The following is a 56,055-nucleotide window of genomic DNA, read 5'->3' as shown; positions in this document are numbered from 1 at the left end:
GTGGCGGACTCGCGGATCGACCGGCTCGGCATCCTCTCCCCCGACCGGAGCACGATCTTCGACACCAGCGTCTGGCCCACCCCGGCGGTCGTGTACGACGCCGCGACGGGTCGGCAGCGCGAGATCGGGGCGCCGTGGCGGCACTTCACGCTCGTGGGGTGGACGGACGAGGACACCTTCTTCGGCGTCGCGGAGAGGATCGTCGCCGAGCACCCGGTCAACAACCTGCGCGCGCGCCAGGTCGTCTCGTGCGAGCTGGACTCGCTGGAGTGCACCCCGGTCAGCCCGGTGGTCGAGACCGACGACAGCGAGGACGTCGAGGGCGAGAACGCCACGTTGCTCGTCGAGGGCGGTCGGCCCTACGGCGGGGTCTGACCGGCCCCGGTCCAGCGTCGGCGGCCCAGACCGGAGTCGAACCGGTCGCCGCGGCAAGCGGCTTCTTCATCGGCAAATCCCTGCGGGCCAGGTTGCCGGCGACGTCGTTGGCGCCAGCAAGGACGCGGTACCCGCCCCGCGCCTGCGCAACCGTCTGAGGGACAACCCTCGACAGGTTCGGGGGCCAGCACCGATGCGGCCGAGGCCGACGCGGCGGACAGTGGCAGGGACCGTGACCACCCGACACAGGAGCGCACCGATGGACGCCACCCACCTCCGGCCCGGAGAGGGCACTCACCACCGCATGACCGACGGCGACCACGTCGCCAAGGTCGCGGTCCGCGACGAGCAGGGCGCCTTCGAGGTGTTCGAGATCGTCGCGCACGCCGCACCGCCCTCGCCGCCGCACATCTCGCCGTGGTCCGCGGTCCTCTACCTCGTCGAGGGACGCGTCCGGGCGTCGGTCAACGGCCAGGAGCACGACGTCGAGCCGGGCGGGGTGGTCGTCTTCCCTGCCGGCACGCCGAGCACCTTCGAGGTCGTCGGGGAGAGCGCCCGCTTCGTCGGCATCACCTCCGGGGACGGCGCCGGCCGGTTCTTCGCGGACTTCGCCGCGTCCGTGCCGGCCGACCGGCCTGTCGAGGAGTCGATCGGCACGATCCTCGAGGTCACCGCGCGGCACGGGGTCAGGATGGCTGCGCCGGCGGTGTGAACCGCGCCCGCGCCCGGGCCACCTCGGCGCGGGTCACGCAGCCCTGGACGTGGTCGTTGACCAGGCCCATCGCCTGCATGAAGGCGAAGGCGGTGGTCGGGCCGACGAAGCGCCAGCCGCGCTTCTTGAGGTCCTTCGACATCGCGACCGCCGACGGCGACGTGGTCAGCGACTGCGGCTCGCCGAGCTCGTCGAGCGGTGGCTCGAACGACCAGAAGTACGCCGCCAGCGAGCCCCGCTCCTCGACGAGGTCGAGGGCACGGGTGGCGTTGTTGACGACCGCCTCGATCTTGCCGCGGTGGCGGACGATGCCGGCGTCACCGAGCAGCCGGGCGACGTCCTGCTCGTCGTACCCCGCGACCACGTGGAAGTCGAAGTCGGCGAAGGCGGCGCGGAAGGCCGGGCGCTTCACCAGGATGGTGCGCCAGCTCAGGCCGGACTGGAAGCCCTCGAGGCTGACCTTCTCGAAGAGGCGGCGGTCCTCGACGACCGGGAAGCCCCACTCGGTGTCGTGGTAGGCCGGGAACTCAGGGGCCGAGACGGCCCACGCACAGCGCAAATGCCCGTCGGGGCCGGGCAGCACGTTCGTCATGCGACGAACTGTGCCACCCGACCCCGACAGGATGGTCTGCGACCGCTGCCGATCGTCAGGTCAGCGTGTGACCTGGGACCAGCGGGTGATCTGGGATCAGATCGCGCGGACGTTCTCCGCCTGCAGGCCCTTCTGGCCCTGGGTGACGTCGAACTCGACGCGCTGCTCCTCGGCGAGCGACTTGAAGCCGGTGCCGGCGATGCCGGTGTGGTGCACGAACACGTCGGCGCCGCCGCCGTCCTGCGCGATGAAGCCGAAGCCCTTGGTGTCGTTGAACCACTTCACGGTGCCAACTGCCATTTTTCTACTCCTTGTGTGTCATCCCGGAAGCCGCGCGGGCCTGATGGACGCGCGGGCTGAAGCCAACTGAAAACGCGCCTCGTGGAATGACCAGGTGGAGCTACAACAGTGATTCCGATTGCCAGCAGGATGGCCTGGCAACGGGACAGGGCCGACGAGTCGGTCCCCTTCAACACCCATGACGCTACCAGTGATGTGCTCGCGTGGCACCATCCCCGGCCCTAGTGTCTGTCCATGGCGTTCACCCCGCGACAGGTACGGGCGATGGGCCTCATCGCCGACACGTTCGCGACCGGCGGGGGCGGCGTGCCGTCACCTACCCAGGTCGGCTCCCACGAGCTCGCGCTCCGGATCGCGGAGGCGAACCCGCGAGCCGGCGAGGTGCGCCAGCTCAAGGCGCTCCTCGACGTGTGGGACACCCGCGCCTTCGGCGTCGCGCTGACCGGCCGCCCCCGGCGCTTCTCGGAGCTCAGCCAGGCCGAGCGGGAGGCGGCGCTGCTGTCGCTGTCCGACTCGCGGGTCGGCGCCAAGCGGGCGCTGTTCCAGGGGCTCAAGAGCGCCTCCCTGCTCCCCTACTACATGACCGGCGGGGCGGCCGTGTGGGACGAGATCGGCTACCCCGGCCCCCTCGGGAAGCGCCCGGACCCGCCGGCGGCGACGATCGCCCCGGTCCCGGTCACCCGCGACACCGACCTCGCCTGCGACGTCGTGGTCGTCGGCTCCGGCGCAGGTGGCGGTACGGCGGCCGGCGTGCTCGCGGCCGCCGGGCTCGACGTCGTGGTCCTCGAGGCCGGCGGCTTCCACGACGAGCGGCACTTCGACGGCGGCGAGGAGACCGGCTTCCTCGGGCTCTACGCCCTCGCCCCGCAGTCCACGGCCGAGGGACAGGTGCAGCTCGTCGCCGGCCGCGGCCTCGGTGGCGGCACGGTCGTGAACTACACGACCTCCTTCCGGACCCCCGACCACGTGCGCGCGGAGTGGGCGGGGCTCGGCGCGACGCAGTTCTCCGGCCCGGAGTACACCGCGTCGATGGATGCGGTGTGCGCGCGGCTCGGCGTCAACACCGAGCACGACAAGGCCGCCCCGCGTGACGCGATCCTCGAGCGCGGCGCGCGGGCGCTCGGGTGGGACGTCGCCGCGATGCCGCGCAACGTCCGGGGCTGCGACCAGGACGTCGAGTGCGGGCGTTGCGGGATGGGCTGCCGGCTCGGTGCGAAGCAGTCCACCGCGAAGACGTGGCTGGCCGACGCCGCCGACGCCGGGGCTCGGATCCTCACCGGAGTCAGGGTGCGGACGGTGAGCACCAGCTTCGGCCGGGCGACCGGCGTGGTCGGCGAGACCGCCGAGGGGCACCGGGTCCGGGTGCGGGCCAGGGCCGTGGTGGTCGGTGCCGGGGCGATCCAGACGCCCGCGCTGCTCCAGCGCAGCGGGCTGACCAACGCCAACATCGGCCGCTACCTGCGCCTGCACCCCGCGACAGCAGTGTGGGGCCGGATGGCCGAGCCGGTCGACGGCTGGGKCGGCGCGATGCAGAGCAGGTACGTCGACGCGCTCACCGACCTCGACGGCAGCGGGTACGGCGTCCTCTACGAGACCGCACCGCTCACGCCGGCGTTCGGCACCGGCTTCGTCAACTGGCGCGGCGCCGACGACTTCCGGCGCCGCATGGTCGAGCTCCAGCACACCCTGGGCGTCGCCGTCATCGTCCGCGACCGCGACCCCGGTGGCACGGTGCGCATCGGGCGTGACGGCGAGCCGGTCGTGCGCTACCAGCTCTCGCCGCGCGACACCGACCACCTCGTGCAGGGCCTCGTCGGCGGCGCGCGGATCGCCGAGGCGGCCGGCGCCGACTGGATCGCCTCGACCCACCACCGGACCGTCAGCTACGAGCCGGGCAGGCGTGGCTCGATCTCCACCTTCGAGGCCGACCTGCGCGCTGCCGGCGCCGCGCCGGCGACGATGGCGCTCGCCGCGCTGCACATCATGGGCACCGCCCGGATGGGCGGCTCGGCGGCCGACTCGGCCGTGGACCCCGACGGGCAGACGTGGGACGTGCAGAACCTGTACGTCGCCGACGCCTCCTGCTTCCCGACCGCGTCCGGCGTGAACCCGATGATCTCCATCGAGTCCATCGCGCACATGAACGCCACCCGCCTGGCGGCACGGCTGACCTGAGCCGCAGAAGGGGCTCAGAGCGCGAGCAGGCGCTCCTCGAGGCTGGAGGAGACCCGCGAGCCGAGGACCTCGATGGCGCCGGCGATGAGCGGGTTCGCGAGCTTCGCCGCCCCGTGCGGGGCGAACTCGGAGTGGTAGGTGACCGTCGTGGTCTCCTGGCCGGACTCGAAGGTGATCGTGTCCGTCACGGTGACGCCGTTGGCCTCGCCGACGAGCTCGAAGACCCGGTGTGGCTCGAAGCGGGTGACCTCGTAGTCGACCTCGACCTCGCGGCCGACCATCTTGCTGACGTTGTGGTAGGTCGTCCCGACGCCGCCGTCACCGGAGGTGCGGGCGGTCGAGACGGTGGGCGGGTCCCACTCCTCGGTCCTCGTGAAGTCGGTGAGGTAGTCCCAGACCAGCTGGACGGGGCGGGCGACGGTGATCGTGCGTTCGACGGTCGGCATGCGGCGGTGGTACCCGCCCGCCCGCGGTCCAGCCGGAACCCGGCAGGCCCGTCAGCTGTAGGTGATCTTGACGTGGTCGGTGAGGGGCACCGACTGGCAACCGAGGCGGATGCCGTCCTCGAGGTCGTCCTTGTCGAGCACGTCGTTGTAGAGCATCTTCACGTCACCCTCGAGCAGCCGGATGGCGCACGCAGAGCACTCCCCCTCGCGGCAGGAGTACGGCGCCTTGACGCCCTTGCTCTCGAGGAAGTCGAGCAGCTTCGTGCGCGGGTCCCAGTCGTCGAAGGTGAACTCCTCACCGTCGAGCTCCACCTCGACCTTGACCGGACCGGCGGGCGCGTCGGAGAAGACGTCCGCGGCAGCGCCGTCGTCGTCGGACTCGGCGAGGGCGATCTCGTTCTCGGCCTGCTCGAGCTCGGCGAGGTCGCCGAAGGGGTTGCCGCCGAGGGAGACGAACTTCTCCTGGTGGCGCAGGCTGCGCGGGACCTCGAGCTCCTTGAGCGCGGTCGTGACCATCTTCATGAACGGCGCCGGGCCGCACACGAAGGAGTCCCAGCCGCCGTACTGCGCAGCGAAGGCCTTGAGCTGATCCTGCGTCGGCAGGCCCTGCACGGACTCCAGCCAGTGGATCACCTGGAGGCGGTCCGGGTGCTCGGCGGCGAGCCGGCTCAGCTCGGCGGCGAAGATGACCGACTGCTCGTCGCGGTTCGCGTAGAACACCACGACCCGGCCCTTGCCCTCGGCGAGCGCCGTGCGCGTGATCGACATGATCGGCGTGACGCCCGAGCCGCCGGCGAACAGCAGCAGGTCGGCGTCGAGCGAGGCCGGCGTGAAGATGCCGGACGGCGGCAGCACCCGCAGGGTGTCACCGACCGAGAGGTTGTCGCAGATCCAGTTCGACGCGTAGCCGTCGGCGGTGCGCTTCACGGTCACCGTCAGCGGCCCGCCGTCGTGCGGGCTGCTGGACAGGGAGTAGCAGCGGGCGGCGATCCCGGTCTGGTCGCTCGGGACCGCGACGGTCAGGAACTGGCCCGGCTTGTAGGCGAACTTCTCCTCCGCCCCTGCGGGCACGGCGAAGCTGATCGACTTGGCGTCGGCGGTCTCCTCGACCACGTCGACGACGTCGAGGACGAAGGACTCGATGTCCACAACACTCCCTGGGAAAAGATGAGATGGGCGGGCGCTCAGTACCCGTCGTGGGCACCGATCGGGACATCACCGGCCCGAACAGCCTCGTCGATGCTAGCCATCATCCGGGGGCAGGGCTGGTGCACGTCCCGCCCTCCGGGTGCCGTGCCGCGTCGCTGGAACTCCTGGCAGTCCGCGCGGGCCTGGGTCGACCACTGCACCGAGGTGTGGTGCTCGCTGTTCTTCTTGACCCGCACCCTTGCCAGGCAATCCAGGCAGGCGACCTCCACCAGGCGCTCCTCGGTGTAGCGTCGGAGGTCGGCGAGGGTCTCCTCGCTGGTCGGGACGAAGGAAGCCATGGGTACGCCGGCCTCAGGCGTCCGCAGACGCGGTGGACCCGGCCTCGGCGGCCGCCCGGCGGGCGAGGTTCTCGGCGACCTCGGCCTGCCAGTACTCGTTGGCCTTGGTGGTGTCGACCTCGAACTCGAAGCGGTCCACCATCTCCGGCTTCACGTCGGCGACGTCGACGTAGAACTGCTCGTACCAGCGACGCAGCTGGTAGACCGGGCCGTCCTCCTCGCAGAGCAGCGGGTTCTGGACGGCGACCTTGTTCTCCCAGATCGCGACGTCCTGGAGGAAGCCGTCGCCGAAGGACTCGGTGTAGCGCTCGGCGATATAGGCGCAGGTCTTCTCGTCGAGGCCCTCGGGCTTGCGCACGCTGATGCCGTACTGGAGCGTGAACGACTCCGGCCCGGTCGGGATGTGGCAGTTGATGAGGATGACCTCGGTGATGAAGCCCTTGTAGTCGACCTCGAGCCAGTTGATCATGTACGACGGCCCGTAGTAGGTCGCCACCGACTTGAGCATCGAGTTCTCGTCGCCGTACCCGCCGGCGGCGGTGTCGGGGCGGCCCTTCGACTCCATGAACTGGGTCGCGGTGTGGCCCTCGAAGACGTTGCGGAAGCTCGTCGGGAACGCGAAGTGCACGTAGTAGAAGTGCGCCATGTCCGCGACATTGTCGATGAGCTCGCGGCAGTGCGAGCCGTTGATCTCGCGACGGTGCCACGACCACGGCGTGTACTTGTCGGTCATCACGTCCGGCAGCTCAGGCGGCAGCAGGTCGTGATCGGCCGCCGCGCCCTCCGGGTCGTGCCAGATGAGCAGCTGGCCGTTGCGCACGACGGTCTCGTAGCGCTGCGTGCGCGCACGCAGCGGGACCCGCCGGGCGTAGGGGATCTCCTTGCACTTGCCGTCACCGCCCCAGCGCCAGTCGTGGAACGGGCACGCGACGTTGTCGCCCTTGACCTCGCCCTGGGTCAGGTCGCCACCCATGTGGCGGCAGAAGCCGTCGAGGACGTTGAGGCCGCCCTTCGAGTCCTGCCAGACCACGAGCTTGGTGCCGAAGCCGTGCACGGCGTGCGGCTTGCCGTCCGAGAACTCCGAGGCCAGCCCCAGGCAGTGCCACCCACGCGCGAAGCGGATCGGCGCAGTGCCCTGGTCGAGAAGTCGGGTGTCGCTCATGTAGAACACGTTACAGTTTTGCCGTTAGGGTGACAACAACCAGGCGCCACGACGCGCCCGGAACCATCGTCGCAGGAGATCCGATGCACATCGACCTGGAGCCGCAGCAGGTAGCGCTGCGCGAGGAGCTGCGTGAGTACTTCGCACAGCTCGTGACGCCCGAGATCCGCGCCGGCCTGGCGTCGGCCACCGGAGAGTTCGGCGAGGCGGGCGTCTACAAGGACGTCATCCGCCAGATCGGAAGGGACGGCTGGCTGGGCATCGGGTGGCCCAAGGAGTACGGCGGCCAGGCGCGCTCGATGGTGGAGCAGCTGATCTTCACCGACGCTGCCGCCATCGCCGGCGTGCCGATCCCCTACCTGACGCTCAACACCGTCGGCCCGACGATCATGCGCTTCGGCAGCGACGAGCAGAAGGAGTACTTCCTCCCGAAGATCCTCGCCGGCGAGCTGCACTTCTCGATCGGCTACTCCGAGCCCGGCTCCGGCACCGACCTCGCGTCGCTGAAGACCAGGGCCGTCCTCGACGAGTCCACCGGCGAGTGGGTGATCAACGGCCAGAAGATGTGGACCTCGCTGATCCAGTACGCCGACTGGATCTGGCTGGCGTGCCGCACCGAGCCCGACGCCCCGCGCCACAAGGGCCTGTCGATGATCCTGGTGCCGGCGGACGCCCCCGGCGTGTCGTACACCCCGGTCCACACCGTGGCCGGGGTCGGCACCTCGGCGACCTACTACTCCGACGTCCGGGTCCCCGCGTCCAACCTGGTCGCCGAGCGCGGCGGCGGGTGGGCGCTGATGACCAACCAGCTCAACCACGAGCGGGTGGCGCTGACCTCCGCGGCGCCGCTGCAGCACTCGCTGGGCCTGGTGAAGCAGTGGGCGGCCGAGACCCGCAACCCGGACGGCGCGCGCGTCATCGACACCGAGTGGGTCCAGGTCGCGCTGGGGCGGGCGCACGCCCGGATCGAGGCGCTGACCCTGATCAACTGGAAGCTGGCCGCCGATGCCGACCACGGCGTCGCCCTGTCGCCGGCCGAGGCGTCGGCCACCAAGATCTACGGCTCCGAGCTGGCGACCGAGGTCTACCGCTCGCTGATGGAGGTCGTCGGCCCGCACGCCGGGGTGACCGGCGACTCCCCGGGTGCTGTCCTCGCCGGCCGCCTCGAGCGCTACCACCGCTCGTCGCTGGTGATGACCTTCGGCGGCGGCACCAACGAGATCCAGCGCGACATCATCGGCTACGTCGGCCTCGGCCTGCCCGCGGCCAAGCGGGCCTGAGCCCCGAGCCCGACGAGACAGGACACGAGATGGACTTCCTCTTCACCCCCGAGCAGGACGAGGCCGCGGAGCTCGCTGCGCAGATCCTCGCCGACCGCACGACGAACGACCGGCTCAAGCAGGTCGAGGCCGGCGGCGACCGGTTCGACCTTGCGCTCTGGAAGGAGCTCGACGACGCCGGCCTGCTGACGCTGCACCTGCCCGAGGAGCACGGCGGCGCTGGCCTCGGCCTGGTGGAGCTCGCCCGCGTGCTCGTCGAGGTCGGCAAGCGGGTCGCTCCGGTGCCGCTGGCCGTGCACGGCTCCTGCACCGCCCTCCTCGCCGAGCACGGCGTGGCACCCGACGCCGGTGTGTACGCCGCCGCGGTCGCCGAGGAGCGCACCCACCTGCCGGCCGTGCCGACCGTCACCGCCACCGCCGACGGCGCGCTCACAGGCACCAAGACGCTGGTGCGGGCGGGGATGGCCGCCGACGCGCTGCTCGTCACCGCGACCGGCCCCGACGGCCCGGCCGTCCACCTGGTCGACGTGTCCGCCACCGGCGTCGAGCGGGTCGCCCAGCACACCAGCGACGGCGACGTCGCGGCGATGGTCACCCTGGCCGGTGCCCCGTCGACCCGCGTCGGTGACGCGACCGCGGCGGCCCGCCTCGGCCAGCTGCTGGTCGCGCTCGCCGCCGCCGAGCAGCTCGGCGTCACCGAGGGGGCGCTGCGCCTCACCGCGGACTACGCGAAGACGCGGGAGCAGTTCGGACGCCCGATCGGCACCTTCCAGGCCGTCTCGCAGCGCCTCGCCGATGGGTTCATCGATGTCCTCGGGCAGCGGCTCACGCTGTGGCAGGCCGTGTGGCGCCTGCAGGAGGGCCTGCCGGCCGCGACCGAGGTCGCCACGGCGAAGCTGTGGGCGGCCGACGCGGGCCACCGGATCGCGCACACCACGGTCCACGTGCACGGCGGCGTCGGCATCGACCTCGACGGCGAGGCGCACCGCTACTTCACCAGCGGCAAGCGCTTCGAGTTCCTCTTCGGCGGCGCCACCGAGCAGGCCCTGGCCATCGGCCGCACCTTCGCGTGACGGTCCGGGACCTCCTCCTCGCCCGCGCCGACGACGACCGCCCCGCACTGCGCTGGCGTGACGACGCCGGCGCGGTGCGGGAGCTGTCCTGGCGACAGTACGTCGCCGCGGCGACCCGGCTCGCCGCCGACCTCGAGGCGGGGCTCGACCCGTCTCGACCGCCGCACGTGGGCGTGCTGCTGCCGAACGGACCCGCCTTCGCGCTCCACCTCGCCGCGGCCGGGCTCGGCGGCCACGTGCTGGTGGGGCTGAACACGACCCGGCGGGGCGCGGCCCTGGACGCCGACGCACAGCGCGCCGACTGCCAGCTGGTGGTGGACTCCCCCGACCGCGCCCTCGCCGCGCTGGCCGGTCCTGCCAGCCCTGACGAGGCGGCTCCGCCGGCCGCCTCCGGCCTGGGTCCCGACGCGTTGTTCATGCTGATCTTCACCAGCGGCACGAGCGGCTCGCCGAAGGCGGTCCGCGTCACCCACGAGAAGGTCACCGGACCCGGGACCCACCTCGTCGGCCGGCTCGGGCTCACCCCGGACGACGTGCACTACGTCTCGATGCCGATGTTCCACTCCAACGCCGTGATGGCCGGGTGGGCGCCGGCACTCACCAACGGCTCCACGTTCGCGGTCGCGCCGTTCTCGGCGAGCGGCTTCCTGCGCGACGTCCGGGACTTCGGCGCGACCTACGCCAACTACGTCGGCAAGCCGCTGACCTACGTGCTGGCGACGCCGGAGCAGCACGACGACACCGAGAACCCGCTGCGCCTGGTCTTCGGCAACGAGGCCAACGACGCCGACATCGTCGAGTTCGGCCGACGCTTCGGCTGCGAGGTGGTCGACTCCTACTCCTCGACCGAGAACGCCGTCATCGTGCAGCGCCGGCCGGGGATGCCGGCCGGTGCGCTCGGCATGCCGCTCGACGGCGTCAAGGTGCTCTCACCCGAGACCGCCGAGGAGGTGCCGGACGCGGTGTTCGACGCCGCCGGGCGGCTGCTCAACCCGGACGAGGCGATCGGCGAGCTGGTCAACACCACCGGCCGCGGCGCGTTCGCGGGCTACTACAACGACGACGCCGCCGAGGCCGAGCGGATGCGGGGAGGGATGTACTGGTCCGGCGACCTCGCCTACCGCGACGCCGACGGCTGGGTCTACTTCGCCGGCCGCACCGGTGACTGGCTGCGGGTGGACGGGGAGAACCTCGCCGCGGCACCGATCGAGCGGATCCTGCTGCGGCACCCCGCGGTCGCCGAGGCGGCGGTCCACGCCGTGCCCGACGAGAAGGTCGGTGACCAGGTCGCCGCGGCGCTCGTGCTGCGCGGCCCGCTGACCCCCGACGGGCTCGAGGAGTTCCTCGATGCCCAGGGCGACCTCTCCCCCAAGGCGTGGCCCCGCTACGTGCGGGTCGTCGACGACCTGCCGCGGACGGCGACGAACAAGGTGCTCAAGCGCGCCCTGTCCGCCGAGGGAGTGCCGGCCCCGGGCACGGCGTGGGTGCGCGAGGAGCGCGGCACGTCGTACCGCTGAGGCAGGCCGGGCAATCAGGTCAGGGCAGCAGCCCGGCGGCCGGTCCGCGGAGGCCGACGACGAAGAAGCCCTCGTCGGTGTCGGTGTACCAGACCTGGCGCCGCTCGACGTCCCACGCGGGCTGCGAGAGCGCGGACGCGCCGTCGGGACCCGGCTGGTTGAAGTAGCCGACCTCCCGCGGCCTGCGGACGTCGCTGATGTCGAACAGCCGCAGCCCGGAGCCGATCATCGAGCAACCGGCGATCCTCGGGTCGGTGCGGGTCGGAAGGGAGCAGTAGTGGCCGGTGTAGCTCCGCACGATCGACGACGCGCCCGGGTCACCGGTGAGGTCGGCGCGGACGGCGGGGTCGTGCACCTCGAGGCGGATGTTGGAGACGACCTCGGGCTCGCGCGGGTCGGTGACGTCGATGATCCGGGCGGCGCCGACCGGGCTGCGCGGCTGGTTGAACTGGCGCAGGTCGCCGAAGAGGTCGCTGAACTCGTCGACCTCGAGGACGTACTGCCGGCCGTCGCGGGTGAACGGTTCGGCAACCTGCGGGATCGACGACTCCTCCCACGTCAGGCGCGACAGCGTGCGGACCTGCGGGTCCGGGCGCCGGTCCTGGATGTCGGACACGTCGAGGATGTCGAGGCCGGCGCCGTCGAGCAGCTTCGCGTCACGCCCGCTCGGGGTGCCGATGTTCGCGGCGTACATGGTCCGGCCGTCGTCGGACAGGCGCAGGCCGTGGTAGACGACGCCGCCCTTCGTGCGCAGCACCTTCGGCCGGCGCGGGTCGGCGAGGTCGACGGCGGTGAGCGTGAAGCCGACGGCGCCCGCGGTCCAGAAGGTCTGGCCGTCGGGGGCGAAGCCGCTCTCGTGGCCGAGCACGCCCGACAGGGTCGAGGACTGCAGCTTCGGCTTGCGGCAGTCCTGGCTGACGTCGTACACGTCGAGGATGCCGGGTGCGGTGGCCAGGGTGCCCATGACCGCGACGAGCAGGCCGCGCTCCTGGTTGACGAGCAGCGACTCGTGCGGCTGCAGCATCGCCGGTGAGACCAGGTTGGCGGTCTTCACGGGCTTCGCCGGGTTCGTCATGTCCAGCACGACCACGCCGAGGCCGGCGCCGCCGGTGAGCAGGCCGAGGGCGTTGAGGCCGACCATCAGAGCGGAGTCGTAGTAGGCGCAGGTGCGTCCACTGGCGTCGGTGTAGCGCTGCACCTTGTAGCCGCCCGAGCCGAGCACCGACCGCTTGCCGTGCCGGCCGACCTCGACCGTGTTGCACCGGTACCCCTCGCGCGCCCGGCCGGAGGTGTGGTCGGCCTTCGGCACCCGGCCCTGGAGGGACGTCTCGACCGGGTCGCCGGCTGCGCAGGTCGCGCGCGGGACCGCGATGAGCGGCAGCTCGGCCTGCGAGGACCCTGCTGTCGCGACCGCGCTCGCCACCACGAGCGCGGAGGCGAGCAGCGCGATCAGCAGCCGGCGCAGTGCCGGCCGGCGGCGGGCCGACGTCTCCGTCCCGGGCTCGTCCGGACCGTCCCAGCCGTCCGGACCGTCCCAGCCGTCCATCGTGCGCTGCTCAGCCACTTCCGACCCCCACGTCAGAGCATGCCCGGGCTGCGTCAGCCCTCGTAGGCGACCTCAGCCTGCCACCCGGACTCGTCCTGGTCGAGGGCGGCGCGCAGGGCGCGGGCGACGTTGTCGGGCGCGAAGGGCCCCTCCGTCGAGAGCAGGCCGCGCACGGTGACGGACACCGCGCGGATGCCGTCGCCGGCCAGCGCGGCGTCGATGCTGCGCACGAGGTTCTGCAGCCCGGCCTTCTGCACGCCGAGCGAGGCCGCGCCGAACCACGGCTTGTCGGCAGCCATGCTCCCGGTCGCGGTGACCCGGCCACCGGGGCCCATGAAGGGGCGCGCCGCCTGGAGCACGGTGAGCAGCGCGCCGACACCGAGGCGGACGTCCTCGAGCAGCTCGTCGGGCGACAGGGACAGCGGGTCCTTCTCCCGGTAGGCAGACGGGTTGAAGTGCAGCACGTCGACCTTGCCGAGCTTCTCCGCCATCCGGGTGACCGCCGCCCGGGTCGCGATCTCGTCGGTGAGATCCACGAGGGCCTTGTCGGCAGAGCCACCGGCGGCCGTGACCTCGTCGGCGAGGGTGGCGAGCACCCCCGGGTCGGCGCCGAGAAGTCCGACGGCCGCCCCCTCCGCGGCGTAGAGGCGGGCGAGCGAGCCGCTCACCCCGGGTCCGGCTCCGGCGATCAGGACGTTGCGGGTCATGCCCGCCAGCCTAGGCTCGTCCCGGCGCCGGCAGCAGGCGCGTCAGGGCAGGAGCTCCTCGACGCCGTTGGTGAGCCGGACGACGTGGAAGCCGCTGGTGCCGTCGGTGTACCAGACGGAGTCGTTGGCGGCGTCCCACGCCGGCTGCGACAGCGCGCTCGCACCGCCCTTCGAGGGCAGGTTGAAGTAGGCGACCTCGACGGGGTGCTCGACGTTGCTGATGTCGAAGATGCGCAGGCCAGAGCCGATCATGGAGCAGGCGGCGAGGTCCGGCGCGTCGCGCGTGGGGACCGAGCAGTAGTGGGCGGAGTAGCCGCCGATCGGGAGCGAGGTGCCCGGGTCGGAGAGCACCTCCTTCGTGCGGTTCTCCTGCTGGTGCACCTCGAGCCGGATGTCGGAGACGACCGTCGGCCGGGTCGGGTCGGTGACGTCGATGATCCGCGCCCCGCCGACCGGGCTGTTCCTGAAGTCCACGGTGAAGCCCTCGCCGAACCAGTCGGTGAACTCGTCGACCTCGAGCACGTAGTCGCGACCGTCCCGGTGGAACGGCTCGGCGACCTGAGGGATCGAGATGCCGGGCCAGTCGACCTCGCCGACCTTGCTGATGCGCGGCTTCGGCCGGCGGTCCTGGACCTGGCCGACGTCCCAGACCTGGAGGCTGGGGTCGTCGAGGATGGACGTGCCGGAGGGGCTGCCCATGTTCGCCACGTACATGGTGCGGCCGTCGTCGGAGAAGCGCAGCCCGTGGGCGACCACGCCGGTCTCGGTCATCAGCACGCGCGGGCGGCGGGGCTCGGTCAGGTCGACCGCTGTCATGGTGAACCCTGCGGCTCCGGCGGTCCAGAAGGTCATCCCGTCGGGGGCGAACCCGCTCTCGTGGCCGAGCACGCCCGACAGGGTCGTCGACATCAGCCGCGGCTTGCGGCAGTCCTGGCTGACGTCGTACACGTCGAGGACGCCGGGTGCGGCGGCCAGGGTGCCCATCACACCGACGAGCAGGCCGCGCTCCTGGTTGACGAGCAGCGACTCGTGCGGCTGCAGCATCGCCGGGGTGATGAGGTTGGCGGTCTTGACCAGCTTCGCGGGGTCGGTCATGTCCAGCACCACGACGCCGAGCCCGGTGCCGTTGAGCAGGTTGCCGACGACGTCGAGGCCCAGCATCCGGGTCGAGTCGTAGAACGCGCAGGTGCGACCCTTCGCGTCGGTGTAGCGCAGGGTCTTGAAGCCGCCGGTGGTGCCGTGGCGGGCGACGGCGACGGTGTTGCAGGTGTAGCCCTGCAGGGCGCGGCCGGAGGTGAAGTCGGCCTTCGGCACCCGGCCCTGCAGGTCGGTGGTCTCGGGGCGGGACCCCTCGCCGCAGCTGGCCTCGGGGACCGGCTGGGGCGGGGTGGGGTCCTCCGCGGCAGCGATGGTGCCGCCGACCAGGACCGTGGCGGCCGCCAGGGCGACGACCAGTCGTCGCCGCGCCGGGTCGGTGATCGTGCGCCGCAGAGCCCCCATGCCCCGCTCCCCTCGTCAGGTGCCGTCAGACGCCGGCGATGCCGTCGAGCTTCTTGACCGTGTCCTGGAACTCCGCGACCAGGTCGGCCATCACCTCGGCGACCGGGCGGACCTCGTTCATCCGGCCGACGATCTGGCCGACCGGCATGGAGATCACGTCGGGGTCGCCCGAGGCGTTGATCCGGTTGTGGGCGTCGGCGACCAGCAGGTTCTGCAGTGGCATCGGGAGCGGCGCCGGGGCACCCTCCTCGTTCCAGGCCTCGGTCCACTTCGTCTTGAGCAGGCGCGCCGGCTTGCCGGTGTAGATGCGGGTGCGCACGGTGTCGGACGACGTGGCGCGCAGGAACGCGGTCTCCCAGCCCTTGTTGGACGCGAGGTTGCGGTACTCCTCGGTGCCGAGCCAGATCGAGCCGGTCCACACGCCCTGCGAGCCGAGTGCCAGTGACGCCGCGATCTGGCGGCCGGAGCCGATGCCGCCCGCGCCGAGGACCGGGACGTCCGGGCCGACGGCGTCGACGATGTCGGGGGTGAGCACCATGCTGGCGATCTCGCCGGTGTGGCCGCCGGCCTCGTAGCCCTGGGCGATGATGATGTCGACGCCGTTGGCGACGTGGCTCTGGGCGTGCTTCGGAGCGCCTGCGAGCGCGGCGACCTTCAGGCCGGCGGCCTGGCACTCCTTGATCACGTCGTTCGGCGGCGTGCCCAGCGCGTTGGCGATGAGCACCGGACGGTGCTGCAGCGCGACGTCGACGTGCGAGCGGGCCATCGAGTGGAGCCAGCCGAGGACGCCCTCGCGGCCCTCGCCCTCGGGCAGCGGCGGGACGCCGAGCTTGAGGAGGGTCTCGTCGACGAACTTCCTGTGCTCCTCGGGGATGTACGACGACAGGTCGGCCGAGGTGCCCTCGGTGGGGACCTTCATCGGCATGACCACGTCGACGCCGTACGGCTTGCCGTCGGTGTTCTCGTCCATCCAGGTCAGGACCCGGTCGAGCTCGTCGGGGTCGTTGAAGCGGACGCAGCCGAGGACGCCGAGGCCGCCGGCGCGCGACACCGCGGCCGCGACGTGCTCGGACGGGGTGAACGCGAAGATCGGGTACTCGATGCCGAAGGCGTCGCAGAGGGGGGTGCGCATCAGGCGTTGGCTCCTGAGTTCGTGTCGATGGTGACGTGGTCGGCGAGGGCGAGCTCCTTCGCCCTGGGGTACTGCGCCTTGCCGGTGGCGTTGCGGGGGATCTCCTCCACGATCGTCAGGCGGCGCGGCAGCTTGTAGCCGGAGAGGTGCGAGCGCAGGAAGGTGCGCAGCTCCTCGAGGTCGATGGTGTGGCCGGGACGGGGCTCGACGACGGCGGAGACCGCCTGGCCGTACTTCTCGTCGGGCAGCCCGACCACGAGCGCGTCGTACACGCCGGGGTGGGCCTTGATCGCCTGCTCGACCTCCTCGGGGTAGACCTTCTCCCCGCCGGTGTTGATGCAGTTCGAGCCGCGACCGAGCAGCGTGATCCGGTTGCCCTCCTCGATCCGGGCGTTGTCGCCGGGGATCGAGTAGCGGACGCCGTCGATCTCGATGAACGTCCGCGCCGACTTCTCCGGGTCCTTGTAGTAACCGACCGGGACGTGGCCGGCGCGGGCGGTGCGCCCGACCTTGCCGACGTCCTTGACCGGGTCCAGCGGGCGGTTGTCGTCACCGAGGATCACCGTGGTCGGCGGGATCGAGACGACCGGCCCGTCGGTCGACAGCGCGCTCGCGTCCTGCAGGCCGGTGCCCTGGAAGCCGGTCTCCGAGGAGCCGATCGAGTCGGTGAAGACGGCGTTCGGGAAGTGCTTCATCCACCGCTCCTTGACCGACTTGGAGAAGATCGCGGCGCTGGAGGCGATGGCGAAGAGCGTCTGGCCGTCGAAGCCGCCGGCCTCGTAGGCATCGATGAGCGGGACCGCCATGGCGTCGCCGGTCATGAAGAGCATCTGCACGCCGTACTTGTCGACGAGCTCCCAGGTGCGGACCGGGTCGAACTTCGGCTCGAGGATGGTCACCTGGCCGGCGAAGAGGTGCATCAGCAGCGACGCCTGGGCGCCACCGTGCATGAGCGGGCTCAGCGGGAGGGTGACGAGGCTCTCCTCCTTGGCCTTCTTCGACTGGTCGTACTCCTCCAGCGGCTCGCCGGTCATGAAGTCGATGCCGCCGCCGAGCACGCGCCAGAAGTCCTCGTGGCGCCACATGACGCCCTTCGGGAACCCGGTGGTGCCGCCGGTGTAGATGATGTGGATGTCGTCGGGGCTGCGCTCGCCGAAGTCGCGGGCGTCGGACTGGCCGGCCACGGCCTCCTCGAGCGTGACGCCGTTGAACGCCGACAGGTCGCTCCGGTCGTCCGGCTCGAGCGGGTTGGGCACCGCGACGACCGCCTTCATCGCACCGACCTTCGGCAGCACCTCGGCGACCAGCGGCGCGTAGACGCGGTCGTGCACGAGGCCGACCAGGTCGGCGTTGTCGAAGAGGTACTCGAGCTCGCCGGCGACGTACCGGTAGTTCACGTTGATGGCGACCGCGCGCACCTTGAGGATCGCGATCAGCGCGATGACGTGCTCGATGCTGTTCTTGGCGTAGAGACCGACGTGGTCGCCGACACCGATGCCCTGCGCCTGCAGGTGGTGGGCGAGCTTGTTGGACTCCGCCTCGAGCTCGGCGAAGGAGATGACGCGCTCCCCCACCTGGACGGCGGGTTTCTCCGGGACGGCGTCGACGGCGTGTTCGAAGAGATCGGCGATGTTGAGGGCCACGAGCCAGAGACTAGAACACGTTTCACTTTTTCGCTAGCGTGGTTCGCATGTCCGCGACCGACGCCCCCGTGCGCACCACCCCCGACTGCCTCGTCGAGCAGGACGGCCACAAGCTGGTCGTCACCATGAACCGCCCCGAGCGCCGCAACGCGCTGTCCAGCGAGATGCTGCGGATCATGGAGGACGCCTGGGACCGGGTGAACGAGGACCCGGAGATCCGGGTCTGCATCCTCACCGGTGCCGGCGGCTACTTCTGTGCCGGCATGGACCTCAAGAAGGCCGACGAGAAGCCGCCGTCGGAGAGCTTCGAGGACGGCAGCTACGACCCCACCGTGATCAAGGGCCTGCTCAAGGGCTTCCGCCTCACCAAGCCACTCATCGCCGCGGTCGAGGGCCCGGCGATCGCCGGCGGCACGGAGATCCTGCAGGGCACCGACATCCGGGTCGCCGGCGAGTCGGCGAAGTTCGGTGTCGCCGAGGCCCGCTGGTCCCTCTACCCGATGGGCGGCTCCGCCGTGCGGCTCCCCCGCCAGATCCCCTACACCGTCGCCGCCGAGCTGCTGCTCACCGGTCGCACGCTCCTCGCCCCGGAGGCGAAGGAGCTCGGCCTGATCGGCCACGTCGTGCCCGACGGGCAGGCGCTGGCCAAGGCGCACGAGATCGCCGACATGATCGCCGCCAACGGCCCGCTCGCCGTCCAGGCCATCCTCAAGACGATGCGCGACTCGGAGGGCAAGCACGAGGACGAGTGCTGGGCCGACGACGCCCGCATCGGCGCCGCCGTGTTCTCCTCCGAGGACGCCAAGGAGGGCCCCCGTGCGTTCCTGGAGAAGCGGAAGCCGGAGTTCAAGGGTCGCTGAGGTCCCCCGGCGGCAGCGCCGCCGACCAAGCGCCGACCAAGCGCCGACCAAGCGACGACCAAGCGACGACCAAGCGACGACCAGGCGACGACCAGGCGACGACCAGGCGACGAAGGGCCGCCCCGCTCATCGAGCGGGGCGGCCCTCGTGCGTCCCTCCCTGGTCGGCCGGCGCCGGGGTCAGCCGACCGAGCGCTCCCCGGTCCAGAAGCGGGCCCGCAGCGCCTTCTTGTCCGGCTTGCCGAGCGCGGTCAGCGGCAGCGCGTCGACCGCGATGACCTCCTTGGGGGCCTGGACCGATCCCTTGCGCTCCTTGACCGCAGCCTGGATCTCGGCGACGACCTCCTCGGTGAGCTCGTGACCCTCCCGGAGCACGACGACGGCGGTGACCGCCTCGCCGAACTTCTCGTGCGGGGTGCCGATCACGCCCACCTGGGCGATCGCCGGGTGCTCGGCGATGACGTCCTCGACCTCGCGCGGGAACACGTTGAAGCCGCCGGTGACGATCATGTCCTTGGTGCGGTCGACGATGTACCAGAACCCGTCCTCGTCCTCGCGCGCCACGTCGCCGGTGTGCATCCAGCCGTCGCGGAAGGTCTCGGCCGTGGCCTCCGGCAGCTGCCAGTAGCCCGCCGACAGCAGCGGTCCCGCCACGCAGATCTCGCCCGGCTCGCCCTGCGGCACCGGGTTGCCGTCCTCGCCGAGCAGCGCGGTGCGCAGGTACGCCGACGGTCGGCCGCAGGACGTGAGCCGCTCCTCGATCGGGCGACCCTCGGCGTCGACGTGCTCGCCCTTCGGGAAGTAGCTGATCACCATCGGGGCCTCGGACTGGCCGTAGTACTGCGCGAAGATCGGCCCGAACCGCTCGATCGCCTCCTTGAGGCGGACCGGGTTGATCGCGGACGCGCCGTAGTAGACGGTCTCGAGCGACGACAGGTCGCGCGTGTGCGAGTCGGGGTGGTCCATCAGGGCGTAGAGCATCGTCGGCACGAGCATGAGCGAGTTGATCCGCTTCTCCTCGATGGTGCGCAGCACCTCGGCCGGGTCGAAGCGTGCCGAGACGAAGAGGGTGCCGCCCTGGAGCACGACGGGAACGAAGAACGCCGCACCGGCGTGCGAGAGCGGCGTGCACATGAGGAAGCGCGGCTCGGTCGGCCACTCCCACTCGGCCATCTGGATCTGCGCCATCGTCGAGAACGAGCGCACGTTGCCGATCACGCCCTTGGGCTTGCCGGTCGTGCCGCCGGTGTAGGTGATCGAGGTGATGTGGTCGGGCTCGAGCACGGCCGCCTCGAGCGGACGCGGCTCGAAGGACGCAGCGACCTCGGTCAGGTCGGTCGCGACGTCGGCCAGCTCCTCGGGGACCGGGCCGATGGTCAGGACCCGCTTGAGGCCCGGGCACTTGCCGAGCAGCTCGACGGCGCGACCCGCGAAGTAGGGGTCGATGACGAGCGTGGTGATCCCCGCGTCGTTGATGACGTAGGCGTGGTCGTCGGCAGAGCCCAGCGGGTGCAGCGAGGTCCGCTGGAAGCCCTGGGTCTGGCCGGCGCCGAGGATGAAGAGCACCTCCGGCCGGTTCAGCGCGAGCAGCGCCCCCGGCGTACCCCGGCCGGCGCCGAGGGACTCGAAGGCCTGGATGTACTGCGAGATCCGCTCCGCGGTCTCGCGCCCCGTGAGGGTGACGTCACCGAGGTGGACGATCGGGCGGTCGGCGTGGCGCTTGAGGGCCGCGACCATCAGGTGGCCGTTGTGGGCAGGGGTCCGGAGCGTGTCGGTCACGGGACCCACAGTAGAACGTGTTCTATTTCGCGGGCAAGAACCCTGCTCAGCCCGCGGCACGCTCGACGGGTGCGGCCAGCGGGCGCACGCCGCCCAGGCGCCGGTGGAACCGGACCTGGTCGGCGTGCGCGTCGAGCGCGTCCCACAGGGCGCGGCGGGCGGCCCACGGCAGCGGGTCGTCGCCGGAGGACCAGCGCTCCCCGAAGCTGATCCACACCGGCACCCAGTGCGCGGCGCAGTCCCACGCCCCGCGCTGGGCCTCCACCAGCCGCCGCCGGACCTGGAAGGCAGTGCGCGGGCCGTCGACGCAGATGGGCGCCGTCCGCACCGGCCAGACCCACAGGTCGAGCTCCATGAGCTCGATCTCGAGGTCGCGCAGCAGGGCAGGGTCGACCAGCACGGTGGCGACGTTCTGGTGCGGTTCGCGCCTCATCCCCGGAACGCTAACCGCCACCGCCGACAGGGACCAGACCCTCGGCAGGCCCGGGTCAGCAGGCCCGGGTCAGCAGGCCCGGGTCAGCAGGACCGGGTCAGCAGGCCCGGGTCAGCAGGCCGGGGTCAGAGCAGGACCTCCGCGACCTGGCGCACCTCGGCGGCACTGCGGCACGAGAGCAGCAGCGTGGTCACGCCCGTCTCCTCCCACTGCGCGACCCGCTCCTTGACCTCGGAGGCGGTGCCGATGATGTGCATGTCGTCGACCAGCTCGTCGGGGATCAGCGCGGTCGCCTTGTCCTTCTCACCCGACAGGTAGAGCTCCTGCACCTCGGAGGCCAGCTCCTCGTAGCCCATCCGGGCGAAGACCTGGGTGTGGAAGTTCTGCTCCTTGGCGCCCATGCCGCCCATGTAGAGCGAGACGAACGGCTTCATCGCGTCGATGACGGCCTGCTTCTGGGTCGCGTCCTCGACGATCTGCAGGTGACAGGTCGCGGCGATCTCGAAGTCCGCGCGGGTACGACGTGCGCCCGGTCGCGCGAAGCCCTCGTCGAGCCACGGCTGGTACATGCCGGCGCTCTTCGGGGTGTAGAAGATCGGGATCCAGCCGTCGGCGATCTCCGCGGTCTGCGCGACGTTCTTCGGCCCCTCCGCACCCAGCCAGATCGGCAGGTCCGCGCGCAATGGGTGGACGATCGGCTTGAGCGGCTTGCCGAGCCCGACCGCTCCGGGTCCGCGGTAGGGCAGCGGGTGGTGCGGGCCGTCGTTGGTCACCGGCGCCTCGCGGGCCAGCACCTTGCGGATGATCGAGACGACCTCGCGGGTGCGGGCCAGCGGCTTCTCGAACGGCTGGCCGTACCAGCCCTCGACGACCTGCGGGCCGCTGACGCCCATGCCCAGCACGACCCGTCCGCCGGTGAGGTGGTCGAGGGTCAGTGCGTGCATCGCGATGGAGGTCGGCGTGCGGCCCGACATCTGCACGATCGAGGTGCCCAGCCGGACCCGCGACGTCTCGCGCCCCCACCAGGCCAGCGGGGTGAACGCGTCACTCCCCCACGCCTCGGCGGTGAAGATCGCGTCGAACCCGGCGTCCTCGGCGGCCGCGACGAGCTCGCCCACGCCCTGGGGCGGCTGCGCGCCCCAGTAACCCAGCTGAAGTCCCAGTTTCATGAGACGAATCATGCCCCTCGTTGCGAACCATTTCTAGAACGTGTTTCACTTTCGCCATGAGTCGCACCCTCTCGGCACCGGTCACGGTCGCCTTCGACTACACCCGATCCGTCGGTCCGGTGCTGGGCCGCTTCCTCACCGGCCTCCGGGACGGCCGGCTCGTGGGCGCCCGCCTCGCCGACGGGCGCGTCGCCTGCCCTCCGCCGGAGTTCGACCCGGTCAGCCACCAGGCCCCGACGGAGTTCGTCGACCTGGCCGGCACCGGCACGGTCACCTCGTGGACCTGGGTGAGCGAGCCTGTGGCCGGGCAGCCCTTCGACCGCCCGTTCGCGTTCGCGCTGATCACCCTCGACGGCGCGGACACGCCGCTGCTGCACGCGGTGGACGTCAGCAGCGCCGACGAGATCAGCACCGGCATGCGGGTGCGGCCGCGCTGGGGCGCCGAGCGCGCCGGCGTCATCACCGACCTCGTCTTCGAGCCCGACTCCGGCACCGCCGCCCCGGCGAGCGCCCCGACCGGCACGGACGACGTCACCGGCATCATCACGCCGATCAGCCTCGACTACACCTACGCCGCCAGCCCCGAGGAGTCCGCGTTCTACCGCGGCCTCGCCGAGGGCCGGATCCTGGGCCAGCGCTGCCCGAAGTGCCAGAAGGTCTACGTCCCGCCGCGGCCGGCCTGCCCGACCGACGGGGTGCCGACCTCGGAGGAGGTCGAGCTGTCCGACACCGGCACGGTCACGACCTTCTGCATCGTCAACGTGCCCTTCCTGGGCCAGCGGATCGCGCCGCCGTACGTCTCGGCCTACATCCTGCTCGACGGTGCGGACATCGCGCTGCAGCACCTGATCCTCGACATCCCCGTCGAGGAGATCCGGATGGGCCTGCGGGTCAAGGCGGTCTGGAAGCCCCGCGAGGAGTGGGGCACCACGATCGAGAACATCAGCCACTTCGCGCCGACCGGTGAGCCGGACGCGGACTACGACACCTACAAGCACCACCTCTGAGCGGGCGGAAGGACAGACATGCGTGACGTTGCCGTCGTCGGGTTCGCCCAGCGACAGTTGCAGGACTACGACGGGTCGCCGACCTGTGCCGAGCTGCTCGTGCCGATCTTCGGCGAGTGCTACGAGCAGACCGGCTGGACGAAGAAGGACATCGGCTTCTGGTGCTCCGGCTCCTCGGACTACCTCGCGGGCCGCTCGTTCTCGTTCGTGAGCGCGATCGACGCCATCGGCGTCCTCCCGCCGGTGAACGAGTCGCACGTGGAGATGGACGCCGCCTGGGCGCTCTACGAGGCCTGGCTGAAGATCCAGACCGGCGAGGTCGACACCGCCCTGGTGTTCGGCTTCGGCAAGGCGTCGGCCGGCGTCCTGCGCCGCACCCTCGCCCTCCAGCTCGACCCCTACACGCTGACCCCGCTCTGGCCGGACACCGTGTCGATCGCGGCACTCCAGGCGCGGCTCGGCATCGACGCCGGCGAGTGGGACGAGGCCGCGATGGCCGACGTCGTCAACCGCTCGCTGACCGACGCCGAGAAGAACGAGTACGCCGTCCGGGCCGGTGGCTCGTCCGTCGAGGACCTGCTGGCGCGGCCGATGTTCGCCGACCCGCTGCGCAAGCACGACGCCGCACCGGTGACCGACGGCGCCGCGGCGATCGTGCTCGCCGCCGGGGACCGGGCCCGCGAGGTGCGCGAGCGCCCCGCCTGGATCACCGGCCTCGCGCACTACACCGACGCGCTGCACCTGGGCACCCGCGACCTCACCCGTTCGGAGTCCGCGGCCCGCGCCGCCGCCGCTGCGGGTGGCACGGACGGCGTCCAGGTCGCCGAGCTGCACGCGCCGTTCAGCCACCAGGAGCTGATCCTGCGCCGCGAGCTCGGCCTCGCCGACGACGTCCGGCTCAACCCGTCGGGCGGTGCGCTCGCCGGAAACCCGATGTTCACCGGCGGCGCGATCCGCATCGGCGAGGCCGCCCGCCGGATCTGGGACGGCACCGCCGACAAGGTGCTCGGCCACGCGACCAGCGGACCCGCGCTGCAGCAGAACCTCGTCTGCGTCATGGAGGGACAGAACTGATGGCCAAGAAGCCTGCCGCCGTCATCGGCGTCGGCCAGACCCACCACCGGGCCAAGCGCGAGGACGTCTCGATGGCCGGCCTGTGCCGCGAGGCGATGGACCGCGCCCTCGCCGACGCCGGGATGACCCTCGACGAGATCGACGCCATCGTCGTCGGGAAGGCGCCGGACCTGTTCGAGGGCGTGATGATGCCGGAGCTCTACCTCGCCGAGGCCCTCGGTGCGGCCGGCAAGCCGCTGCTGCGCGTCCACACCGCCGGTTCCGTCGGTGGCTCGACCGCCATCGTCGCCTCGTCGCTGGTGCAGTCCGGCGTGCACAAGAAGGTGCTCACCGTCGCCTTCGAGAAGCAGTCGGAGTCCAACGCGATGTGGGCACTCTCAGTGCCGGTTCCGTTCGTGATGCCGGTGCACGCCGGCGCCGGTGGCTACTTCGCCCCGCACGTGCGCTCCTACATCCGCCGCTCGGGCGCGCCGACCCACATCGGCGCGATCGTGGCCGCCAAGGACCGCACCAACGCGCTGAAGAACCCCTACGCGCACCTGCGCGAGGAGCGGACGGTCGACATGGTCCTGGCCTCGCAGATGCTGTGGGACCCGATCCGCTACGAGGAGACCTGCCCGTCCTCCGACGGCGCCTGCGCGCTGGTCATCGTGGACGAGGACGTCGCGAAGTCGTCGCCGAACCCCGCGTGGATCCACGGCACCGTGATGCGCTCGGAGCCCACCACGGCCGCCGAGCGCGACCAGGTCAACCCGCAGGCCGGCCGCGACGCCGCGGCCGCGCTGTGGAAGCAGGCCGGCATCACCTCGCCGATCGACGAGATCGACGCAGCCGAGGTCTACGTGCCGTTCAGCTGGTTCGAGCCGATGTGGCTGGAGAACCTCGGCTTCGCCGCCGAGGGCGAGGGCTGGAAGCTCACCGAGGCCGGGGAGACCGCCATGACCGGTCGCATCCCGTTCAACGCCTCCGGCGGCGTGCTCTCGTCGAACCCGATCGGCGCCTCCGGGATGCTCCGCTTCGCCGAGGCCGCCCTGCAGGTCCGCGGGGCCGCGGGCGAGCACCAGGTCGACGGCGCCCGCAAGGCCCTCGGGCACGCCTACGGCGGCGGATCGCAGTTCTTCGCGATGTGGGTCGTCGGTGCCGAGAAGCCGACCAACTGAAGCACCACTCCCCCACGCCTGCTGCGCCCGGTGCCGTTTCGGCACCGGGCGCAGTGGTCATGATCGGGGCGTGACGCAGCAGCACCCGCCGTACCCGCCGCCGTACCCGCCGCCGGGCCGGCCCGGGCCGCCGACCAACGGGTTCGCCGTCGCGGCGCTCGTGCTCGGCATGGTCGGCCTCATCCTCACGCCGGTCCCGCTGCTGAACCTCCTCGGTGTCCTCGCCGGCGCGGTCGGCCTCGGCCTGGGCCTCGCCGCGCTGCGACGCGCTCGCCGCTCCGGCACCGGCACGGGCATGGCCCGCGTCGGGGTGGGGATGGCGGTGGTCGCGATCGTGCTGTCGCTCCTCTGGTCCTGGTACGTCTGGCTCTGGCTCGGCGACGCCCTCGACTGGGTGGAACCGCCCGAGGCGAGCGTGCTGGTGGGCGAGGAGTTCGAGACCGACGAGGGCCACCTGCGGATCCGGGTGACCCGGGCCGAGTGCACGAGCACCAACGGCAGGGACGTCGCCTGCACCTACCGCTTCGTCGCGCGGAACCTGACCGACAACCCCATCACCCTGGGCGACATCGAGGTGAAGTCGGTCATCAACCGCGAGTTCCACCACACCCGCCTCGACGGCGAGACCCGCATCGGCCCCGGTCAGCAGGAGGCGATCCGTGGATCGGTCAGCACCTACGGGCCCGGCCCGCTCGAGGGCATCGCGTTCGACGGCACCGACGCGTCCAGCCGCAAGGCCGTCGTGGTCGACCTCAGCGCCGCGTGGGAGGAAGCCCGCTCGGGGAAGTAGGCTCGGACCGTGATCGAGCTCCGTACCCCGACCCAGATCGACCAGATGCGTCCCGCCGGGCGATTCGTCGCCTCGGTGATCTCGGCCCTCGCCGAGAAGGCGGACGTCGGGGTCAACCTGCTCGAGCTGGACGAGCTGGCACACCGGATGATCAAGGACGCCGGCGCCGAGTCCTGCTACATCGACTACCACCCGTCGTTCGGCGCGAGCCCGTTCGGCAAGGTGCTGTGCACCTCCGTCAACGACGCCGTGCTGCACGGCCTCCCGTTCGACTACGTGCTCCAGGACGGCGACCTGCTCTCGGTCGACTTCGCCGCGGCCGTCGACGGCTGGGTCTCCGACTCGGCCCTGTCGGTCATCGTCGGCACCCCGCGCGAGGAGGACCAGCAGCTCATCGCCACGACCGAGAAGGCCCTCGCGGCCGGCATCGCCGCTGCCCGCGCCGGCAACAGGCTCGGTGACATCTCCTTCGCCATCGGCAGCGTCGCCCACGAAGCCGGGCTGAAGGTCAACCTGCAGTTCGGCGGCCACGGCGTGGGCCGGACGATGCACGGTGAGCCGCACGTCCCCAACGACGGGCGTCCGGGCCGCGGCCTCAAGCTGCGCCCCGGCCTGGTCATCGCCATCGAGCCGTGGTTCCTGCACTCCACCGACGAGATCGCCTTCGACCCCGACGGCTGGACGATCCGCAGCGCCGACGGCTCCCGCGGTGCGCACGCCGAGCACACCGTCGCGATCACCGACGGCGACCCCATCGTGCTCACCGCACGCGACTGACCCGGCCGACCACCGCATGGGCCTGTTCGGTCGTCGGCGCCGGCGTGACGCCGACCGATCCCCGGTCGAGCCTGCCGACCCCGACGACGCCCTGCCGTTCCTCGGCTCCGAGGACGCGCAGCAGGTGCGGTCCCTCGTCCGTCGCGCCTTCGCCGAGCGCGGCATCGAGGTGACGGTGCACCCCGACCACGTCGTCGACGACACCGGTCGGCAGTTCGGGCTGTGGAACGTCGCCGCGTCCTGCCACCAGGACGACCGCGGGCGCGGCGCCTGGCCGGAGGTCGTCGACCGCCACGTCGGCACCGTGCTCGCCAGCATGGACGCCCCCGACCCGTTCGCGACCCTGGCCCCCGACGACGCCCGCTCCCGGACCTACACGCGCCTCTACCCGCAGGACGCGGTCCCCGACCTCGGCACGTTCCCCCACCGCGAGTTCGCGCCCGGCCTCGTCGAGCTGCTCGCACTCGACCTGCCGGAGTCCGTCGCCGTCTACGACGACGCCCGGGCCGCCGCACAGGGCGGTCCCGCGCAGCTGCGCGAGTGGGGGGTGGCGAACCTCCGCCGCGAACCCGTCGAGCACCACGAGCGCCTCGACCTCCGCGACGGCGGACACTTCCACGTCCTCTCCGGGGCGTCGGTCCACACCGGCAGCCGGGCCCTGCTCATGCCCTCGCTCGCCACCGAGCTCACCGGCGAGGAGCCCGGCCGCCACGGCTGGCTGCTTCGCGTGCCTCTCCCTCTTCTGGTGGGCTGTTTCCCCTTCCGGGGCCTGTCCCGTGCTGCCGAGCCTCCAGGCGATGGCAGGCTTCGCCGCCGCCGGCCACGGCGACTCCCCCGGACCACTCAGCCCGCACGTGTACTGGTGGGACGGCTCCGGCTACCAGCAGCTGACCAGCATCGACGACGAGGGCACGCTCACGGCCGTGCTCGGCGCCGACTTCCAGGCGGTGCTGGAGGACCTCGCCGGCGACGCCTGACCCGTCAGGGCCGTCTTCGCGCGGCTGCCCGGCGGTGCGGCGGGTAGCGCGGTGGCATGGAGCCGCGCACGCTGGGGGTCGAGGAAGAGCTGCTGCTGGTCGACCCCGCGACGCGGGAGGCAGCGCCGCGGTCGCAGCAGGTGCTCAAGTACGCCGCCGAGCACGGGCTGCCGTCCGAGGACCTCGACCACGAGCTGTTCCGTCACCAGCTCGAGACCCGCACGCCACCGGTGACCTCGCTCGCCGAGCTGCGGGAGCACGTCGTACGCGCGCGGAGGGCGGCCGCCGAGGCTGCCGAGGGGGCCGGGTTGCGCACCGTGGCGGCCGGCGCGGCCCCGCTGGGCAGCGGCGAGCCGCGGGCCACGCGGGACGATCGCTACCAGGCGATGGTCGACACCTTCGGCGAGGTCGCCCGTCCGGCCGGGACCTGCGCGATGCACGTGCACGTGCAGGTCGCCTCGCAGGAGGAGGGCGTGCGGGTGGTCGATGCGCTGCGCCCGTGGCTCCCTGCGCTGCTCGCGGTGAGCGCCAACTCCCCCTTCTACCGGGGCCGGGACACGCGGCACGCCTCCTGGCGCTCCCAGGCCTGGGCGGGCTGGCCCAGCGCCGGGCCGACCGAGCGCTTCGGCGACGTCGAGACCTACCGACGGGTGTGCCGCGAGCTGATCGCGTCCGGGGCGGCGCGGGACGAGGGGATGCTCTACTTCGACGCCCGCCTCTCCCAGCGCTACCCGACCGTGGAGGTGCGGGTCACCGATGTGTGCACCGACCCGGACGACGCGGTGCTCGTGGCCGCCCTCGCCCGCGGCCTGGTCACGCAGGCGGCAGGCCCCGACGCCGCTGCCGCTCGGGGGCCTGCCGCCGGGCAGTGGCGGGCAGAGCTGCTCCGGGCCGCGCAGTGGCGCGCCGCCCGCTACGGCCTGGCGGGCCAGCTGCTCGACCCCGGCACCGGCGAGCCGGTGCCGGCGCGCGACGTGCTCGAGGCGCTGGTCGACACGGTCGCCGGGCACCTCGGCGACGACCTCGCCCTGGTGCGGGAAGGTGTCGACCGGGTGCTGGCCGAGGGTGGGTCCGTGCGGCAGCGGGCGGCGTACGAGCGCAGCGGCGGCAGCATCGAGGCCGTTGTCGACGACCTCGTGGAGCGGACGAACCGCGCTGCTACTGGCTGAGGCCCCAGAAGAACCCGAAGAGCCCGGCGCCCACGCCGAGGATGATGATCGTCCAGAGCGAGATCCACGCGAGGGTGTGCATCCCGTGCTGGTAGTGGTTGTCGGAGTAACCCCGGAAGTTCTCCAGGTCCACGTTGCTCATCGAACCCTCCTGTCAGCCGTCGTCGGAGGACAGCACGCTACTGCACGCCGGGGCTGCCGGGCGTGAGGCTCAGCGGTCCTGGTGCTTCGTGACGACGGAGAAGTCGGCGCCGAGGTCGACGTCCCACTCGACGCCCTTGCCGTCCCGCACCTCGACCTCGTAGGCGACGCCCCGGTCGTCGCTCGCCTCGACGTCGAGCACCGTGCCACCGCCGACGGCGGCGAGGGCGGCCCGCTCGGCGGAGGTGCGCTCGCTGGCGTCGAGGACCCGGTCGTCGGCGTCGCGGTCGTCGCGGTCGTCGTCGTACCGGTCGTCGTCGTACCGGTCGTCGTCGCGGTCGTCGTCGCGCTCGGTGGCGATCACGCCGAGGTCGTCGTCGAGGGTGACGTCGACCTCGGTGCCGTCAGCGAAGCGGACCTCGACCTCGTAGGCCTCGCCGCGGTCGTCGGAGCGCTCCACCTCGACGGCCTCGCCGCCACCGGCGGCGCCCGTGGAGACCGTCCCGCCGACGGCCAGGACGGCGACGGTNCAGCGAAGCGGACCTCGACCTCGTAGGCCTCGCCGGCAGCCGCGACCCGGTCCCGCTCGTCGCCCGAGACGTCGTCGGCGGAGGCCGCCCAGACCGTCCCGCCGACGGCCAGGACGGCGACGGTGGCCAGGGCGGGCAGGACGACGCGCTTGCGGCGCAGGACGCTGGTGTTCATGGGGGTCTCCCTCTCTCGGTGGGGCCGGCCCGGGGTCCCCGGGGCGGCTGGTGGGACCAGCCTGCCGGGAGGTCGCTGAACCCTCCCTGAACGCACCTGAACAGGTCTTCAGGAAGGCAGGTCGACGACGACCCGGGCGCCGCCGAACGGGCTCTCGCCGACCTCGACCGTGCCGCCGTGGCCGGTGACCACGGCACGGACGATCGCCAGGCCGAGGCCGCTGCCCCCGGCGTCGCGGGTGCGGGCCTCGTCGAGGCGGACGAAGCGTTCGAAGACCCGCTCCCGGTCGGCGGTCGGGATGCCCGGACCGTCGTCGTCGACCACGAGGTGCACCCGGCCGCCGTGCTCGGAGACCGCCACCGCCACCCGGCCGGCTGCGTGACGGACGGCGTTGTCGACGAGGTTGCGCACGACCTGGCAGAGCGCGACGGGGTCACCGTGGACCCGGCCCGGACCGACGCCGCTGGTGTCGACCACCAGGCCGGACCTGGCCGCTCGCCGGGCCTCCGCGAGGGCGAGGTCGTCGACGTCGACGTCCTCGCGCGGCGCCTGGGCACGTCCCTCACCGGCGCGGGTGAGGGCGAGCAGCTGCTCGACGAGGGCCTGCATCCGCACCGTCTCCTCGAGCACCGCCTCGGCGAGCTCGCCCTCGGGTACGGCGCCGGGGTGGGTGTGGGCGACCTCGGCGGTCTGGCGCAGGCTCGCCAGCGGCGAGCGCAGCTCGTGGGAGGCGTCGGAGACGAACTGCTCCTGCCGGTCGCGGGAGTCCTGGAGCCTGGCGAGCATCGCGTTCATCGTGCGGGCCAGCCGGCCGACCTCGTCGCGCGCGGCGGGCTCGGAGACGCGGCGGTCGAGCCGAGTGCCGGTGATCTCCTCGGCCTCCTGGCGGATGCGCTCCACGGGGCGCAGGGTGCGCCCGACCACCAGCCAGGTCGTCCCCCCGACGACGAGGAGCAGCAGCGGGAGGCCCAGCAGCAGCGGGGCGGCGAGCGCCGCGGTCGTCTCGTCGACGTCCTCGAGCGACACCGCGACCGTCACCACGTGACCGTCGTCGGTGTCCTCGCTCACCACGACGTAGGGGTGGTCGCCCCCGGGCAGCTCGACGGCATCCCCGTCACGGTCCGGGAGGCGGCCAGCGAGCGGCTGGGACGCGGCGACGAGCCGGCCGGCTGCGTCGTGGACCTGCCAGACGAGGTCGTCGGCCTCCTCGTCGTCCTCGTCGGGGTCGTCGGGGTCGTCGGGGTCGTCCGGGTCGTCCGGGTCGTCCGGGTCGTTGTCGGGGTCGGTGCCGGGCGAGGCGGGGAGGCTGCCGGCGTCGACCTGGGCGACGAGGGCCGAGGCCTGGTTCTCCGCCGTCGACTCCGCCCCGTCGCGCAGCGACCCGCGCACCGCGAGCACGAGCGCGACCGCGCCGACGACCAGGGCCACCGCGACCACGAGTACCGCGGCGAGCGTCGTACGCACCCGCATGCTCATCCCCCGTCGCTCGCGAGCCGGTAGCCCGCACCCCGGACGGTCTGGATCGCCTCGCGACCGAACGGCCGGTCCACCTTGTTGCGCAGGTGGCGGACGTAGACCTCCACGATGTTCGGGTCGCCCTCGAAGTCGCCGTCCCAGACCGAGTCCAGGACCTGCCGCTTCGACACCACGTCGCCCCTGTGCCGGGCGAGGAAGGCCAGGACCGCGAACTCCCGCGAGGTCAGGCTGATCTCGACCTCGCCGCGGCGGACCCGGCGCGCGGCGGTGTCGACGACGAGGTCGCCGAGCTCGATCGCCGTCGGCCGCTCCCGCGCCCCGCGCCGGGCGACCGCGCGCAGGCGGGCGACGAGGACGGGGAACGAGAACGGCTTGGTCAGGTAGTCGTCGGCGCCGGTGTCGAGTCCCTCGACCTGGTCCCACTCGCCGTCCTTGGCGGTCAGCATGAGGATGGGCGTCCAGTTCTCCTCGCGGCGCAGCGTCTCGCAGACCTTGTATCCGTTGATGCCGGGCAGCATGAGGTCGAGGACGATGGCGTCGTAGGTGTTCTCCCGCGCCATCCAGAGACCGTCGGTGCCGTCGTGCGCGACGTCCACGGCGAAGCCCTCGGCCTCCAGGCCGAGCTCGATGGCGCGCGCGAGCCGGCGCTCGTCGTCGACGACCAGGATCCGCACGGCGTCCTCCGGGAAAAAGCGGTCAGGGCGGCTCCATTGTGGTGGAGCCGCCCTGAACCTGCGCTGAAGGAGGTCAGCTGTACTTGACCTGCATCTCCTTGATCGCGTTGAGCCAGCCGGAGCGCAGGCGGCGCGGCTCGCCGTCGAGCTGGATGTTGGGCGCGAGGTCGGCGAGGGCGTCGAAGATCAGCTTGATCTCCATGCGGGCCAGGTTGGCGCCGATGCAGTAGTGCGCGCCGTGGCCGCCGAAGGCGACGTGCGGGTTGTTCTCACGCTTGATGTTGAAGGTGAAGGGGTCCTCGAAGACCTCCTCGTCGAAGTTCGCCGAGGCGTAGAAGAGACCGACGCGGTCGCCCTTCTTGATGGCCTGGCCGGCGAGCTCGGTGTCCTGGAGCGCGGTGCGCTGGAAGACGGTGACGGGGGTGGCCCAGCGGATGACCTCGTCGACCATCGTGTCGGGGCGCTCGTCGATCCAGGTCTGCCACTGGTCGGGGTTCTGGAGGAACGCGTGCATGCCGTGGCTGATCGCGTTGCGGGTCGTCTCGTTGCCGGCGACGGCGAGCAGGATGACGAAGAAGCCGAACTCGTCGTTGGTCAGCGAGCCGTGGTCGTCGTCCTTGCCGACGCTGATCAGCTTGGTGACGATGTCGTCCTGCGGGTTCTCGCGACGGTCGTTGGCGAGCGCGTCGAAGTACGCGATGAGCTCCATCGAGGCGATGGCCGGGTCGATGTCGAACTCCGGGTCGTCGTACGCCATCATCTGGTTCGACCACTCGAAGATCTTCTTGCGGTCCTCCTGCGGCACGCCGAGGAAGTCGGCGATGGCCTGCAGCGGGAGCTCGGCGGCGAGGTCCTCCACGAAGTCGCCGCTGCCCTTGGCGACGCACTCCTCGACGATCTTGTACGCGCGCTCGCGCAGCCCGTCCTTGAGCGCCGCGATCGCACGCGGCGTGAAGCCGCGCGAGACGATGCCGCGCATCTTGGTGTGCTCCGGCGGGTCGTGGTGGATCAGCATCGCGCGCTGCACCTCGACCTGGTCGCGGGTCATGTCCTCGGCGAAGCGGATGATCACGCCGTTCTCGGCCGTCGACCAGTTCTCGTTGTCCTTGGAGACCTGGCGGACCTCGGCGTGGCGGGTGCAGGCCCAGTAGCCGGTGTCGAGGAAGCCCGCGCGGGCCTCCGGCGGCTGCTCGATCCACCGGATCGGCTCGGTCGCACGCAGCGCGCGGAACTGCTCGTGCGGCAGGGCGACTTCGTTGATGGAGGGATCGGTCGGGTCCCACCCGACGGGGATGAGCTGCTCGGTCACGACGAACCTTTCACTGGAAACACAGGGGGCGACGGCGTCGGCACCCCGGGGGCGACCCGGGTCACTGGAACGCGTTCTACGCACACACTACAAAGCATCGCACGCTTACGAAAGGGTTTCGTTGAGCGAGTTCGCAAAGTTGCTCGCGCAAACGGAAACGAGAACGTGTTCTAGTTCGGTGGTATGATCCTCGCCATGGGCAACCCCGTCATCGTCGAAGCCGTCCGCACTCCCCTCGGCAAGCGCAAGGGCCAGCTCGCGGGCCTGCACCCGGCCAACCTGCTGGGCTTCGTCCAGGCCGAAGTCCTGCGCCGCGCCGGCGTGGAGTCCGACCTCGTCGAGCAGGTCGTCGGCGGCATCGTGACGCAGGCCGGTGAGCAGTCGAACGACACGGTGCGACGCGCGTGGATCCACGCCGGCCTCGCCCAGCACACGGGCGGCACCACCCTCGACGCGCAGTGCGGCTCGGGCCAGCAGGCCTCCCACCTGGTGAACGACATGGTCGCCGCCGGCACCATCGAGGTCGGCATCTCCTGCGGCGTCGAGTCGATGTCGCGCATCCCGCTCGGTGCGAACGTGCCGCCCGGCCTGGGCAGCCCCCGCCCCGACGACTGGACGATCGACATGCCCGACCAGTTCTCCGCCGCGGACCGGATCGCCCGCCACCGCGGCATCACCCGCGCCGACCTCGACGCCTTCGGCGCCGCCTCGCAGGCCAAGGCGAAGGTCGCGGTCGAGGAGGGCCGCTTCAAGCGCGAGATCGCCCCGATCGAGGCACCCGTCCTCGACGACGAGGGCAAGCCCACCGGCGCCCTGCAGACGGTCGAGGCCGACGGCGGCCTCCGCGAGACCACCCTCGACGGCCTCGCCGGCCTCCGCACCGTCCTCGAGGACGGCCTGCACACCGCCGGCACCTCCTCGCAGATCTCCGACGGCGCCGCGGCCCTGCTGATCATGGACGAGGACAAGGCCCGCGCCCTCGGCCTGACCCCCCGCGCCCGGATCCGCAGCCACTGCCTCGTCGGCTCCGACCCGTACTTCCACCTCGACGGCCCGATCGACGCCACCCAGCGCATCCTCGACCGCACCGGCATGGCCATCAGCGACTTCGACATCTTCGAGGTCAACGAGGCCTTCGCCTCCGTCGTACTCTCCTGGGCCGGTGTGCACGGCGTCGACATGGACAAGGTCAACGTCAACGGCGGCGCCATCGCGCTGGGCCACCCCGTCGGCGCCACCGGCGTCCGCCTGATCACCACCGCCCTCCACGAGCTCGAGCGCCGCGACGCCTCGACCGCGCTGATCTCCATGTGCGCCGGCGGCGCCATGGCGACCGGGACGGTGATCGAGCGGATCTGAGGCGGAAGGCTCCGGGAACAGTTTCGCCGGTCGACCGGCGAAACTGTCGCTTGACCGACGAAACTTCGTCGGTCAAGTGTGAGTTTCATCGGTCAAGTCTCCGACCAGGACCGCCTCCAGGCGGTTGTCCACAGGTGAGCGCACCCCCGATGGCGCATCACAGGCAGTTGTCGCACGCTGTGCTGGTGATCGAGCTGGTGGCAGACGAGCGGGGCATCCTCTTGCGGCGCGACGCCCTCGCGATGGGCATCGACGACAACGCGCTGCAGCGAGCCCTCCGCGGCGGCTTTATCGTCCGCATCCGGCAAGGCGCCTACGCCTTGCGTGACATCTGGGAGCACGCCATGCCCCAGGATCGACACTCGCTCCTGCTGTCGGCGGTCCGCAAGCAGTACGACGACACCGTGGCCGCTTCGCACGTCAGCGCGTGCATCGAGCAGGGCGGGCCGACATGGGGACTCGACCTTTCGTCGGTACACGTCACCAGCCTGGACGGCTCGAGCGAGCGGAATCAGGGGAAGGTCGTCCACCACCGAGGCGCGTGCCGGGCCGACGACCTCACCCGCGATGACTTCGGCTGGATCACGGCGCCCACCAGGACGGCGCTCGACACCGCCAGCATCGCGCCGCAGGAGCCTGCCGTCGCCGTACTCGATTGGTTCATCCAGTCAGGCCTCACGACCCGCACCCAGCTGGAGCAGGGTTTCGCCGGGATGAAGCACTGGCCCGACACGCTGGCCCTGCACCGCGTGCTGCAGCTGACAGACGGGTACGCCGAGTCGGTCGGCGAGACACGCACCCGGCTCCTGCTCCGGCGCCAGCGGATCCCGGCGCCGATCCCACAGCTGGAGATCCGGCACCCCAGCGGCAGGGTGGCCGGCCGCGTCGACTTCGCGTGGCCCGAGCGCAGGGTCATGCTGGAGTTCGACGGCATGCAGAAGTACCACCGCTTCCGCCGTCCCGGCGAGTCCATCGAGGAGATGGTGATCCGGGAGAAGCAGCGCGAGGACCTCCTCCGCGAGCTCACTGGATGGCTCATGATCCGGCTCGTCTGGGTCGACCTCGACTACCCGCAACGTACGGCAGACAGGATCCTCCGCGGCTTCGCCCGGGCAGCGTGAGCGCCGAACCCACGACTTGACCGACGAATCTCACGCTTGACCGACGAAACTTCATCGGTCAAGAGACAGTTTCGCCGGTCGACCGGCGAAACTGTCGCCGCCTCACGCCCCGTACACCGGCTCCGGCACCGGCGCCTCGGCCAGCATCTCCCTCAGCGCCGGCCCGACCTTCTCGGCGTCCCAGCGGGCGCCGGCGTCGCGGGAGGGGCCGTGGCGCCAGCCGTTCTCGACGGTGATGACGGAGCCGTCGATCTCGATGACGCGGCCGGTGACGTCGCCGGCCTCCTCGCTGGCGAGCCACGCGACGACCGGGGAGTTGTCCTCGGGCAGGGCCATGGCGGAGGTGTCGAAGGCGCCCTCGGTCATCCGGGTCCTGGCGACGGGGGCGATGGCGTTGACGGTGACGCCGTAGCGGCCCATCTCCTGGGCGGCGACGAGGGTGAGGCCGGCGATGCCGGCCTTGGCGGCGGAGTACGTCGCCTGGCCGACCGAGCCCTGGAGGCCGGCGCCCGAGGAGGTGTTGATGACGCGGGCGGCGCGCTGGCGGCCGGCCTTGGCCTCGGCGCGCCACCAGGCTCCGGCGTGGCGCAGCGGGGCGAAGTGGCCCTTGAGGTGGACGCGGATGACGGCGTCCCACTCCTCCTCGGAGGTGTTGACCAGCATCCGGTCGCGGACGAAGCCGGCGTTGTTGATCAGGATGTCGAGCCCGCCGAAGGTGTCGATGGCCTGCTGGACCATCGCCTCGGCGGCCGCGAAGTCGGCGACGTCGGCGCCGTTGACGACGGCCTCGCCGCCCATGGCCCCGATCTCGGCGACGACGGCGTGCGCGGGCGAGTCCTCCTTCTCCCCCGCCAGCGAGACGCCGTAGTCGTTGACGACCACCTTGGCGCCGTGGCGCGCGAGCTCCAGCGCGTGGGCACGGCCGATGCCGCGGCCGGCGCCGGTGACGATGGCGGTGCGGCCTTCGAGAAGCTTGGTCACTGGGACTCTCCTTGACTGTCCTGGCCCTGCTGGGCGATGTGGAGGAAGACGGGCTGCTCGCCGCCGCCGTGGCAGGCGACCCGCGCCCCCGAGACGTACGACGACAGGTCGCTCGCGAGGAACGCGACGACCTGTCCGATCTCGGCGACGTCGGCCATGCGGCCGGCCGGGATGGTGGACTCGATCGCGGCGACGGTCTCGTCGCCGCCGTAGTGGTCGGCGGTGTCGGCGGTCCGCACGAGGCCGACGTCGACGGCGTTGACCCGGACCCTCGGACCCCACTCCTGGGCGAGCGAGGTGGACAGCGAGTCGACTCCCGCCTTGGCGGCGCCGTAGGCGGCGGTGCCCGGCGAGGGCCGGGTGGCCGAGATCGAGGAGATGTTGACGATCGAGCCGCCGCCGGGCTGGTCCTGCATGACCCGGTTGGCGGCCTGGCTGACGAGCAGCGAGGACATCAGGTTGAGGGACACGATCTTGTCGTGGAAGCGCGGTGACGCGGTCGCGGCGGGCGCGAAGGGCGCTCCCCCGGCGTTGTTGACCACGACGTCGAGGTGGCCGTGGTCGGCCACGATCCCCGCGACGAGGGCGTCGACCGACTCGGGGTCGCGCACGTCGCAGAGCCGGTGGGTGGCGCCGGCGGGCGGGTCCGCCTCGGAGCGGCCGCAGGTGACGACCTCGGCACCGGCGGCGAGCAGCACCTCGGTGATGCCACGGCCGATGCCGCGGGCGCCGCCGGTGACCAGCGCGACGCGCCCGGCCAGGTCCAGGGAGAGAGCCATGCCGAGCACCATACCAAGCAAATGCTTGGTAGGGTGCGCTCATGCCCATCACCAGCGAGCTCCGCGACGACGGCATCCGCGTCGTCACGATGAGCGCTCCCCCGGTCAACGCCCTCACCGTGCAGGGCTGGTTCGACGTGGCCGCCGCCCTCGACGAGGCCGGCGCCGACATGGCGACGAAGGTCGTCGTGCTGCGGGCCGAGGGCAAGGGCTTCAACGCCGGCGTCGACATCAAGGAGATGCAGAACACCACCGGCTTCGACGCCCTGATCGGCGCCAACAAGGGCTGCTTTGCGGCGTTCCGCGCGGTCTACGAGTGCGCCGTCCCGGTCATCGCGGCCGTCAACGGCTTCTGCGTCGGCGGCGGGGTGGGCCTGGTCGGCAACGCCGACTGCGTGGTCGCCAGCGACGACGCCTACTTCGGCGTCCCGGAGGTCAACCAGGGCGCGCTCGGCGCGGCCACCCACATGGCCCGGCTCGTGCCGCAGCACATGATGCGCACCCTCTACTTCACCGCCCGCACCATCCCGGCGTCCGCGCTGGTGCAGTTCGGGTCGGTCCTCGAGGTCGTCCCGCGCGAGGAGCTCGACGAGGCCGCGCTGCGCGTCGCCCGCGACATCGCCGCCAAGGACACCCGGGTCATCCGTGCCGCCAAGGAGGCGCTCAACGGCATCGACCCGATCGACGTCAACAAGTCCTACCGCTGGGAGCAGGGGTTCACCTTCGAGCTGAACCTCATGGGCGTCAGCGACGAGCTGCGCGACGAGTTCGCCGGCACCGACAAGGCCAGCACCACCAAGGGAGGCACGAGGTGAGTCGCAAGCCCCGCGACAAGCAGATGTCCGTCGACGAGGTCGTGGCCTCGCTCGAGGACGGGATGACCATCGGCATCGGCGGGTGGGGACCGCGGCGCAAGCCGATGGCCCTGGTCCGCGCGATCCTGCGCTCCGACCTCAAGGACCTGACCATCGTCAGCTGGGGCGGTGCCGACGTCGGCCTGCTCGCCCGGGCCGGCAAGATCCGCAAGCTGGTCTACGCCTTCGTCAGCCTGGACTCGATCCCGCTGGAGCCGAACTTCCAGCGCGCCCGTCAGGGCAAGGAGATCCCCGAGGTCGTCGAGCTCGACGAGGGCATGTTCCAGACCGGCCTCAAGGCCGCCGCCGAGCGTCTGCCGTTCCTCCCGATGCGCGCGGGCCTCGGCTCCGACGTGATGGTCAACAACCCGTGGATCAGGACCGTCACCAGCCCGTACGACGAGGGGCACGGTCACGAGGAGCTCGTCGCCGTGCCGGCGCTGAGGCTCGACGTGGCGCTCGTCCACCTCAACCGCGCCGACGTGCACGGCAACGCGACCTACCTCGGCCCGGACCCCTACTTCGACGACCTGTTCGCGATGGCGGCCGACCGCACCTACGTCTCGGTCGAGAAGGTCGTGGACACCGCCGGCCTCACCGTCGACACCCCGGTCCAGCGGCTGCTGCTCAACCGGATGATGGTCACCGGCGTCGTGGAGACCCCCAACGGTGCGCACTTCACGAGCTGCGTGCCCGACTACGAGCGCGACGAGCGCTTCCAGAAGGCCTATGCCGCCGCGGCCGGCGGGTCCGACGAGGACTGGGCGGCGTTCGAGGAGCGCTTCCTGTCCGGGGACGAGGAGGCCTACCAGGCCGCCGTCCGTGCGTTCGCCGAGGAGAGCAGGAGCAGCAAGTGAGCGACAACGACTTCACCCGCGCGGACGTCTGCGCCGCCGCGATCGCCGACGCGTTCAAGGACGACGGCGAGATCTTCGCCAGCCCGATGGGCCTGTTGCCGATGCTCGGCGTGCGCCTGGCGAAGCTGACCACCAACCCCGACCTCGTCATCTCCGACGGCGAGTCGCTCTTCCTGGCCGGCGTGCCGCCGCTGTTCGCCAAGGCCGACGTGGTCGAGGGCTGGATCCCGTTCCGCCGCGTCTTCGACGTCGTCGCCTACGGCAAGCGCCACGTGATGATGGGCGCCACCCAGGTGGACCGCCACGGCAACCAGAACATCTCGGCGATCGGCGACTTCGCCCAGCCGAAGCGACAGCTCCTCGGCTCGCGCGGCGCGCCCGGCAACACGGTCAACAACCGCACGTCGTACTGGGTGACCAAGCACTCCGCCCGCGTCTTCGTCGAGCAGGTCGACATCGTCTCCGGCGTCGGCCCGAGGCGCGCGAAGGAGGCCGGCGTCGCCGCGTCGCGGTTCAACGACATCCACCGCATCGTCACCAACCTCGCCGTCCTCGACGTCAACGGCCCCGACGACACCGTGCGCCTGCTCTCGGTGCACCCCGGGGTCACGGTCGAGGAGGTCGTCGAGGCCACTGGCTTCACCCTCGACGTGCCCGCGGACGTGCCGACGACCCGGGAGCCGACCTACGAGGAGCTCGTGATCATCCGCGAGATGCTCGACCCCAAGGGCATGCGGTTCCGGGAAGTGCCCCAGCCGGAGGCGGCGAGGTGATCGAGCAGCAGCTCCGTACGCCGTTCACCGACCTCGTCGGCGTGCCGCACCCGGTCGTGCAGACCGGGATGGGCTGGGTCTCCGGGCCGCGACTGGTCTCCGGCACCGCCAACGCCGGCGGGCTCGGGATCCTGGCGTCGGCCACGATGACCTTCGACGAGCTCGAGAAGGCGATCGTCGAGGTCAAGTCGCGCACCGACAAGCCGTTCGGCGTCAACCTGCGCGCCGACGCCGGCGACGCGGCCGACCGCTGCCAGCTGCTGATCGACCACGACGTCAAGGTCGCCTCCTTCGCGCTCGCCCCCAAGCCGGAGCTGATCGCGAAGCTCAAGGAGCACGACATCGTCGTGATGCCGTCGATCGGCGCGGCCAAGCACGCGAAGAAGGTCGCCTCCTGGGGCGCCGACGCGGTGATGGTCCAGGGCGGCGAGGGCGGTGGCCACACCGGCGCGATCCCGACCACGCTGCTGCTGCCGACGGTGCTCGACGCAGTCGACATCCCGGTGATCGCCGCCGGTGGCTTCTTCGACGGTCGCGGCCTCGCCGCCGCCCTGTCGTACGGCGCCGCCGGCGTCGGCATGGGCACCCGCTTCCTGCTCACCCGCGACTCCGCGGTGCCGGACGCGGTCAAGCAGCTCTACCTGGAGCGAGGCCTCAACGACACCGTCGTCACCGCCAAGGTCGACGGCATGCCGCACCGGATGCTGCGCACCCCCCTGGTCGAGTCGCTGGAGGAGACCTCGGCCGTGCGCCGCCTGGGCCCGACGGCGCGCCGCACCCTGGAGTTCAAGAAGACCTCCGGGATGTCGTGGACGCAGCTGCTCAGGGACGGCCGGGCGATGAAGAAGACGCAGGGCCGCACGCTCGGGCAGATGGCGCTCGCCGCCAACACGCCGACCATGCTGCGGGCCGGCCTCGTCGAGGGCGACACGTCGGCGGGCGTGCTCGCCAGCGGCCAGGTCGTCGGCGTGATCGACGACCTGCCCAGTTGCGAGGAGCTCATCGACCGGATCGTCGAGCAGGCGGCGCAGGAGCTGCGCCGCGCGTCGTCGTACGTCGTCTGACCCCGGCCGCCCGGCCGCGCCTCAGTCGGCCGCGAGCGAGCGCTGGTAGGCCCACTCGCGGCCGAGGACGCGGTAGCCGAGCACCTCGTTGACGCCGATCATGTGGTCGTTGGACTCCGCGTTCCAGGTGTCGACCGTCTCGAGGACCGGCTCCGCCTCGGCCAGCCAGCGCAGCATGTCGGTCTTCAGCAGCAGGCCGAGCCGGCGGCCGCGGTGCGCCCGCACGACCGAGGTGTCGTGCTGGTGCCCGCGGGTCGGGTGGTCGGCCTCGACCGCGACGACGGTCTGGCCGGCCAGCTCGCCGCTCGGGGCGTGCCGGGCGACCACGCGGTAGAGCCGCTCGTGCCGGCCCACGCGGTTCTCCTCGTAGGCGCGCATCCGGGCGCCGGTGAACACCTCGTCCTCGTAGTCGAGGTCGTCGAGCGGGGCGTCGTTGATGGCGGAGGCCATCCGGGCGAGGTCGTCGAGCCGCTCCGCGGGTGTCGGCACCGGCCAACGCTCCAGGACGTACCCGGCGGCGTGCGGCAGGGCCTCGTCGTACCTGCGGTCGAGCTCGGACCAGTCCACCTCGGCGAGGTGCTGGCGCCGGTTGATCGAGGCCAGCTTGCGCTCGAAACCGTGGTGGACCGCAAAGGCGTCCGCGGCGGGCGACTCCCAGGCGTCGGTGATCAGGTTGGTCCGGTTGCGCGCCCGGGCCTCGTCGACGAGGTGGGCGAGCATCGCGGAGCCGTGGCCCTGGCGACGATGGTCGGGGTGCACGTCGAACCGGAAGTAGGCCATGTCGAAGTTGTCGTAGTCGCTGGTGGCGATGGACCCCCACGCCACGGCCCGGCCGTCGACCATGCCGAGGAAGGGGACGGCGGGCTCGCCGTCCCAGCCCCAGGTGAACTGGCGTGCCCCGTCCTCGGCGGTGGTGGGGTGCTCCCAGGGTGCGTCGGCGTCAGCGACCGCGTTGACGAGCGCGGCCCACTCCTCGAGGGAGGCCGCGTCGTCGGGCTTGATCGGGTCGATGTCCATGGGCGCCAGCATGCGCCGGTCGGAGCGTCCGGTGCCACTGGATATCCTTGGGTCGTGAACCAGCAGCAGTCCCTTCCGCGTCGGCGCCACCTCATGGACCCGAACGCGCCCCGGAAGGCGCCGGACCCGCAGGACCTCGAGCGCCTGCAGCGGGTGCAGCGCCGCGTCATGACCGTCCTGGTCCTGACGACGATCCTGCACCTCGCCGTCGGGTTCGTGATCGCTGCTGACCACGTCGCAGTCGATCGCACCGACGCCCGGATCGGGCTCAACGTGATCGCCACCGCGTTCATGGTGGGCGGCATCGCCGCGGCCCTGCTGATCAACCACCGCTCGTGGAAGTCGCCGTGGCTGCTCCTCGGGCTGCTGCCCGGCATCGTCGGCATCTGGTGGACGGTGCTCTGAGGCCCGCCCCCTGAGCTCGGGGACGGGGCCGGTCCCGGCCCGGTGCCGGCCCGCTCAGCCCAGGCGCTCGATGATGGTGACGTTGGCCTGGCCGCCGCCCTCGCACATGGTCTGGAGGCCGTAGCGGCCGCCGGTGCGCTCGAGCTCGTTGAGCATCGTGGTCATCAGCCGGGTGCCGGTGGCGCCGATCGGGTGGCCCAGGGCGATGCCGCCGCCGTTGACGTTGACCTTCTCGTGCGGGGCGCCGGTCTCCTTCATCCACGCCAGGGCAACCGAGGCGAAGGCCTCGTTGCACTCGAAGAGGTCGATGCCGTCGATCGCGATGCCGGACTTCTCGACGGCGTGCTTGGTCGCGCCGATCGGACCGGTGAGCATCCAGACCGGGTCGTCGCCACGCACGGAGAGGTGCACGATGCGGGCCCGCGGGGTGAGCCCGTGGTCCTTCACGGCCTGCTCGGAGGCGATGAGCATCGCCGAGGACGCGTCGCAGATCTGCGAGGCGACGGCCGCGGTGATCCGGCCGCCGGGCGCGAGCGGCTCGAGGCCGGCCATCTTCTCCAGCGAGGTCTCCCGCGGGCACTGGTCGGTGTCGACGACGGTGCCGTCCTCGAGGGTGAACGGGACGATCTCGTTGGCGAAGCGGCCCTCGGCGATCGCGGCGCGGGCGCGCTCGTGCGAGGCGAGGGCGAACTGCTCCATCTCCTCGCGGGTGATGTCCCACTTCTCCGCGATCATCTCGGCGGAGCGGAACTGGCTGACCTCCTGGTCGCCGTACCGCTTGAGCCACCCGGGCGACTCGGCGAACGGGGTCGTGAAGCCGTACTGCTGGCCGACCAGCATGGCCGCCGAGATCGGGATCGCGCTCATGTTCTGCACGCCACCGGCGACGACGAGGTCCTGGGTGCCCGACAGCACGCCCTGCGCGGCGAAGTGGACCGCCTGCTGCGACGAGCCGCACTGGCGGTCGATGGTCACGCCGGGCACGTGGTCCGGCAGGCCCGCGACCAGCCACGCGGTCCGCGCGACATCGCCGGCCTGCGAGCCGATGGTGTCGCAGCAGCCGAGGATGACGTCGTCGACGGCGCCGGCGTCGACGCCGGTGCGCTCGACGAGGGCCGACAGCGTGTGCGCGGCGAGGTCGGCGGAGTGGACGCCGGAGAGCGCGCCGCCCCGCTTGCCGACCGCGGTGCGGACGGCGTCGACGATGTAGGCCTCAGCCATGGGAGTTCCCTTCTTCGATGGCGATCCCGTCGAGCAGGATGCGCACGTACTGGTCGGCGACGTCGGTGTGGCTCAGCCCGCCGCCGGGTCGGTACCACCGCACGGCGACCCACACGGTGTCGCGGATGAAGCGGTAGGTCAGGGTGACGTCGAGGTCGGCACGCAGCGCGCCGGTCCGCACGCCCTCCTCGAGCAGGCTCAGCCACACCTGGCGCGACTGGGCGTTGCGGTCGGCGAGGTAGGAGAACCGCTCGAAGGCGAGCAGGTGGTCGGAGTCGTTCTGGAAGATCGCGACCTCGTGCGGGTGCTGGTCGATCGCCTCGAAGGAGACCCGCACCGCCCGCTCGAGCTTGGTGCGGGCGTCGTCGGAGCTGGCCAGGATCTCGTCGTACTTGCCGAAGAGCTCCTCCTGGAAGGGCACCAGCAGCTCGTCGACGATCGACTCCTTGGAGTCGAAGTGGTGGTAGAGGCTGCCGGAGAGGATGCCGGCGGCGTCGGCGATGTCGCGCACCGTCGTGTTGCGGAAGCCCTTCTCGGCGAAGAGCTCGGCCGCGATCGCGAGCAGCTGCTCGCGACGGCTCCGCTTGCCTCCGTTGCCGTCAGGCGTGCTGGCTGCTGACACTGATCACCTCACCGGTCAGGTACGACGAGTAGTCGCTCGCGAGGAACACCATCACGTTGGCAACCTCCCACGGCGCGGCGGCGCGCCCGAACGCCTCTCGCTGCTTGAGCTCGACGAGGAGCTCGGGCGAGGTGACCTTCTCGAGGAAGGGGTGCATCGCCAGGCTCGGCGAGACCGCGTTGACGCGGATGCCGTGCGGGGCGAGGTCGAGCGCCGAGCAGCGGGTCAGCGCCATCACCCCGGCCTTCGCCGCGGCGTAGTGGGCCTGGCCCTCCTGGGCGCGCCAGCCGATGACGGAGGCGTTGTTGACGATGACGCCCTTCTTTCCGGCAGCGACGAACCGCTGGCCCACCGCGCGGGTCGCGCGCATCGTGCCGGTGAGGGTGATGTCGATGACCCGGTTCCAGGTCTCGTCGGTGACCTCGAGGATCGAGTCGGTGCCACCAAGGCCGGCGTTGTTGATCATCACGTCGACGCCGCCGAGCTCGTCCGCGGCGTCGAGCAGGGCCTGGATGTCCTCCTCCACGGTGACGTTGCAGACGCGCTGGCGCACCCGCTCGGCGCCGAACTCGGCCGCCAGCGCCTCCTCGGCCTCCTTGAGCCGGCGCTCGTGGGTGTCGCTGAAGACGACCGCCTTCGCGCCCTCCTCGAGGGCCCGGCGCACGACGGCTGCCCCGATGCCGGCACCGGCCGCAGCCGTGACCACGACCACCTTGCCGGCGAGCAGGTCGTGCCCCGGGACGTAGTCGGGCAGGGGCTGCTCGGGTCGCATGGCGGTCATCAGGATCCCTTCGGTTCACGCGGAAGGCCGAGCACGCGCTCGGCGAGGATGTTCTTCTGGACCTCGTCGCTGCCGCCGTAGATCGTGTCGGCGCGCGAGAAGAGGAAGAGGCGCTGGTGGTCGTCGAGGTCGTAGCCGCCGGTCGGGCGGGCGAGCAGGCCCTCGGCGCCCGCGACGTCCATCGCCACCTCGCCGAGGGTGCGGTGCCAGTTGGCCCACGCCAGCTTGAAGATCGAGCCCGCGCCGTTGCCGGCCGCGGAGTCCTGCCCGCCCTCGACCAGGGCGAGCGAGCGCAGGGCGAAGCTGCGGATCACCGACAGCTCGGTCTTCAGCCGGGCGAGCCGGTCGCGGATGACGGGCTCGTCGATCGAGCCGTTCTGCCTCGCGCGGGCGACGACGGTCTCGAGCTCGCGGGCGAAGCCCACGGTCTGGCCGAGCGTGGACACACCGCGCTCGAAGCCGAGCAGTCCCATCGCGACGCCCCAGCCGTTGCCGGGCTCCCCCACGACCAGGTCGCCGGCCGTGCGGGCCCCGGTGAAGAAGACCTCGTTGAACTCCGAGCCGCTGGTCAGCTGCTCGATCGGGCGCACCTCGACGCCGTCCTGGCGCAGCGGAACGAGCAGGAAGGACAGGCCCTGGTGGCGGGTCGAGCCCGGCTCGGTGCGGGCGACCACGAAGCACCAGTCGGACAGGTGGGCCAACGAGGTCCACACCTTCTGCCCGTCGATGACCCACTCGCCGGTGGCCTCGTCGAGGCGGGCCCGGGTCTGCACGTTGGCCAGGTCGGAGCCGGCGTTCGGCTCGGAGTAGCCCTGCGCCCACAGCTCGCGGACGGCGACGATCTCGGGCAGGAAGCGCTGGCGCTGCTCCTCGGTGCCGAACGCGATCAGCGTCGGGCCGAGCAGCTGCTCGCCGAGGTGGTTGACGCCCGCCGGCGCGTCGGCGCGGGCGTACTCCTCGTGGAAGATGACCTGCTGCCACAGCGAGAGCCCGCGGCCGCCGTACTCCTCGGGCCAGCCGACAGCGGTCCAGCCGTGCTCGGCGAGGTGCCGGTTCCAGGCCAGGCGCTCCTCGTGGGCCTCGTGCTCGCGGCCGGGACCACCCAGGCCGCGCAGCGCGGCCCACTCGCCGGAGAGGTGCTCGGCCAGCCAGGTGCGCACCTCCTCGCGGAAGGCGCGGTCCTCGGCGCTCTCGGTCAGGTTCACAGGAGCACCATACCAAGCAAATGCTTGGTAGGGTGATCCTCATGCAGACGATTCCCGCCGTCCTGCGCGCCGCCGCGCAGGAGCACGGCGACCGGCCGGCCTACGTCGACGGCGACCGCGTGGTCTCGTTCGCCGCGCTCCTCGACCTCGTCCGCCGCACCGCCGCGGGCTACCGCGCACGGGGCTTCTCCCCCGCTGAGCGCGCCGCGGTCTGGGCGCCGAACAGCGTGGACTGGGTCGTCGCCGCGCTCGCGGTCTCCTACGCCGGCGGCACGCTGGTCCCGCTCAACTCGCGCTACACCGGCCACGAGGCCGCCGACATCGTCGACCGCTCCGGCGCGACGCTCGTCGTGGTGGCCGACGGCTTCCTCGGCCGGCACCAGGTCGAGGAGCTGCGCAGCGCGTCCGACCTGCCGAAGGTCCGCGAGGTCGTCGACATCGCCGCCCTCGCCGAGGTGATGACCGAGCCCGGCGACATCGACGCCGTGGCCGACGCGGTCGGTCCCGACGACGTCGCCGACATCCTGTTCACCTCCGGCACCACCGGCCGCCCCAAGGGCGCGATGAGCGCCCACCGGCAGACCGTCGGGGTCGCCCGCGCGTGGGGCGAGCTCGGCGGCGTCACCGCAGCGGACCGCTACCTGGTGGTGAACCCGTTCTTCCACTCCTTCGGCTACAAGGTCGGCATCGTGACCGGCCTGACGACCGGCGCCACGCTCTACCCGCTGGCGACCTTCGACCTCGACCGCACGATGGAGCTGATCGAGACCGAGCGGATCAGCGTGCTCCCCGGTGCGCCGGCGATCTACCAGTCCCTGCTGACCGCGCCGGGCCGCGAGGAGCGGGACCTGTCGAGCCTCGCGGTGACCGGCGCCGCCGTCGTACCCGTCGTGCTCATCGAGCGGATGCGGCAGGCCGCCCCCGAGGGCCTGGGCATCGACCAGGTCGTCACCGCGTTCGGCATGACCGAGGCCGTCGTGGTCACGATGGCGCGGGACGGCGACGACGCCGAGCTCGTGGCGACCACCTGCGGCCGTGCGATCCCGGGCATGGAGACCCGCATCGACGCCACGACGCCCGGCGAGCCCGGCGAGCTGCTGGTCCGCGGCGAGTTCGTGATGCTCGGCTACCTCGACGACCCCGCGGCCACGGCCGAGGCGATCGACGCCGACGGCTGGCTGCACACCGGCGACGTCGGTGTCATGGACGAGGCCGGCAACCTGCGGATCACCGACCGGCTCAAGGACATGTACATCTCGGGCGGCTTCAACGTCTACCCCGCCGAGGTCGAGCAGGCGCTGATGCGCCTGGACGGCGTCGACGACGTCGCCGTGGTCGGCGTCCCCGACGAGCGGATGGGCGAGGTCGGCAAGGCGTACGTCGTCGGCACCGCCTCCGCCGAGGAGGTCGTCGCGTTCGCGCGCGAGCGCCTCGCCAACTTCAAGGTGCCCCGCTTCGTGGAGCACGTGGACGCACTCCCCCGGAACCTCTCCGGCAAGGTGCTCAAGACCGCCCTTCGAGGCTCGCAGGCTCGCACCTCAGGAACCGAGGAGAACTGATGGATCTGGAGCTGTCCGACTCCGAGCTGGCCTTCCAGGCCGAGGCCCGGGCCTGGCTGGGGGGAGAACGTGCCGGCCGAGCCGCTGCCCTCCCTCGACACGCCCGAGGGCTTCGAGCTGCACCGCGAGTGGGAGGCGAGGCTGTCGGCCGCCCGCTGGTCGGTCGTGTCCTGGCCGGAGGAGTACCACGGCCGCGGCGCGTCGCTCGTCGAGTGGGTGATCTTCGAGGAGGAGTACTACCGCGCCGGCGCGCCGCTGCGCGTGGGCCAGAACGGCATCTTCCTGCTGGCGCCGATCATCTTCGAGCACGGCACGAAGGAGCAGCAGGACCGCTTCCTGCCGTCGATGGCGACCGGCGAGCGGGTCTGGGCCCAGTGCTGGAGCGAGCCGGAGGCCGGGTCCGACCTCGCCTCGCTGAAGTCCACCGCGCGCCGCGACGAGGCGCGCGGCGGCTGGGTGCTCAACGGGCAGAAGATCTGGTGCTCGCGCGCCGCCCTGGCGCACTGGGGATTCGGGCTGTTCCGCAGCGACCCCGAGGCGCAGAAGCACGCCGGGCTCACCTACTTCCTGTTCCCGCTCGACGCGGACGGCGTCACCGTGCGCCCCATCGCGCAGCTCGACGGTGAGGCCGGCTTCGCGGAGGGCTTCTTCGACGACGTCTTCGTCCCCGACGCCGACGTGCTGGGCGCTCCCGGCGACGGCTGGCGGGTCGCCACGAGGCCCCCCCGGCCACAGAGGGGCCCCTCCCGCTCCCCCCCCCCGGTCGCTTCACGGCCGCCGCCGACCGCCTCCTCGCGCTGTACGACGAGCGGCCCGACCCGCGCGTCGCCGACCGGGTGGTCGACGCCTGGCTGCGCGCCGAGGCCTACCGCCTCTACACGTGGGGCACCGTCACGAAGCTCAAGGACGGCGGTGACGTCGGTGCCTCGGGCTCGGTCAACAAGGTCTGGTGGAGCGAGCTCGACGTCGCCCTGCACGAGACGGCGCTCGACCTGCTCGGCCCGGAGGCCGAGCTGGAGTCGCGCTGGCTCGACGGCTACACCTTCTCGCTCTCCGGCCCGATCTACGCCGGCACCAACGAGATCCAGCGCAACATCGTCGCGGAGCGGATCCTCGGACTCCCCCGTGAACCGAAGGGGGCCCAGAAGTGAGGTTCGAGCTCACCACCGACCAGCGGGACTTCGCCGCGTCCCTCGACGCGCTGCTCTCCGCTGCTGACACCGTTGCTGCCGCCCGCGTCTGGGCCGAGGGCGACCACGACCCCGGCCTGAAGCTGTGGCAGCGGCTGGCCGAGCAGGGCCTGACCATGCTGGCGACCGAGGCCACCCCCGTCGAGCTGTGCGTCGCCTTCGAGGCGCTCGGGCGCCACGCGGTGCCCGGTCCGTGGGTGGAGGCCGCGGCCTACCTGCCCGTGGCGCTCGGCCGCGAGGTCGAGGGCGTCGCCACCGTCGCGGTCCCGCCGCGGGTGCCGCTCGCCCTCGACGCCGACGTCGCCGACGAGGTCTACGTCGTCGCCGACGGGGCGCTCCGCACCGCCACGGCCGGCGACCGGCAGGTCTCGGTCGACCGGACCCGCCGGCTGTTCACGGCCGCCCCCGGCGAGGCCGTCGAGCACGGCGACCTCGACGCGGCGTACGACCTCGCGGTGCTCGCCACCGCCGCCCAGCTGCTGGGCGCGGGCGAGCGCGTGCTCGCCGACTCGGTCGCCTACGCCAAGCAGCGCCGGCAGTTCGGCCGCGAGATCGGCTCCTACCAGGCGATCAAGCACAAGCTCGCCGACGTGCGGATCGCGCTGGACTTCGCGCGCCCACTGGTCCTCGGCGCGGCCCTCGAGCCGACCCCGCGCGCGGTGTCGGCGGCGAAGGTGGCGTGCAGCGACGCGGCCTACCTCGCCACGCGCACGGGCCTGCAGGTGCACGGCGCCATCGGCTACACGCAGGAGTTCGACCTGAGCGTGTGGATCACCAAGGTCCGCGCCCTGGTCTCCGCGTGGGGCACGACGGCCGACCACCGCGCCCGCATCCTCGAGTCGCTCACCGGGAGGCCGTGATGGAGTTCGCGCTCAGCGACGAGCAGTCCGAGCTCGCCGCCACCGTCCGCAGCCTGCTCGAGAAGCGGGCCGACTCCGCGGCCGTCCGGGCGGCGTCGACGTCGCCCAGCGGCCACGACGAGGCCCTGTGGGCCACGCTGTGCGAGCAGATCGGCGTCGCGGCCCTCGCCGTGCCCGAGGAGCACGACGGTGTGGGGGCGACCTTCTTCGAGACCGCGGTCGTGCTCGAGGAGCTCGGCCGCAGCCTTGCGCCGTCACCGCTGCTCGCGACCACCGTGGCGACCCAGGCGCTGCTGGCCGGCGGCACCGAGGACGCGAAGCAGCGCCTGCTCCCCCGCATCGCGGCCGGCGAGGTGGCCACGCTCGCGCTCGGCGCCGCGCCCGTTCTCGACGGGGACCGGGCCGACATCGTGCTGGCTGTCTTCGGCGACGAGCTCGTCGAGGTCGAGGGCGCCACGGCGACCTGGACCGAGACCATGGACCAGAGCCTGCGCCTGGCCCGCCTCGACATGACCGCGGCCAGCACCCAGCCGCTCGGCGACGGCACCTCCGCAGCGCGGCGCGCCGAGCTCGTCGGCGCGGCCTCTGTCGCGGCACTCGCCGTGGGCCTGACCGACCGGGCCCTGCGGATGACGGTCGACTACAGCAAGGAGCGCGTCCAGTTCGGCCGCCCGATCGGCTCGTTCCAGGCGCTCAAGCACCGGATGGCCGACGTGTTCGCCCGCACCGAGCTCGCCCGGTCGGCGAGCTGGGCGGCGTCGTACGCGCTCGCGGACGAGGCCGTCGACGCCGACGAGGCCGCCTTCCAGGTGCACGCCGCGGCGTCGTACGCGATCGAGACGGCACGGCTCGCGGCGAGCGAGTGCGTGCAGCTGCACGGCGGCATCGCGATCACCTGGGAGCACGACGCCCACCTGGTCTTCAAGCGCGCCCACGCCCTGGGGCACCTCTTCGGCTCCCCCGAGCGGCACCGGGCGGCCGTCACCCTCTGAGGTCGCCGACGTCAGGCCGACGGCTTCGTGCAGGAGGTGGCCCGCAGGACAGCACTGGCGCGCTGGTGCGGCAGCGGGCAGCTGGCGACCCGGACCCGCGCCGGCAGGCTCGCCCGCTGCTTGATCCGCACCCGGTACCACCGGTCGCCCGTGCGGACGGCGCGGCGGTCCCACCGCGCCACCCCCGAGGCGTCGGTGCGCAGCGTGGCGACCTTGACCCACCGCTTCTTCGGCGAGTGGCGCACCTCGAGGACCAGGGCGGTGCGCGCCGGGCCACGGGCACGCAGCCGGATCGGCTGACCACGGCCCACCAGGGTGCGCTGCTTGCGCAGCGCGGGGCGGCGCACGGCGCCCGCGCGCGGCGTCAGGACCGGCCCGGACGTGCCGGCGTTCGTCCGCACGGCGACCGGCCGGGCGGCGCGCGCGGTGCTGAGGAGGTCGCGGACCGAGGCGTCCAGGGGCGTCGCGACGAGGTAGGCCGGCGTGCGGTTCACCGTCCGCCGCGAGGTCACCGCCCAGATGTAGCCGACGTTCTTGTTGACCATGCCGACGAACCACGGTCCCCCGCTCGCGCCCTCGTTCATCGGGCACTGGAGGAAGGCGTCGCCGGTGGGGTCGAGCGCGGTCGTGCGTCCCGCGCACCGGCGGGCCGTCTCGCCGTCGTACGGCGACCGTGCGGGCCACCCCCACACGACCAGGTCCCGCTGCTGGACCGGGAAGCCCATCGCCAGGCCGTTCCCGCCGACCACGTCGACGAGGCGGCGGCCGTTGCGCGGGGCGACGACGAGCAGTGCCTGGTCGTGGGCGTAGTCGTCGCAGCGGTTGACCCACTCGGGGTGGGTGACGACGTGGGTGCCGACCCACGACCCGAAGGGCGCCCGGCCGCGGTCGTAGCGCGGGACGAAGAGGAAGTTCGAGAAGTACCTGCCGGCCGTGCAGCCGCCGAGGAGGACGCGCTGGCCGCCGGTGTTGACGCAGTGGCCGGCGGTGATGACGACGTTCTTCTCGGGGGTGTTCACCGAGGCGGCCGAGCACACCGCGTCGCCGGAGGCGGTGGTGAAGAACAGCTTGCCGGCGGTGCGCGGGGTGGCCAGCGTGGTGGAGCGCGGTGCTGCCACGCGGCCGCCGGAGCGGTCGTCCGCCGGGATCGGGTCGCCGTCCTGGTCGAGGTCGAGCGGGACGGCAGCCTCCATGCGACGGGGTGTCCAGTAGGAGCGGACGGCACCGGCGTCAGCAGCGGTGGCGACCTCCGCGGTGCCGGGCCCCGGGGTGGGTACGCCGGGATCGGTCGCGGCAGCGCGCGGCCCGACCAGCCCGACGGGGAGCACCAGCAGGGCCCCGGACAGTGCCGCCAGCCAGCGCGTGCGTGTCCTCGTCATGACGACCCCCCATGTAGCCCGACGGACAACCGACTGACGGCACGCTACCGCGGCCGGGCGGTCAGGAGTCAGTGGTCCGGTAACGGCCCTTGAAGTAGAGCAGCGGCTCGGTGACTGCGGCGTCCGGCTCGTGCTGCTCGAGGTGCTCCACCTTGCCGACCACGATGAAGTGGTCGCCGCCCTCGTAGACGGCGTGGACCGTGCAGTCGAGGTGGGCCAGCGTGCCGGCGATCACCGGCGAGCCCGTCACCGCGGCCGGGGTCCAGTCGATGCCGGCGAACTTGTCGGCACCCTTGGTCGCCATCTGCCCCGAGACGTGCTCCTGGTCCGCGGCGAGGATGTTGACGCAGAACCGTCCCGAGCGCTGGATCAGCGGCCAGGCCCGCGAGCTGCGGGCGGGGATGAACGTGATCAGCGGCGGGTCCAGCGAGACGCTGGAGAACGACTGGCAGGTCATCCCCACGGGCTCGTCGCCACTCATGGTGGTGACGACGGTGATCCCGCTGGCGAAGCAGCCGAGGACGTCGCGGAAGCGGCGGGCCGCAGCCTGCGCCTCCGGGTCGTCGTGGACGGCGACCTCCTCGCCGGGACGCAGCTCGAAGTCGATGTCCGCGTCGCCGAGCCAGGACTGGATCAGCTCGGGGTGGGGCCAGGTCTCGCGGGCGTCGGGGCTGATGCCCTCGGGGATCGCGTCCTGGTTCTCTGCCACGGTGCCCACGGTAGTCCTGACCTCACTGACCGCCGAAGACGTGGCCCCAGTACGAGACCGCGGTGGACTCGCGCGCCACCCACTTGCTGTCGTCGACCGTCATGCCGTCGGTGCCGAACTCCACGTCGAAGCCACCCGGGGACTTCACGTAGAACGAGATCATCTCGTCGTTCATGTGGCGGCCCAGGGTCGCCGACAGCGGCGCGCCGTGCTTGCGCACGCGCTCCAGCGCACGACCCACGTCGTCGAGCTTGTCGACCTCGAACATCACGTGCACGCACTTGCTGGGGTTCGGCATCGGCAGGAACGCCAGCGAGTGGTGGCGCGGGTTGACCCCGAGGAAGCGCAGCCAGACCTTCGACCCCGGCTCCTTGCCGACGAACTCCCCGGGCATGCTCATCGAGTCGCGCAGGCGGAAGCCGAGCACCTCGGTGTAGAACCGCAGCGCCTCGACGTCGTCGAGGACAGGGACCACGATGTGGCCGAGGCCCTGGTCGCCGGTGACGAACTTCGCGGCGTACGGCGTCACGACGGGTCGGGACTCGTAGGTGATGCCGTGGTAGAGCTCGAAGACGTTGTCCCACGGGTCGCGGAAGCGGACCAGCTCCTGGACCCGGCGCTCGGCGAGCTCCTCGGGGGTGCCCTCCTCGAACTCCACACCTGCCTTCTGCAGGTGCTCGCGCGCGGCCTGCAGCGCCTGGTGGTCGGCGACCTCCCAGCCGGTGCAGTCGAGCTGGTCGACGTCGGAGGGGAAGACCACCACGCGGGCGGAGACCTCGTCGACGCGCCAGTACTGGTGGTCGGGGTTGGGCCCGCGGCCCTCGGCGAGGCCGAGGACCTTGCCGGCGAACTTCTGCCAGGCGTCCAGGTCGGTGCTCGCCACCCGGATGTAGCCCATGGACTTGATGTCGATGGTCATCAGCGGCTCCTCTCCACGTGTCGGGCCAGGAAGGCCGTGCAGATCTCGGCGAACTCGTCCGCGGCCTCGATCTGGGCCCAGTGGCCGCAGTTCGGGAAGACGTGCAGCTGGGCCTTCGGGATCTGCTTGAGGGCGACGAGCGCGCCGTCGAGCGGGTTGACTCGGTCCTCGCGCCCCCAGGTGAGCAGGGTGTGCTTGCGCAGACGGTGCGCCTCGCGCCAGAGCATGCCGTCCTCGGCCCACTCCGGGTTCCAGAACGACGCGCCCATGGACCGCATCGCCTCCAGCGAGCCCGGGGCGGTGGCGTCGGCGAAGCGCTCCTCTACGAGCTCGTCGGTGACGAGTGCCTGGTTGACGACCATCGTCGAGATGAACGCCCGCAGCGCCTCGCGGCTGGGGTTCATGCTGAAGTCCATCAGCCGCTGCACGCCCTCGGTCGGGTCGGCGTGGAACAGGTTGACCGACAGCCCGCCCGGGCCCATGAGCACCAGCCGGCCGACGCGGTCGGGATGCTCGAGGGCCAGCCGCATCGCCGTACCGCCGCCGAGGGAGTTGCCGAGCAGGTGGACCCGCTCGACCTGCAGCTCGTCCAGCAGCTTGACGACGTACTCCGCCGAGTGGCGGAAGTAGTTGGCCTTCACCTCGGGCTTGTCGGACTGCCCGAAGCCGGGCTGGTCGACGAGCAGGGTGCGGAAGCTCTGCGCGAACTTCGGCAGCGCGGAGCCGAAGTTGCTCCACGCCGACGCGCCGGGGCCGCCGCCGTGCAGCATCACGAACGGCAGGCCACCGCCGACCTGCGAGCCGCCCTCAGGACCGGCCTCGTAGTAGTTCAGCGTGATGTCGCCCGCCTTCGCGGAGCGACGGGTCGCTTCCTTGGAGTAGTCCGTGCTGGATCCGCTCACCTCAGTACATCCCCGGGTCGACCTTGTGCCCGAACTGCTGGGCGCCGTACATCTGCAGCGCACGCTCGGGGTCGTTGGCGGCGTGGACGCGACCGGCGTGCGAGTCGCGCCAGGCGCGCTGGAGGTAGGTGCCCTCGGCGAGCGCGCGACCACCAGACGCCTCGAAGAGCGCGTCGATCGCCTCGATCGCCCGGGCGGTGCCGAGCACCTGGTCGCGACGCACGCGCAGGCGCAGCTCGAGCGGGACCTGCTCGCCGCGGGCGACGTGGGCCTGCTCCTCGCGGATGTTGCTCATCAGCAGCGCCCAGGCCGCGTCGACCTCCGACGAGGCACGCGCGATGCGGACGGCGGCGAACGGGTCGAGCGACGCCTTCTCGCCGAGGTACGCCGCGCGGACGCGCTTCTGCTGCATCTCGACGTGCTCGGCGTACGCACCCTTGGCCATGCCGATGATCGGCGTGGCGATCGTCGAGGTGAAGATCGAGTGGAACGGCAGCTTGTAGAGGTCGCTGGTGTTGACCGCCTGGCCGGGGCCCTTGCACTGGCCGGTCTCCCCCATCGAGAGCGTGAACTCCTCGGGGATGAAGGTCTCCTCCACGACGATGTCGTTGGAGCCGGTGCCGCGCAGGCCGACCACGTTCCACACGTCGACGACCTGGTACTTCTCCCGCGGGACCATGAAGGTGCGGAAGTCGACGACCTGGCCCTCCTCGTTGAACACGAGGCCGCCGAGCAGCACCCACGAGCAGTGGTCGCTGCCGGAGGAGAAGCTCCACTTGCCGGAGAGCTTGAAACCACCCTCGGTCACGACCGCCTTGCCGGTCGGCGCGTACGACGACGACAGGCGCACGCTCTGGTCGGCGCCCCACACGGCCTGCTGGGCCTTGTCGTCGAAGAGCGCCACCTGCCAGGGGTGGACGCCGACCACGCTGGCGACCCAGCCGGTCGAGCCGTCGGCCGACGCGATGTCGCGGACGGCGGTGTAGAAGGCGACCGGGTCGGCCTCGAGGCCGCCGTACCGCTGGGGCTGCAGCAGCCGGAAGAACCCGGTCTCCTCGAGCTCCTTGATCGAAGCGTCCGGGATGACCCGGAGGCGGTCGCCCTCCTCTGCCCGGTCACGGAACGTCGGGAGCAGGTCGCGGACGCCGTCGAGGACGGCGGTGACCTCGGGAGAGAAGTCGTGGTGCATGTGCGCTCCTAGTGGAGGGATCCGAATAGAACAGATACTAGAACACGTTCTCGTTTTGGTCCACGTGGCACTCCCATCGGGCGCGTTGCCGGGTCGGCCGGCGAGCCTCACCGTGTGCGCGAACCACCGGCACCGGCGTGGACCCCGCGCCGGACCAGGAGCGAGCGGCTG

The 56,055-nt window shown here is 71.8% G+C and carries 57 protein-coding genes and 1 pseudogene (1 of these 58 only partly in view); 26 read left to right on the top strand and 32 right to left on the bottom strand.

Going from position 1 to position 56,055, the window contains the following annotated elements; all coding sequences use genetic code 11:
* Together L615_RS08780 and L615_RS08775 are read left to right on the top strand one after the other, a co-directional pair.
* A protein-coding gene (locus tag L615_RS08780) for a hypothetical protein (RefSeq protein ID WP_145724819.1) crosses the window boundary here: on the top strand, positions 1-375 show its end. It extends 687 nt beyond the left edge of the window; 375 of the gene's 1,062 nt are visible here — the last part of the coding sequence; the start codon falls outside the window, past its left edge; it ends in the stop codon at positions 373-375.
* 259 nt (positions 376-634) lie between these two features.
* Positions 635-1,087 carry a cupin domain-containing protein gene (locus tag L615_RS08775; protein WP_145724818.1) on the top strand — a complete coding sequence of 151 codons (453 nt, stop codon included), beginning with the start codon at positions 635-637 and terminating at the stop codon, positions 1,085-1,087.
* On the opposite strand, the gene L615_RS08770 is transcribed toward L615_RS08775, so the two are convergent.
* Both L615_RS08770 and L615_RS08765 read right to left on the bottom strand, forming a co-directional pair.
* Positions 1,062-1,679, bottom strand: coding sequence for a DNA-3-methyladenine glycosylase I (locus L615_RS08770; protein ID WP_145724817.1), 618 nt, complete (start codon positions 1,677-1,679; stop codon positions 1,062-1,064). The genes L615_RS08775 and L615_RS08770 overlap by 26 nt on opposite strands.
* A 96-nt stretch (positions 1,680-1,775) precedes the next feature.
* Entirely contained in the window at positions 1,776-1,979 is a 204-nt protein-coding gene (locus L615_RS08765) for a cold-shock protein (protein ID WP_028654088.1), read from the bottom strand.
* 234 nt (positions 1,980-2,213) lie between these two features.
* On the opposite strand from L615_RS08765, the gene L615_RS08760 reads away from it, so the two are divergent.
* Positions 2,214-4,154, top strand: a complete 1,941-nt coding sequence (locus L615_RS08760) for a GMC family oxidoreductase (RefSeq protein ID WP_145724816.1) — start codon at positions 2,214-2,216, stop codon at positions 4,152-4,154.
* 14 nt (positions 4,155-4,168) lie between these two features.
* On the opposite strand, the gene L615_RS08755 is transcribed toward L615_RS08760, so the two are convergent.
* The 4 genes from L615_RS08755 to L615_RS08740 are packed head-to-tail and all read right to left on the bottom strand — an operon-like array spanning position 4,169 to position 7,249.
* Positions 4,169-4,600, bottom strand: coding sequence for an SRPBCC family protein (locus L615_RS08755; RefSeq protein WP_145724815.1), 432 nt, complete (start codon positions 4,598-4,600; stop codon positions 4,169-4,171).
* 51 nt (positions 4,601-4,651) lie between these two features.
* Positions 4,652-5,749: a ferredoxin--NADP reductase gene (locus tag L615_RS08750; protein WP_028654091.1), complete on the bottom strand. Its 1,098-nt coding sequence runs from the start codon at positions 5,747-5,749 to the stop codon at positions 4,652-4,654.
* A gap of 35 nt (positions 5,750-5,784) precedes the next feature.
* Positions 5,785-6,087 (bottom strand): hypothetical protein, encoded by a 303-nt coding sequence (locus tag L615_RS08745; RefSeq protein ID WP_028654092.1) that lies wholly within the window; start codon positions 6,085-6,087, stop codon positions 5,785-5,787.
* 13 nt (positions 6,088-6,100) lie between these two features.
* On the bottom strand, positions 6,101-7,249 hold the full coding sequence (locus tag L615_RS08740) for a Rieske 2Fe-2S domain-containing protein (RefSeq protein ID WP_028654093.1): 1,149 nt from the start codon (positions 7,247-7,249) through the stop codon (positions 6,101-6,103).
* Positions 7,250-7,332: 83 nt separating this feature from the next.
* Here L615_RS08740 and L615_RS08735 point away from each other — a divergent pair, with 83 nt between their 5' ends.
* From L615_RS08735 to L615_RS08725, 3 genes are read left to right on the top strand one after another with little or no spacing between them, the layout of a single operon-like run.
* Positions 7,333-8,529: an acyl-CoA dehydrogenase family protein gene (locus L615_RS08735; RefSeq protein ID WP_028654094.1), complete on the top strand. Its 1,197-nt coding sequence runs from the start codon at positions 7,333-7,335 to the stop codon at positions 8,527-8,529.
* Between the two features lie 29 nt (positions 8,530-8,558).
* Positions 8,559-9,602, top strand: a complete 1,044-nt coding sequence (locus L615_RS08730; RefSeq protein ID WP_145724814.1) for an acyl-CoA dehydrogenase family protein — start codon at positions 8,559-8,561, stop codon at positions 9,600-9,602.
* Positions 9,599-11,119 carry an AMP-binding protein gene (locus L615_RS08725; RefSeq protein WP_028654096.1) on the top strand — a complete coding sequence of 507 codons (1,521 nt, stop codon included), beginning with the start codon at positions 9,599-9,601 and terminating at the stop codon, positions 11,117-11,119. The genes L615_RS08730 and L615_RS08725 overlap by 4 nt, the downstream gene beginning before the upstream one ends.
* A 19-nt stretch (positions 11,120-11,138) precedes the next feature.
* Here L615_RS08725 and L615_RS08720 read toward each other — a convergent pair whose 3' ends face one another.
* The 5 genes from L615_RS08720 to L615_RS08700 are packed head-to-tail and all read right to left on the bottom strand — an operon-like array spanning position 11,139 to position 17,647.
* A complete protein-coding gene (locus L615_RS08720; protein WP_145724813.1) occupies positions 11,139-12,683 on the bottom strand; it encodes an LVIVD repeat-containing protein in 1,545 nt (514 codons plus the stop codon).
* A 35-nt stretch (positions 12,684-12,718) separates the two neighbouring features.
* Positions 12,719-13,372: an SDR family NAD(P)-dependent oxidoreductase gene (locus tag L615_RS08715; RefSeq protein WP_028654098.1), complete on the bottom strand. Its 654-nt coding sequence runs from the start codon at positions 13,370-13,372 to the stop codon at positions 12,719-12,721.
* A 42-nt stretch (positions 13,373-13,414) separates the two neighbouring features.
* Entirely contained in the window at positions 13,415-14,872 is a 1,458-nt protein-coding gene (locus tag L615_RS08710) for an LVIVD repeat-containing protein (RefSeq protein ID WP_145724812.1), read from the bottom strand.
* A 25-nt stretch (positions 14,873-14,897) separates the two neighbouring features.
* Positions 14,898-16,004, bottom strand: a complete 1,107-nt coding sequence (locus L615_RS08705) for a nitronate monooxygenase family protein (protein ID WP_028654099.1) — start codon at positions 16,002-16,004, stop codon at positions 14,898-14,900.
* On the bottom strand, positions 16,004-17,647 hold the full coding sequence (locus L615_RS08700; RefSeq protein ID WP_028654100.1) for an acyl-CoA synthetase: 1,644 nt from the start codon (positions 17,645-17,647) through the stop codon (positions 16,004-16,006). The genes L615_RS08705 and L615_RS08700 overlap by 1 nt, the downstream gene beginning before the upstream one ends.
* A gap of 47 nt (positions 17,648-17,694) precedes the next feature.
* Here L615_RS08700 and L615_RS08695 point away from each other — a divergent pair, with 47 nt between their 5' ends.
* Entirely contained in the window at positions 17,695-18,507 is an 813-nt protein-coding gene (locus tag L615_RS08695; protein ID WP_145724811.1) for a crotonase/enoyl-CoA hydratase family protein, read from the top strand.
* Positions 18,508-18,686: 179 nt separating this feature from the next.
* Here the strand turns inward: L615_RS08695 and fadD8 are convergent, their stop codons facing one another.
* From fadD8 to L615_RS08680, 3 genes are all read right to left on the bottom strand, one after another.
* Positions 18,687-20,285, bottom strand: a complete 1,599-nt coding sequence (gene fadD8 / locus L615_RS08690) for a fatty-acid--CoA ligase FadD8 (RefSeq protein WP_028654102.1) — start codon at positions 20,283-20,285, stop codon at positions 18,687-18,689.
* Positions 20,286-20,331: 46 nt separating this feature from the next.
* Positions 20,332-20,718, bottom strand: a complete 387-nt coding sequence (locus L615_RS08685) for a hypothetical protein (protein ID WP_145724810.1) — start codon at positions 20,716-20,718, stop codon at positions 20,332-20,334.
* Positions 20,719-20,843: 125 nt separating this feature from the next.
* Positions 20,844-21,887, bottom strand: a complete 1,044-nt coding sequence (locus L615_RS08680; RefSeq protein WP_028654104.1) for an LLM class F420-dependent oxidoreductase — start codon at positions 21,885-21,887, stop codon at positions 20,844-20,846.
* A gap of 56 nt (positions 21,888-21,943) precedes the next feature.
* Between L615_RS08680 and L615_RS08675 the strand changes: the two genes are divergently transcribed.
* The 5 genes from L615_RS08675 (at position 21,944) to map (ending at position 26,695) form a co-directional block, all read left to right on the top strand.
* Positions 21,944-22,894 carry a Zn-ribbon domain-containing OB-fold protein gene (locus tag L615_RS08675; RefSeq protein ID WP_028654105.1) on the top strand — a complete coding sequence of 317 codons (951 nt, stop codon included), beginning with the start codon at positions 21,944-21,946 and terminating at the stop codon, positions 22,892-22,894.
* Between the two features lie 18 nt (positions 22,895-22,912).
* The gene (locus L615_RS08670; RefSeq protein WP_145724809.1) at positions 22,913-23,968 is read left to right on the top strand and encodes a thiolase domain-containing protein; all 1,056 of its coding nucleotides are present in this window, start codon (positions 22,913-22,915) and stop codon (positions 23,966-23,968) included.
* A complete protein-coding gene (locus L615_RS08665) occupies positions 23,968-25,128 on the top strand; it encodes a thiolase domain-containing protein (RefSeq protein ID WP_028654107.1) in 1,161 nt (386 codons plus the stop codon). Before L615_RS08670 ends, L615_RS08665 begins: the two co-directional genes overlap by 1 nt.
* Positions 25,129-25,198: 70 nt before the next feature.
* On the top strand, positions 25,199-25,918 hold the full coding sequence (locus L615_RS08660) for a DUF4190 domain-containing protein (RefSeq protein WP_145724808.1): 720 nt from the start codon (positions 25,199-25,201) through the stop codon (positions 25,916-25,918).
* Between the two features lie 9 nt (positions 25,919-25,927).
* A complete protein-coding gene (map, locus tag L615_RS08655; RefSeq protein ID WP_145724807.1) occupies positions 25,928-26,695 on the top strand; it encodes a type I methionyl aminopeptidase in 768 nt (255 codons plus the stop codon).
* Here map and L615_RS08650 read toward each other — a convergent pair.
* Positions 26,679-27,407 (bottom strand): hypothetical protein, encoded by a 729-nt coding sequence (locus tag L615_RS08650; protein ID WP_145724806.1) that lies wholly within the window; start codon positions 27,405-27,407, stop codon positions 26,679-26,681. The genes map and L615_RS08650 overlap by 17 nt on opposite strands.
* An 85-nt stretch (positions 27,408-27,492) precedes the next feature.
* On the opposite strand from L615_RS08650, the gene L615_RS08645 reads away from it, so the two are divergent.
* Positions 27,493-27,672 carry a hypothetical protein gene (locus L615_RS08645; protein ID WP_145724805.1) on the top strand — a complete coding sequence of 60 codons (180 nt, stop codon included), beginning with the start codon at positions 27,493-27,495 and terminating at the stop codon, positions 27,670-27,672.
* Between the two features lie 56 nt (positions 27,673-27,728).
* Positions 27,729-28,841, top strand: coding sequence for a glutamate--cysteine ligase (locus L615_RS08640; RefSeq protein ID WP_145724804.1), 1,113 nt, complete (start codon positions 27,729-27,731; stop codon positions 28,839-28,841).
* On the opposite strand, the gene L615_RS23205 is transcribed toward L615_RS08640, so the two are convergent.
* The 5 genes from L615_RS23205 to L615_RS08620 all read right to left on the bottom strand — a co-directional run bounded on the left by L615_RS23205 (position 28,831) and on the right by L615_RS08620 (position 33,146).
* Complete coding sequence (locus L615_RS23205; protein ID WP_157514761.1) at positions 28,831-28,983, bottom strand: hypothetical protein; 153 nt, start codon at positions 28,981-28,983, stop codon at positions 28,831-28,833. The two genes, L615_RS08640 and L615_RS23205, sit on opposite strands and share 11 nt — an antisense overlap.
* Positions 28,984-29,052: 69 nt before the next feature.
* Positions 29,053-29,442: a hypothetical protein gene (locus L615_RS23200; protein ID WP_186449785.1), complete on the bottom strand. Its 390-nt coding sequence runs from the start codon at positions 29,440-29,442 to the stop codon at positions 29,053-29,055.
* A gap of 353 nt (positions 29,443-29,795) precedes the next feature.
* Positions 29,796-31,163, bottom strand: coding sequence for an ATP-binding protein (locus tag L615_RS08630; protein ID WP_222430497.1), 1,368 nt, complete (start codon positions 31,161-31,163; stop codon positions 29,796-29,798).
* Complete coding sequence (locus L615_RS08625) at positions 31,160-31,837, bottom strand: response regulator transcription factor (RefSeq protein WP_145724803.1); 678 nt, start codon at positions 31,835-31,837, stop codon at positions 31,160-31,162. The genes L615_RS08630 and L615_RS08625 overlap by 4 nt, the downstream gene beginning before the upstream one ends.
* A 73-nt stretch (positions 31,838-31,910) precedes the next feature.
* Positions 31,911-33,146: a cytochrome P450 gene (locus L615_RS08620; protein WP_145724802.1), complete on the bottom strand. Its 1,236-nt coding sequence runs from the start codon at positions 33,144-33,146 to the stop codon at positions 31,911-31,913.
* Between the two features lie 195 nt (positions 33,147-33,341).
* On the opposite strand from L615_RS08620, the gene L615_RS08615 reads away from it, so the two are divergent.
* A complete protein-coding gene (locus tag L615_RS08615; protein WP_145724801.1) occupies positions 33,342-34,505 on the top strand; it encodes a steroid 3-ketoacyl-CoA thiolase in 1,164 nt (387 codons plus the stop codon).
* 134 nt (positions 34,506-34,639) lie between these two features.
* A complete protein-coding gene (locus L615_RS08610; protein ID WP_145724800.1) occupies positions 34,640-35,626 on the top strand; it encodes a type IV toxin-antitoxin system AbiEi family antitoxin domain-containing protein in 987 nt (328 codons plus the stop codon).
* Positions 35,627-35,728: 102 nt separating this feature from the next.
* Here the strand turns inward: L615_RS08610 and L615_RS08605 are convergent, their stop codons facing one another.
* Both L615_RS08605 and L615_RS08600 read right to left on the bottom strand, forming a co-directional pair.
* Positions 35,729-36,607, bottom strand: coding sequence for an SDR family oxidoreductase (locus tag L615_RS08605; protein ID WP_145724799.1), 879 nt, complete (start codon positions 36,605-36,607; stop codon positions 35,729-35,731).
* Positions 36,604-37,386 carry an SDR family oxidoreductase gene (locus L615_RS08600; protein ID WP_145724798.1) on the bottom strand — a complete coding sequence of 261 codons (783 nt, stop codon included), beginning with the start codon at positions 37,384-37,386 and terminating at the stop codon, positions 36,604-36,606. Before L615_RS08600 ends, L615_RS08605 begins: the two co-directional genes overlap by 4 nt.
* Positions 37,387-37,427: 41 nt before the next feature.
* Between L615_RS08600 and L615_RS08595 the strand changes: the two genes are divergently transcribed.
* The 4 genes from L615_RS08595 to L615_RS08580 are packed head-to-tail and all read left to right on the top strand — an operon-like array spanning position 37,428 to position 40,934.
* A complete protein-coding gene (locus L615_RS08595) occupies positions 37,428-38,201 on the top strand; it encodes an enoyl-CoA hydratase family protein (protein ID WP_028654118.1) in 774 nt (257 codons plus the stop codon).
* Positions 38,198-39,097 (top strand): CoA transferase subunit A, encoded by a 900-nt coding sequence (locus L615_RS08590; RefSeq protein ID WP_028654119.1) that lies wholly within the window; start codon positions 38,198-38,200, stop codon positions 39,095-39,097. Before L615_RS08595 ends, L615_RS08590 begins: the two co-directional genes overlap by 4 nt.
* Entirely contained in the window at positions 39,094-39,870 is a 777-nt protein-coding gene (locus L615_RS08585) for a CoA-transferase subunit beta (protein WP_145724797.1), read from the top strand. Before L615_RS08590 ends, L615_RS08585 begins: the two co-directional genes overlap by 4 nt.
* Positions 39,867-40,934 (top strand): nitronate monooxygenase family protein, encoded by a 1,068-nt coding sequence (locus tag L615_RS08580; protein WP_028654121.1) that lies wholly within the window; start codon positions 39,867-39,869, stop codon positions 40,932-40,934. The genes L615_RS08585 and L615_RS08580 overlap by 4 nt, the downstream gene beginning before the upstream one ends.
* Positions 40,935-40,955: 21 nt before the next feature.
* Here L615_RS08580 and L615_RS08575 read toward each other — a convergent pair whose 3' ends face one another.
* A complete protein-coding gene (locus L615_RS08575; protein WP_186449784.1) occupies positions 40,956-41,951 on the bottom strand; it encodes a GNAT family N-acetyltransferase in 996 nt (331 codons plus the stop codon).
* Positions 41,952-42,005: 54 nt separating this feature from the next.
* On the opposite strand from L615_RS08575, the gene L615_RS08570 reads away from it, so the two are divergent.
* Positions 42,006-42,356, top strand: a complete 351-nt coding sequence (locus tag L615_RS08570; RefSeq protein ID WP_145724795.1) for a hypothetical protein — start codon at positions 42,006-42,008, stop codon at positions 42,354-42,356.
* 54 nt (positions 42,357-42,410) lie between these two features.
* On the opposite strand, the gene L615_RS08565 is transcribed toward L615_RS08570, so the two are convergent.
* From L615_RS08565 to L615_RS08550, 4 genes are read right to left on the bottom strand one after another with little or no spacing between them, the layout of a single operon-like run.
* Entirely contained in the window at positions 42,411-43,577 is a 1,167-nt protein-coding gene (locus tag L615_RS08565) for an acetyl-CoA C-acetyltransferase (protein ID WP_145724794.1), read from the bottom strand.
* Positions 43,570-44,199, bottom strand: a complete 630-nt coding sequence (locus tag L615_RS08560) for a TetR/AcrR family transcriptional regulator (RefSeq protein ID WP_028654125.1) — start codon at positions 44,197-44,199, stop codon at positions 43,570-43,572. Before L615_RS08560 ends, L615_RS08565 begins: the two co-directional genes overlap by 8 nt.
* A complete protein-coding gene (locus tag L615_RS08555; RefSeq protein WP_028654126.1) occupies positions 44,177-44,980 on the bottom strand; it encodes an SDR family oxidoreductase in 804 nt (267 codons plus the stop codon). Before L615_RS08555 ends, L615_RS08560 begins: the two co-directional genes overlap by 23 nt.
* Positions 44,980-46,185 carry an acyl-CoA dehydrogenase family protein gene (locus L615_RS08550; protein WP_145724793.1) on the bottom strand — a complete coding sequence of 402 codons (1,206 nt, stop codon included), beginning with the start codon at positions 46,183-46,185 and terminating at the stop codon, positions 44,980-44,982. The genes L615_RS08555 and L615_RS08550 overlap by 1 nt, the downstream gene beginning before the upstream one ends.
* 41 nt (positions 46,186-46,226) lie before the next feature.
* Between L615_RS08550 and L615_RS08545 the strand changes: the two genes are divergently transcribed.
* The 5 genes and pseudogenes from L615_RS08545 (at position 46,227) to L615_RS08530 (ending at position 50,786) form a co-directional block, all read left to right on the top strand.
* Positions 46,227-47,744 carry a FadD3 family acyl-CoA ligase gene (locus tag L615_RS08545; RefSeq protein WP_145724792.1) on the top strand — a complete coding sequence of 506 codons (1,518 nt, stop codon included), beginning with the start codon at positions 46,227-46,229 and terminating at the stop codon, positions 47,742-47,744.
* 69 nt (positions 47,745-47,813) lie between these two features.
* Positions 47,814-48,341: pseudogene (locus L615_RS24125) on the top strand (acyl-CoA dehydrogenase family protein); the annotation flags it as partial.
* 104 nt (positions 48,342-48,445) lie between these two features.
* Positions 48,446-48,895: an acyl-CoA dehydrogenase family protein gene (locus L615_RS24120; RefSeq protein WP_315897779.1), complete on the top strand. Its 450-nt coding sequence runs from the start codon at positions 48,446-48,448 to the stop codon at positions 48,893-48,895.
* On the top strand, positions 48,892-49,794 hold the full coding sequence (locus L615_RS08535; RefSeq protein ID WP_145724791.1) for an acyl-CoA dehydrogenase family protein: 903 nt from the start codon (positions 48,892-48,894) through the stop codon (positions 49,792-49,794). Before L615_RS24120 ends, L615_RS08535 begins: the two co-directional genes overlap by 4 nt.
* A complete protein-coding gene (locus tag L615_RS08530; RefSeq protein ID WP_145724790.1) occupies positions 49,794-50,786 on the top strand; it encodes an acyl-CoA dehydrogenase family protein in 993 nt (330 codons plus the stop codon). Before L615_RS08535 ends, L615_RS08530 begins: the two co-directional genes overlap by 1 nt.
* 11 nt (positions 50,787-50,797) lie before the next feature.
* Here the strand turns inward: L615_RS08530 and L615_RS08525 are convergent, their stop codons facing one another.
* From L615_RS08525 to hsaA, 5 genes are all read right to left on the bottom strand, one after another.
* Positions 50,798-52,165 carry a serine protease gene (locus tag L615_RS08525; RefSeq protein WP_145724789.1) on the bottom strand — a complete coding sequence of 456 codons (1,368 nt, stop codon included), beginning with the start codon at positions 52,163-52,165 and terminating at the stop codon, positions 50,798-50,800.
* Positions 52,166-52,226: 61 nt separating this feature from the next.
* Positions 52,227-52,874, bottom strand: coding sequence for a flavin reductase family protein (locus tag L615_RS08520; protein ID WP_232221651.1), 648 nt, complete (start codon positions 52,872-52,874; stop codon positions 52,227-52,229).
* A gap of 22 nt (positions 52,875-52,896) precedes the next feature.
* The gene (gene hsaC, locus L615_RS08515) at positions 52,897-53,793 is read right to left on the bottom strand and encodes an iron-dependent extradiol dioxygenase HsaC (RefSeq protein WP_145724788.1); all 897 of its coding nucleotides are present in this window, start codon (positions 53,791-53,793) and stop codon (positions 52,897-52,899) included.
* Complete coding sequence (gene hsaD, locus L615_RS08510; RefSeq protein WP_028654134.1) at positions 53,793-54,695, bottom strand: 4,5:9,10-diseco-3-hydroxy-5,9,17-trioxoandrosta-1(10),2-diene-4-oate hydrolase; 903 nt, start codon at positions 54,693-54,695, stop codon at positions 53,793-53,795. The genes hsaC and hsaD overlap by 1 nt, the downstream gene beginning before the upstream one ends.
* 1 nt (position 54,696) lies before the next feature.
* Positions 54,697-55,884: a 3-hydroxy-9,10-secoandrosta-1,3,5(10)-triene-9,17-dione monooxygenase oxygenase subunit gene (gene hsaA / locus L615_RS08505; RefSeq protein WP_145724787.1), complete on the bottom strand. Its 1,188-nt coding sequence runs from the start codon at positions 55,882-55,884 to the stop codon at positions 54,697-54,699.
* Positions 55,885-56,055 lie beyond the last annotated feature (171 nt).

This window comes from Nocardioides sp. J9, assembly GCF_007829375.1.
Lineage (GTDB): Bacteria > Actinomycetota > Actinomycetes > Propionibacteriales > Nocardioidaceae > Nocardioides.
This window is presented reverse-complemented; position numbering and strand designations above follow the sequence as displayed.

Coding starts and splice junctions, on each gene's coding strand:
- L615_RS08735 (WP_028654094.1), top strand. CDS start 7,333: ATGCACATCGACCTGGAGCCGCAGCAGGTAGCGCTGCGCGAGGAGCTG.
- L615_RS08545 (WP_145724792.1), top strand. CDS start 46,227: ATGCAGACGATTCCCGCCGTCCTGCGCGCCGCCGCGCAGGAGCACGGC.
- L615_RS08755 (WP_145724815.1), bottom strand. CDS start 4,600: ATGCCGACCGTCGAACGCACGATCACCGTCGCCCGCCCCGTCCAGCTG.
- L615_RS08615 (WP_145724801.1), top strand. CDS start 33,342: ATGGGCAACCCCGTCATCGTCGAAGCCGTCCGCACTCCCCTCGGCAAG.
- L615_RS08530 (WP_145724790.1), top strand. CDS start 49,794: ATGGAGTTCGCGCTCAGCGACGAGCAGTCCGAGCTCGCCGCCACCGTC.
- L615_RS08565 (WP_145724794.1), bottom strand. CDS start 43,577: ATGGCTGAGGCCTACATCGTCGACGCCGTCCGCACCGCGGTCGGCAAG.
- L615_RS08595 (WP_028654118.1), top strand. CDS start 37,428: ATGCCCATCACCAGCGAGCTCCGCGACGACGGCATCCGCGTCGTCACG.
- L615_RS08680 (WP_028654104.1), bottom strand. CDS start 21,887: ATGAAACTGGGACTTCAGCTGGGTTACTGGGGCGCGCAGCCGCCCCAG.
- L615_RS08575 (WP_186449784.1), bottom strand. CDS start 41,951: ATGGACATCGACCCGATCAAGCCCGACGACGCGGCCTCCCTCGAGGAG.
- L615_RS08715 (WP_028654098.1), bottom strand. CDS start 13,372: ATGACCCGCAACGTCCTGATCGCCGGAGCCGGACCCGGGGTGAGCGGC.
- L615_RS08555 (WP_028654126.1), bottom strand. CDS start 44,980: ATGACCGCCATGCGACCCGAGCAGCCCCTGCCCGACTACGTCCCGGGG.
- L615_RS08745 (WP_028654092.1), bottom strand. CDS start 6,087: ATGGCTTCCTTCGTCCCGACCAGCGAGGAGACCCTCGCCGACCTCCGA.
- L615_RS08685 (WP_145724810.1), bottom strand. CDS start 20,718: ATGAGGCGCGAACCGCACCAGAACGTCGCCACCGTGCTGGTCGACCCT.
- L615_RS08630 (WP_222430497.1), bottom strand. CDS start 31,163: ATGAGCATGCGGGTGCGTACGACGCTCGCCGCGGTACTCGTGGTCGCG.
- L615_RS08670 (WP_145724809.1), top strand. CDS start 22,913: ATGCGTGACGTTGCCGTCGTCGGGTTCGCCCAGCGACAGTTGCAGGAC.
- L615_RS08770 (WP_145724817.1), bottom strand. CDS start 1,679: ATGACGAACGTGCTGCCCGGCCCCGACGGGCATTTGCGCTGTGCGTGG.
- L615_RS08645 (WP_145724805.1), top strand. CDS start 27,493: ATGGCAGGCTTCGCCGCCGCCGGCCACGGCGACTCCCCCGGACCACTC.
- L615_RS08600 (WP_145724798.1), bottom strand. CDS start 37,386: ATGGCTCTCTCCCTGGACCTGGCCGGGCGCGTCGCGCTGGTCACCGGC.
- L615_RS08765 (WP_028654088.1), bottom strand. CDS start 1,979: ATGGCAGTTGGCACCGTGAAGTGGTTCAACGACACCAAGGGCTTCGGC.
- hsaC (WP_145724788.1), bottom strand. CDS start 53,793: ATGACCATCGACATCAAGTCCATGGGCTACATCCGGGTGGCGAGCACC.
- L615_RS08640 (WP_145724804.1), top strand. CDS start 27,729: ATGGAGCCGCGCACGCTGGGGGTCGAGGAAGAGCTGCTGCTGGTCGAC.
- L615_RS08730 (WP_145724814.1), top strand. CDS start 8,559: ATGGACTTCCTCTTCACCCCCGAGCAGGACGAGGCCGCGGAGCTCGCT.
- L615_RS08740 (WP_028654093.1), bottom strand. CDS start 7,249: ATGAGCGACACCCGACTTCTCGACCAGGGCACTGCGCCGATCCGCTTC.
- L615_RS08675 (WP_028654105.1), top strand. CDS start 21,944: ATGAGTCGCACCCTCTCGGCACCGGTCACGGTCGCCTTCGACTACACC.
- hsaA (WP_145724787.1), bottom strand. CDS start 55,884: ATGCACCACGACTTCTCTCCCGAGGTCACCGCCGTCCTCGACGGCGTC.
- L615_RS08775 (WP_145724818.1), top strand. CDS start 635: ATGGACGCCACCCACCTCCGGCCCGGAGAGGGCACTCACCACCGCATG.
- L615_RS08665 (WP_028654107.1), top strand. CDS start 23,968: ATGGCCAAGAAGCCTGCCGCCGTCATCGGCGTCGGCCAGACCCACCAC.
- L615_RS08695 (WP_145724811.1), top strand. CDS start 17,695: ATGTCCGCGACCGACGCCCCCGTGCGCACCACCCCCGACTGCCTCGTC.
- L615_RS08710 (WP_145724812.1), bottom strand. CDS start 14,872: ATGGGGGCTCTGCGGCGCACGATCACCGACCCGGCGCGGCGACGACTG.
- L615_RS23205 (WP_157514761.1), bottom strand. CDS start 28,983: ATGAGCAACGTGGACCTGGAGAACTTCCGGGGTTACTCCGACAACCAC.
- L615_RS08705 (WP_028654099.1), bottom strand. CDS start 16,004: ATGCGCACCCCCCTCTGCGACGCCTTCGGCATCGAGTACCCGATCTTC.
- L615_RS08525 (WP_145724789.1), bottom strand. CDS start 52,165: ATGACGAGGACACGCACGCGCTGGCTGGCGGCACTGTCCGGGGCCCTG.